The organism is Colwellia sp. BRX9-1 (genome assembly GCF_014077195.1).
GTDB lineage: Bacteria > Pseudomonadota > Gammaproteobacteria > Enterobacterales > Alteromonadaceae > Colwellia_A.
The window spans coordinates 1-57671 of record NZ_JACGVM010000001.1 but is presented as its reverse complement, the minus strand read 5'-3'; the positions used below and the strand labels follow the sequence as shown (position 1 = coordinate 57671).

The window sequence follows — 57671 nt, the reverse complement described above, 5'->3', positions numbered from 1 at the left end:
CATTCCTTGTTATATGTCAATGAATTATGACTTAAATAATGAAAAAGGTATAGCTTTTAGTGAGTTAGTTTATGAATCTTTGATGACAAACGTTACTGACAATACTGCTTAATTAATGATTATTTTCCCAAAGTCTCTTCTCGGGCTTTCCTGAGCAAGTGCAGGTGCCCGACGCACACTCTTTAGTAACATATAAAGATTAACTCTATAGCGCTAAAGCCAACAAATATTTATTGAGGAGAACGTTTAAATAATTTCACTGAAATGACTTGATTTTATATCACTTTTTCAGTTTTCGTTTGAGCTCTTCCATTGTCAACATTGCTTGTGGAGACTGCAGTAATTCTGCGTTTAAGTCGGCAACGGCACTTAAGCCATTAGCCACAATAGTATCGGTATTTACATTTAAACTGCGTTTTGTCGCTTTTACGGCATAATTAGGTAATAAAGCAATGCGGTTGGCTAAACTGAAAGCAGCTTTCATTAAACGCTTACGTGTTAAATAGGTCTCATTAATCATGCCCCATTTTTTTGCCTGACGTCCTGAGAAAATAGCCGAAGTGTATGCTAATTCTCGTAATCGGCCATCGGGTAAATTAAAATGCAAGCGTTGCAATGTTCCCATATCTGCAGGTATACCTAATTGCGTTTCCAAAATGCTAAAGTAAGACCGCATCGACGCTAAACGAATATCGCATGCCGAAATTAAATCAACCGCCCCCCCGATACATACACCATGGACCGCTGCGATTGTTGGAATAGAACAATCAACAATCGCTGAAAATGCTTGTTGCATATTAATGATTTCAGCCCTCAAGTGCGCTGTTTTATCATTTTGGCAATCTTGTGTTGACGCCATAACGTCTAATAAAAAGTTGATATCGGCGCCCGATGAAAATTGTTTCCCCTTGCCACTCAATACCACGACATGAATATCGTTTTGGTTATTTATCCAACGATAAGCGTCACCAATTTCAAACCACATTTTTTTATTCATCGCGTTCGCCTTATTCGGGCGTACAAGTTGTAAATGTAAGACATTATTTTGGAGCGTTAAATCTAAATATTCAAATTCAGGCATGTTCAGTCCATAGTAAAAAATTTATTCTTATTGATTAAAGATGACACGTAGGTATCGAAGAGGGCAAGATAAAATTGCTAAACCAGTAAAGTGAATTTTATCTTGGTACTTAGCTGTTATCCAACTATCAAATATTACATTACATTTTCGTAAACGTTGAGAGTGCCAACAACACGCTTTTAATTTAAAAGGTTAAGTAATTAACCTTTCAAGCATATTACATCATCAAAATCTCTGTGTTAAACTGCTAAAAAGTAACCCAATCATGCAAGTACCTAACTCATAATGAATGCAGAAGAATTATTAATACAAGCAAAAGAGTCTTGCAAGAAGCGTGGTGCACGATTTACTTTGGCTCGCGAACAAGTATTTAAACTATTAACCGGACATAGCGGTGCTATTGGTGCTTATGATTTGCTTGACGAATTAAAGCTAATTGACCCAGCAGCAAAACCAGCAACCATCTATCGTGCTTTAGATTTCCTTGGTAAGCAGGGCTTTGTTCATAAGATTGAGTCTATAAATGCTTTTGTGATGTGCCATCATTTCAGTGAATGTAATCATCCCGTGCAATTACTTATTTGTGACCGTTGCGGACATGTTGAAGAAATTCAATCGTCTAATTTAGACTTAGCTTTACGCTCGATGGCAGATGCAACCGGCTTTACCATTAGCCATCAAATTGTTGAAGCGCATGGTGCTTGTCAAAGTTGCAGTAAATAGCGTTATTATTCAGGAGTAATAATAACTTTAACACCCCCATTAAACTCATATTTAGAGCTATTGGTCGCATAAGAAGTACCCTCCCCCTTAACTCAGTGAACTTATTTATGCTATAAGTACACGGTTAAACATGCCCATATTATAAAATATTCAGGAAGCCTATGAAATATTCAATCAAGTCAGCGTTAATTTGCTTATTTGTTGTTGCCAGTGGTAGCGCAATAGCGAAAAACACCATTAGTAGCGATAAATTTCGTCAATTAGAAGAATCTTTACCAACACCCAACACTTACAGAACTGCATCAGGCGCACCAGGTCACCAGTATTGGCAACAACAAGTTGATTATAAAATTAATATTCAACTTGATGATAAAACGCAAACCTTAACGGGTAGCGAAACAATGAGTTATACCAATAATTCACCTGACACTTTACGCTACTTGTGGATACAGCTAGATCAAAACCGCTTAAAACGTGACTCTGATAATCGCTTAACAGCGACAGCTCCTAGTAAAAAAATAACTTATAGCGGGTTGCGTGGCGCTATCGAGTCAACTGAATTTGATGGTGGTAATACAATTACTGCAGTTACAGCATCAAACGGTAGTGCTCTTGACTATGTAATTAACGGCACAATGATGCGCGTTATCTTACCTAAGGCATTAAAATCCGGCGATGATGTTAAATTAAATATTAAGTGGAACTATAAGCTTCATGAACAAAAAGTGTTAGGTGGCCGTTCGGGTTACGAATACTTTAAAGAAGACGATAACTATTTGTATGAGCTTGCTGGCTGGTTTCCTCGCGCAGCAGCATACTATGACGTTATGGGCTGGCAAAATAAGCAGTTTTTAGGTAACGGCGAATTCACTTTAGAATTTGGTGATTACGACGTTAAGATCACCGTTCCTGCTGACCATATTGTTGCCGCTACCGGTGAGTTACAAAATGAAAGCAAGGTCTTAACAAAAACACAGCGTAAACGCTTAGAACAAGCTAAAAACGCAAAGAAACCTGTGCTTATAGTTACCGTTGATGAAGCACTTGAAAACGAAAAATCTCGCTCAACAAAAACGAAAACCTGGCATTTTAAAGCTAAAAATGTTCGTGATTTTGCTTTCGCATCAAGCCGTAAATTTATTTGGGACGCTCAAGGTTATAAAGAAGGCGGTACCGATACCATGGCGATGTCTTTTTACCCTAATGAAGGTAATCCATTATGGGAAAAGTACTCCACTGAAGCTATTATCCATACCATGCAACAGTATAATAAATACACCTTTGCTTACCCATACCCAGTATCAATTTCAGTCAATGGACCCGTTGGTGGCATGGAATATCCGATGATCACTTTTAATGGTCCTCGCCCAACACTTGACAAAGAAACGGGTGAAAAAACCTATTCTCGTGGTACTAAATACGGCTTAGTTGGAGTAATTATTCACGAAGTGGGTCATAACTACTTTCCAATGATCGTTAACTCTGATGAACGTCAATGGACTTGGATGGATGAAGGTTTAAACACTTTCCTACAGTTTTTAGCACAACAAGCATGGGAAGAAGGTTATCCTTCACGCCGTGGTCATGCTGCTGACATTACTAATTACATGAAAAGTACTAACCAGGTACCTATTATGACCAACTCTGAATCAATTCTTCAGTTTGGTAATAATGCCTATGGTAAGCCAGCAACAGCATTAAATATTTTACGTGAAACCGTTATGGGCCGAGAATTATTTGATTTTGCCTTTAAGGAATATGCACAACGTTGGATGTTTAAACGCCCAACACCTTCAGACTTTTTCCGCACCATGGAAGATGCATCAGCCGTTGATTTAGATTGGTTCTGGCGTGGTTGGTTCTACACAACAGATCATGTTGATATCGCTTTAGGTAATATTCATTTATATCGTCCTGATAGCCAAAACCCTGATACAGAAGCCGCTTGGAATCGTGCCTTAGAGAGTGAAAAGCCAACATTTATTAGTGACCTTCGTGATAAAGGTCAATGGCTTAGAACAACTGACAAGCCTGAATTGTTAGACTTTTACAATGAGCATGATAAATTTACGGCAACCAATAAAGCACGTAATACCTATAACAGCGCAAATAAAAAGTTAGAACAATGGCAAAAAGATCTCCTTGTTGATGAAAGAAATTTCTACATCGTTGATTTTGAAAATAAGGGTGGCTTGGTCATGCCTATTATTGTCCAATTAACTTTTGCAGATAAAACAACAGAACAAGTACATATTCCTGCAGAAATCTGGCGTAAAAACAGTAAAAATGTTTCTAAATTATTTATTACTGACAAAGAGATTACCGCTATCGCTATTGATCCAAACTGGGAAACAGCCGATGTAGATGTTAACAATAACTACTGGCCAGCACGCCCTATTAAATCAAGCTTTGAATTATACAAACGTAAGAAAAAAGACATGATGCGTGACTATAATGTTAAATTAAAGTCAGCTGATGACGAAAAAGAAGACAAGGAAGAAGAAGATAAATAATGTCAAAAACCTCATTATTTAAAAGCTTTGTTTTTTGTTTATTGTGTGGCGTTGCGCTTTCAAGCGCAGCCCACCGATACTTCTTTGGATTAACTGATTTATCAGTTAATCCAAGAACCCATAACATAGAAGTTATTCATCAATTTACGGCTCACGATATTGATAATGCTATTGCTATTGCTGAGCAACAGCAAATACGCTTTTCAGCTGAGCATCCTAAATACGAAAAGTTCATTCAAAACTATGTTGAAGCACATTTCCAACTTATTGATGTTCAAGATAATAAAAAACAGCCAATCAAGCTCAATTGGATAGGTTTAGAAGTCGCTAAAGGTAATGTTTATATTTACCAAGAAGCTAATTTTGAAAACTTTTTATCCGGATTAGTGGTAAAAAATGATTTACTCATCGATACTTACCCTAAGCAAGTAAATACTGTAAATTATAAAGACGAAACAATTATTGGCAGCTTAACTTTTTCGAAATCAGTTAAAATTGCGATAATAAAAAACAATAACTAGTAGGAACGATTTACATTTGCTAAATTAACATGCAAAATAAAATGACTAGTATAACTAAGCCCTTGGGAAACATTCATGAATGTAGAGTTTATTAACCCTTTTTTATCTTCAATGCTCAATGTAATGTCTACTATGGCACAAATGGAATTAGTACCTGAAAAACCTCGTTTGAAAAAAAATGAAGTTGCTATGGGCGATGTTTCTGGTTTAATTGGTATGGTGAGCGCTCAAACAAAAGGCTCACTATCAATTACTTTTGAAGGAAAGTTAGCACTGGCCACCATGAAAAAAATGGTTGGCGAAGGTCCTGACGAAATCAATGAAGAAATTACCGATTTAGTCGGTGAAATTACTAATATGGTCACCGGTGGCGCTAAGCGTATGCTGAGCGAAAAAGGCTTTGAATTTGACATGGCAACGCCTATGGTTGTTTCTGGTCAAAACCATACTATTCACCATAAAGCTGATGGCCCTATCATTATTATTCCGTTAAATTCTGAATTTGGTAAAGCTTTTATTGAGTTCAGTTTCGATAAATAGTGAATTAAGTAATTTGTAGTCATAGACCAAAACCTCGTTTAGCAATAAACGAGGTTTTTTATTTTTTACGCTATATTTAGTTTATTGACTCAATAACAACTGACAATTAATGACATTATAATAAACAGTGGCGGTTAAGTGCGCTGTAAATGAATTTTTGGCGACTTTACCAAGAAGATGAGTAGTTTACTTAGTATTTAAAAAAGACCTTTACTGCGCTGACAAGGTAATTTGTACACGGCGAGTAATATTACATAAGAGCTCATAGGGAATGGTAGTTGCACATAGCGCTATTTCGGCAACAGATAATTGCTCTCCCCACAAAGTCACAACATCGCCAACCTGTTCTTGTGCATTTATCCCTAAATCAACAGTGATCATATCCATTGATACTCTTCCTACCAAAGGAACCCTTCGTCCATTGACCAAAACAGGTGTGCCATTTTTAGCATGCCGAGGGTAACCATCACCGTAACCAATGGCAACAACACCAATAATAGTCTTTTGCTCACTTGTCCAAGCATTACCGTAACCGACTGATTCGCCAGCGGCTAATTCACGTACGGCGATCAAACTTGACTTCAGCGTCATTACTGGCAGAACATCCAAGGTTATATCTTTATTGTGCAAAGCACTCTCTGGCGCACAAGTTGATAAATTTGCTGCGTTACTTTCAAAGGGTAAAGGAGAAATCCCGTATAATAATAAACCGGGGCGAAGCCATTGGTAATGGCTTGCTGGCCATGCACAAATACCGGCAGAGTTTGCCAATGTTCGTTCTTCGTTACAGCCTAACGTTACTTTTTCAAAGAGTGATATTTGTTGGCGAGTCGCCTGATTGCTTTTATCATCAGCACAACCTAAGTGACTCATTAGCACAATATTTTTTTGAACGTTTACTGAGTCCGTTAATTGCTGATAAAAATGGCTAAACTCCTCTGGATTTATACCTAAACGGTGCATACCTGTATCGATTTTTAGCCAAACCTTTAACGGAGAAGGAAGCGTTGCCGATAAAAGAGCATCAAGTTGTTGATGGTTATGAATAACCGTTTGTAAATTATTGACCGCAAGTATCGCTAAGTCTTTTGCATTAAAAAAACCTTCGAGCAAGACAATCGGTTGAGTAATACCTGAAGACCGTAATGCCAGCGCTTCATCAATTCTTGCCACGGCAATAGCATCAGCGGTGATCGATGAATGACCGTGTTCATTTATTTTAGCTTGCTCAGAAAACAATGCGTGCGCAATGCGTTCAAGGCCATGGCCATAGGCATTAGCTTTTAAAACGGCTAGCACCTTTGCTGTCGGTGCAAGTGATTTTATCTGCGCTAAGTTGTGCTTGAGCGCAGATAAATTAATAATTGCCGTTGCAGTCGTTAATGCCATTAATCTTCATCTAATACATGCGGGCCGGCATAATTATCAAAACGAGAAAACTGTCCTTGGAAAGTCAACGGAACACGACCAATAGGGCCGTTACGTTGTTTACCAATAATAATTTCTGCCATACCTTTAAACTCTGAATCATCGTGATAAACCTCATCACGATAGATAAACATGATCAAATCGGCATCTTGCTCAATAGAGCCTGATTCACGAAGATCCGAGTTAATCGGCCGTTTATCTGAACGTTGCTCCAAACTACGATTTAGCTGAGACAGTGCCACAACCGGCACTTGTAATTCTTTAGCTAATGCTTTTAATGACCGTGATATTTCGGCAATCTCTAAGGTGCGGTTATCAGCAAATTGTGGCGCGCGCATCAACTGTAAGTAATCGATCATGATCATACTTATACCACCGTGATCACGGGCAATACGGCGCGCACGAGAGCGAACATCGGTTGGCGTTAAACCAGCGGCATCATCAATAAACATCTTACCTTTATCAATAAGTAACCCCATGGTTGATGATAAACGCGCCCAATCTTCGTCACCTAATTGCCCCGTACGAATTTTGGTTTGGTCAATACGGCCTAATGAGGCTAGCATTCTCATCATCAGTTGTTCTGCAGGCATTTCTAAACTAAAAATCAATGCGGGTTTATCTTCAGTCATCGCCGCGTTTTCTGCGATGTTCATCGCAAAGGTAGTTTTACCCATTGATGGACGTGCAGCAACGATAATAAGATCTGACTTTTGAAAACCAGCGGTCATCTTATCTAAATCAGAAAAGCCACTAGAAACACCGGTAACACCATTATTTGGCGATGAACAAAGTTGTTCAATACGATCGACTGTTTTTTCTAGTACTGAGGTAATGTTTTCTGGCCCTTCGGACTTGTTAGCCCGTTGTTCCGCGATAGCAAATATTTTAGTTTCAGCAAAATCGAGAAGCTCTGCACTAGCACGGCCTTGAGGATCATAACCCGCTTCAGCAATTTCATTTGCCACACTGATCATTTCACGAGTAACTGCACGTTCACGAACGATGTCGGCATAAGCGGTGATATTGGCCGCACTGGGTGTATTCCTCATCATTTCGGCAAGGTAAGCAAAGCCACCAGCATCTTCAAGTCGTTGCTCGTTTTCTAAAGCTTCAGATAAGGTAATTAAATCAACAGGGTTGCCTAGTTCAATTAACGCAGCTATGGTTTCAAAAGTAATACGATGTGAACGACTATAAAAATCCTGAGCGACAACACGTTCGCCAACACGATCCCACGTCTCGTTATCGAGCAATAAACCGCCCAATACAGATTGCTCTGCCTCAAGCGAATGAGGTGGAACTTTTAAAGCATTCATTTGACTATCTTGAGAATACTTTTTATCTTTGAAAAATTTATTTGGCTTGCGCTCTGCCATTTATATACCCTAAAACTCTATCGCAAATGCGAGATTAAAACTTTTGGTAGATTAGCAGAATTTACTTTGAAACAGAATATAAATACGAGCCAGAAAGCGCCCTAACTCGTTCTATTTTCAATGCCAGAGTCATAAAAATTAATTGCTGACGCTAATATTGCCATTTACCGTATTTACACGTACGTTCGCGTTGGCACTACCGGTTTCAAAGTCTAATTTTGAGCTTGGTCCATACTTAGCTTTATTTGATTTTTGCGTGGTAATTTTATTAGTGATCTGACCACCAGCACTGGCTGATAATCTGAAGCTTGCTTGAACATTTTTCTGTAGCTTTAATGCTAAACCGCCACTAACACTAGACATTTTAACGACACCACCATCATTTAACGATAACGTTGCTGAAAGATCGCCACTGACATTTGCAACGGTAAGTTCGTCAATATCATTTAATCCTATGTTAATATCGCCACTGACATTTTCGATCGTCACTTCTTTTGCTGTTGATTGCGCGTCAATTTCACCACTGACCACGCGCAAACTTAAACGTCCACGTGACTGACGATCTTTAATATTACCGCTAACACTCGACAAACTCACTTTCCCTGATAATTTGCTACTGTTAATATCACCACTAACTGAAATTAATTCAATGCGTTCACTCAAATTTACCGCTTTGATGTTACCACTTACTGTTTTTGCTTCGGCGCTGGCATGCAAGTTCTCAAAATTAATATCACTGGCAATCCCCTCAAACCTGACACGAATGTTTTTAGGCATATGAATCGTTAATACTGAGCCTTTAGCATTGTTACCCCAGAAGTTGTTGCTATGATTTTCAAGCTCAACCTTAATTTTTACACGCGATCCTTGTTGCTTAAAGAGTAAACCTTCGGCGTCGTCTTCCAATTCTCCCTTTATCGAAATAGTGTTTTTATCCCAACCAATAACCGTAATATTACCGCGTAAATTTTCAATATTTACACTACTGACATCACTGACCAGTAATGACTTGTCTATCTGCTCACCCGCAAAGCTTGAACAAGCGGCTGAAAATAACATCATCGGAATAACTTTTTGTAAAACTCTCATAACTACCTCTTTATAGTGTTATCTTTAAATACTCTGCCATTTAGGGCTGTATAGTTGGCTTAATAGATCTAATTCTTGTTTTTGGGTCCAACGTAATAAATTAAGTAAATCATTATTACTTGGGTCTTCATTTAGAGCCTTTTCAATCGTAGCTTGGGCTGAACTTAGGTTTATTAACTCTTGTTGAATTTCTTTTGGCAGTGCCGATATTTTAGGCTGGCCAAAGCTAATCAACATCGATTGCTTGGTATGCTTAAAATTTTCTTGCATTGCAGTTACTAAGGTCAGGGGTGAGTTATTTTGTTGCGCTAAATCCAGCGGCTGTTCTGAAAATTGAGGCGAAAAAGAAAACCAAGTAGCCAATACTGCGAGCACTAAAGATGCCGCCCATGCTGTAGGCATAAACACTTTTTTCACCGGTGATACAAAGACGGGTTTGTCTTGTGTTTTAACTTCAATTGCACGTTCAATACCAGCCCATAAATCACGTTGTGGTGTCATTTCATCAGGTAATTTTGCCAGTGCTTTTTGTAAAGCTTGCTCTGATAATAATTTATTCATATCTCGATCCACTCCATTAACAAATTTCTAGCTCTATGGTATTGCGCTTTACTAGTACCTACTGCCATGTCGAGCATATTTGCAATTTCTTCATGGCGGTAACCTTCAACCGCGAACAAGACAAAAACTAAGCGAGCTCTTTCAGGTAAACGAGCTATATGTTTATCTAATTCGGTTAGACCCGCACTATCTGGCATTTCTACGGCAATATCTGCCATGGTTTGATCTTCGATACTAAAGATACGTTGCAACCAGTTTTTATGTTTGCGCAAGTGTCCAAGTACAATATTGTTGGTAACACTGTGTAACCAAGTAGAAAATTTACTTTCACCACGAAAATTAGCTATTTTTTGCCATAGTTGTACAAAAACCTCTTGGCAAACATCCTCGGCACTATCCTTATCTGCAAGCATACGCCAGCAAATAGCATAAACTTTACGATGATACTGCTGATAAAGTTGATAAAAAGCCTGCTGATCACCCTGCTGTGCTCGACTAATAATTGCACGTTCTTTTGCACGGTTTACAGCAATAGTGGTCGGCGGTTCAGCACAGTTTTTAATGTTAATAACTTTCGGATTATCCAAAGGTTAACTCTCAATAATGGTGTCGTTATAAAGTAAGATACAGTATTTATGAAAAGGGTTTAAAGAAAAGCGAAAAATATTATCTTTTTTGAGAACGTAGCAAAGCTGAATGGTATTTCAATGGATTTTTAGGCATAAAAAAAGCGTCTTACGACGCTTTTTTTTACATTTTGATTTTAGCGCAAAATTACTTGCTACTAAGTGCACCAAAACGTTTGTTGAATTTATCAACACGACCACCGGTCTCAGCAGCTTTTTGTTTGCCCGTGTAAAATGGGTGACAAGCTGAACATACGTCTAAGTGAATATCTTTTTTCGCTGTAGAACGAGTTACGATGATGTTACCGCAAGAACAAGTTGCCTTGAACTCAACATAATTAGGATGAATACCGTCTTTCATAGAAACCTCTGTATAAGGCCGTATCGCCACTTAGTCAGTCATTATTGCTGCTAAGCACCATACGAGTTAAAAATAATGGAGGCGAATTTTAAATCATCGACACATGCTTAGCAATAGCCTAATGACACTAATTGCTAAAAAATGAACAATTAATCCGTTAAGGTGATTAAAGTTAAACTTTCTATAAAATCGTACTTGGCATATTAACAACAAGTCGGCAGAATAAGCTTAATTATCGTCAAAAAAGTACTCGTTATGCAGGTTAGTTATATTCAAGTCGCTATTCCTGTACCTATGCGTCAGTTATTTACTTATATCGTGCCAAAAAGCATCAGTAGTGACGAGATTCAAATAGGCGCACGAGTGATCGTACCTTTTAGTCATAGAGAAGTTATTGGTATTATTATAAGTACCAGTGAAGTCTGCGATATTGACGACAAAAAACTTAAGCCGATTATTGGCTTAGTCAATGACAACTTTCGTTTTCCTCCCGCGCTGTTAAAGTTTTTACTGCGCTGTGCTGATTATTATCATCACCCGATTGGAGACGTACTACAACTGGCTCTTCCCGTGTTGCTTCGTCAAATTGAGCAACCTACTATTGATTTAGCGACCACTTGGCATTGTTTCTTGCTTGAGCAAGACAGTGAAGAAAAGCTGGTATTAGAAAAAATAGTTAAGCGAGCCCCAAAACAAGCCGAACTGTATAATGTCATTAAAACCCACCCAGGGCTAACTTGGGCAGAAATTAGAACATTAGGCTATACAAAAGCACAATTAAATACGCTTGAAAAGAAAAAGTTAATTGAAGAAAGGCAACAAAAAGCTGAAACCTTTGTCTATCACCAAGACGCTTTAGCTGAGAGTGAAAAGCTAACCTTAACCGTTGAACAAGCGGTTATTGTCTCAGCGGTGAAAGCGTCCTTTGAGCAGTTTTCTTGTCATTTAGTAGACGGTGTCACCGGTAGTGGTAAAACCGAAGTTTATTTACAAGCGATGGAAAAAACTCTCGCCGCCAATAAACAAGTACTGGTATTAGTGCCTGAAATTGGTCTAACACCACAAATGCTCAGTCGGTTTGAACAACGCTTTAATTTACCTATTTGCTTGCACCACTCAGGATTAAACGACAAAGAACGTTTACAAACTTGGCTGGCTGCACAACGGGGCACCGCCGCAATAATTATTGGCACGCGTTCAGCTGTTTTTGCGCCGCTACATCATTTAGGTTTAATTATTGTTGATGAAGAGCACGATGGCTCTTTTAAACAACAAGACAGTTTTCGTTATCACGCGCGCGACATTGCTATTTTACGCGCGGGTCAGTTAAATATTCCCATTGTACTCGGTAGTGCCACGCCTAGTTTAGAAACGCTACAAAATGCATTGTCGGGTAAATATCAATATCATCAATTAACTAAAAGACCCGGTCAAAGTACTCAAGCCAAAATCAGTCTTATTAATGTTGCCCAACAGCAAATGGAACATGGCTTATCAGGTACGTTAAAAAAGGCGATTGAAACAACACTTAAACGCGGTGAACAAGCCTTAATATTTTTAAATCGCCGTGGTTATGCGCCAGCGATTAATTGTCAAGAGTGTCACTGGGTAGCCGATTGTCAGCGTTGTAATAAACCTTATACTTTGCACCAAGGAAAAAAATTATTAATTTGTCACCACTGTAGTAGTCAAAAGCGTATCCCATACCAGTGTCCTAGTTGCGGAAGTGTTCGTATTAAACCTATGGGGCAAGGTACAGAACAATTAGAAGAGCGCATCGGCGAACTTTTTGCTGACTATAGTACCGTAAGAATAGATCGCGACAGTACTCGTAAAAAAGGCGAATTAGCAAAATTATTACAAGAAGTCAGTGATAAAAAACATCAGTTACTGATTGGTACACAAATGTTGGCGAAGGGGCATCACTTCCCTGATGTAACACTGGTTGCAGTGTTAGACGTTGATGGTGCACTCTTTAGTTTTGACTTTCGTGCTGCCGAGCACATGGCACAATTATTAGTGCAAGTTGCTGGCCGTGCAGGTCGAGAAAGTAAGCCTGGCAAAGTTTTAGTACAAACCAACTTCCCTGAACATCCATTACTGCAAGATTTAGTCAACAACGGTTACCCACACTTTGCTAAATATGCGTTAACTGAGCGCAAACAGGCCTTATTACCACCGTTTAGTTATCAAGCACTTTTTCGGGCAGAAGCTAACTATCCTTCTTATCCTGAAAAATTTCTCAGTGCATTAACCGAATTTACTTTTGATGGCTGCCAATTTGCCGGTCCGGTGCCAGCTGCGATGGAAAAAAAAGCAGGTAAATATCGCTATCATTTAATTGTACAAGCTAAATCACGCAAGCAACTTCATCTTGCTATTTATCAGCTGATTAACGCTATTTCTCAGAATGAATGGCAGAAAAAAGTACGCTGGACAGTAGATGTTGATCCACTTGATTTAAGTTGGTAACTTTAAGTAATAAGCCTTCTGTTACAATTTTCTTTTTAAACTAGTGTCATTTCCTTACCAGTTGGTTAGAATTACCCGACGTTTACCGGTATATTATTATTTCATGGCTCATCAAGATTACGTTTCCCGCGCACAAAACAAAAAGAAAAGTCCCTATAAAGGCAAGGTAGCGCCTAAACCAACCTTCACCTTAAAATTTAAGCTTTTACTCTTTTTAGTCATGTTATTGATCGGTGGTTTTATTTATGGATTATGGTCAATAAAAGACAATAAACCGCAAATCTCTCCCGTGAAAATAGTCAAAGAAGCCCCACAAGCTGTAAAAGAAAAAGCATTACCCGCTCCACCAAAAGAGATATGGGCATATGTTGACAACCTAAAGAGTAAAGAAGTTGAAGTGGGTAAATATGAAGTTAAGGATAAAGGACCGTATAAGATGCAGTGCGCGTCGTTTAGAACGATGAGACAAGCCGAAGTATTAAAAGCCAATATTGCCTTTACTGGCTTAACGGCTCAAATAAGTGAATCTAAAGGTAAAAACGGTATTTATTACAAAGTGTTTTTAGGTCCTTATGAGCGTAAACGTGAAGCAGAAAAAGACAAACATAAGCTAAAAAGTAATAATGTTAATGGCTGCCAAATTTGGCTTTGGAAATAAAATCCAACGGATTAGTGAACAATAAGTTAGTCCAATTGACATAATAGACACATTTATCTAGCTCCCTCCTTGAAAAAGTCATAATTAGCCTTATCTATTCTTCATAGATATAAATAAATATTTGAGGTTAATTGTGACAACTATCGTATCCGTAAGACGTAATGGCAAAGTAGCAATTGGTGGTGATGGCCAAGTATCGCTAGGAAATACCGTAATGAAAGGTAATGCTCGCAAAGTTCGTCGTTTATATAACGGCAAGGTCCTTGCTGGTTTTGCTGGCGGCACTGCTGATGCTTTTACTTTATTTGAGCGCTTTGAAAGTAAACTTGAACAACACCAAGGCCATTTAACTAAAGCCGCTGTTGAGCTTGCTAAAGATTGGCGAAGTGACCGCGCCTTAAGAAAATTAGAGGCTTTACTTGCTGTTGCAGACGAAACAGCTTCATTAATCATCACCGGCAATGGCGATGTTATACAACCAGAGAATGACTTAATTGCTATCGGTAGTGGTGGTAACTTTGCACAGTCGGCAGCAACTGCACTGTTAGAGAATACCGAGCTTTCTGCGATTGAAATTGTTGAAAAGTCGTTAAAAATCGCTGGCGACATTTGTGTATTCACCAATCATCAACATACGATTGACGAGCTATAAAGCTCAACTTTCGTCTCGCTTAGTAAGTGTATCAAATAAGTAAAATGCTTAAGGAATTATCATGTCGAATATGACACCACGTGAAATAGTCAGTGAATTAGACAGCCACATTATTGGTCAAAGTGATGCCAAACGTGCTGTAGCCATCGCCTTAAGAAATCGCTGGCGCAGAATGCAGTTAAACGAAGAGTTACGCACCGAAGTTACCCCTAAAAACATTCTAATGATTGGTCCAACGGGGGTTGGTAAAACAGAAATAGCAAGGCGTCTAGCCAAACTTGCCAACGCTCCTTTTATTAAAGTTGAAGCAACTAAATTTACCGAAGTCGGTTATGTTGGTAAAGAAGTCGAAACGATCATTCGTGACTTGGCTGATATGGCAATAAAAATGACCAAAGAGCAAGAAATGGCTCGGGTAAAACATATCGCCGAAGAAGCCGCTGAAGAACGAATTTTAGATATCTTATTGCCACCACCACGAGACGGTTTTGGCGCTGATGGAGCTACGGATAATAGCAGTACTCGTCAAGCTTTTCGCAAAAAGTTTCGTGAAGGTCAACTTGATGATAAAGAAATAGAATTAGATTTAGCTGCCCCACAAATGGGTGTTGAAATAATGGCTCCTCCTGGTATGGAAGAGATGACTTCGCAGCTGCAAAATATGTTTCAGGGCATGTCTAATGAAAAAACCAGTAAGCGTAAATTAAAAATTAAAGATGCTTTTAAAGCGTTGCAAGAAGAAGAAGCCGCCAAAATTGTTAACAATGACGATATCAAAGAAAAGGCTATTTATGCGGTAGAGCAAAATGGCATCGTTTTTATCGATGAAATTGACAAGATTTGTAAGCGTGGTGATAGCTCAGGTCCTGATGTTTCTCGCGAAGGGGTACAACGAGACTTACTCCCACTGATTGAGGGCTCAACAGTAAGCACTAAGCATGGCATGATTAAAACAGACCATATTTTATTTATTGCTTCAGGCGCATTCCAGATGGCAAAACCATCTGATTTGATCCCTGAATTGCAAGGTCGATTACCAATTCGTGTAGAGTTACAAGCGCTAACTACCCATGATTTTGTTAGAATTTTGACTGAACCAAACGCATCATTAACTGAACAGTATATTGCTTTGTTGGCAACAGAAGGTGTACATGTTTCTTTTAGTGAAGATGGTATTCAAGCAATCGCTAATGCCGCATGGCAAGTTAATGAAAGTACAGAAAACATTGGCGCAAGACGCTTACATACTATGATGGAACGTTTAATCGAAGACCTATCATTTAATGCTGATAAGCGTGCTGGGGAAGTCATTATAATTGATCAAAAATACGTAGATGACACTATTTCTGAATTAGTTAAAAATGAAGATTTAAGCCGTTTTATTCTATAGAAAGAAAAGAGTAGGAAGTTAACTTCCTACTCTTTTAGCCAATATAAGCGCAGGAATTAATGAAAATCATTCAGTTTACGCTTGATCGCAAGCAAAAAAAATTAACCCTTAATTTTGATAGTAACCTTCAACTTAGTTTCTCCTTTGAATACCTAAGAGTATTTTCTCCTGTAGAAACGAAAGCTAAAAATGGCGTTAAAATACCAGAAGTGTTTCATAAAAAAGACGTGCTATTAACTGATATTGAACCGCTAGGTAAGCATGGCCACCGCTTAGTATTTGATGACAAGCACGGCGCTATTTTCACTGACCAAACATTCAAAAATCTCTTTGATAATTACGACATTAATTGGCAAAGCTATTGTTCAAGTTTAACCACAAGCCAAAATAGGGAAGCGTCGATTAGTTTTGTTGAAGTGAAATAAAATAGAATAAGTTAACACGAACATTCAAGATGGTTTTTATTTAGCGAATTTTACCTAGTAATAACTAGACAGAGATAACGTTTTCTCTTGAAAATACCTGTTCGGTATCTTCAAGAGAAAAGTATATTTCTAAACTTTAAACTGACTCACTTCATTATTTAACACTGCCGCTTGCTGAGATAACTCTTCACTCATTTGTGCATTTTGATGAGATATTAGCCCGGCTTGTTCGGCGACGTCTCTTATCTCAACCACATGTTGATTAACTTCAGAAGCGACCGTACTTTGCTCTTGAATGGCTGATGCGATAGCTGTATTCATTTCCATGATGGTTGAAACATCATAGGTTATTTCTTCTAGCATTTTACCCGCTGAGCTTGCTTGGTCAGCGCTGTCTTGGCCTTGTGTTCGACAAATAGCCATATGAGAAACAATTTCTTTGGTTCGTCCTTGCAATGAACTAATAATTGTTTCAATTTCTTGTGTCGAATCTTGAGTCCGACTGGCTAATGTTCTAACTTCATCAGCAACCACAGCAAAGCCACGCCCTTGTTCACCCGCCCTGGCTGCTTCGATAGCCGCATTTAACGCCAGTAAGTTTGTTTGCTCTGCTATGCCTCGAATAACATCTAATACTGAACCAATAGTATCGCTATCTTTAGCAAGTTCGTGCACTATATTTTCTGACTCCCTTAACTTTTCAGAAAGCTCATCAATTTTCGCAATAGTTTGCTCAACCCCTTCTTTACCACTAATCGCATTATTATTGGTTGCTTCAGCTTTACTCGCAGCGGCATTGGTATTATTAGCAATTTCATCAACGGTCGCAACCATTTGAGTCACCGCGGTAGCGACCATATCCGTTTGTTGAATTTGTGAGTCGACTCCGGCATTAGCAAGGTGAATATTTTTTGATAAACTATCTGTTGCTTCGTGCACAGTATCAACAGAAAGGTTAACGGCCGTAATTAAGTTTCTAAACTTACCCAGCATATTATTAAAAATAGTGGCCATTTCGCCGAGTTCGTCATCACTGTGAGTAGATACGGTCAACGATAAATCCTGAGTATCAGCCACTTTTTTCATGGTCTCGTTTAGCTGATTTATGCTTAATAAAATACTTCTACTGACAAAAAAGGCAAAACTGATGGCAATAAGTAATATGATAAAAAAGACACTGTAGGCAACCAAGTCAACAAATTTGGTGTGCTCAACAACCTCATTTTTACTCAGTAAAACAAGTTTATCTAAAATTTCATCCACTTGATGAACAGCGTTGCGCATATCACCTTTTAAACCTTCTTTAGCGGTGAAACCAAGCCGTTTTTGTCCGGCAACAAAGTCTGTAAATGCTTGTTCATAGAGAGAGATATTATCAATGGCTTGTGATTTAGCATCACTGGATAAATCGCTTACGTTTATGTCTTGAACAAAAGAACTGGCATTATTATTCCAACGGTCGACGTATTTCGCATCAAGACGTAACATAAAGTCTTTCTCATTGCGTCTAAGTTGTAGCATATTGCTCAGCAATTTATAGTCACTATTACCAATCGACTCTTCAACTACATGAACAGCAGATCTTAATGAGCCGTATAGACCGTCGGTTGAAGATAAACCAAGATCTTTTTGTGCATCAACTAAGTCTTTAAAGAACTGTTGATAATCATTTAGCACAGCGCGAAGCTTATTTAATTCAGGAAGGTCTTTGCCTATCGTTTCGTAAGCTTGCTCAAGTGAACCAATATTTCTTATAAGCTCAGCATAATTTTCACTAAACGCCTCAAAATACTTGATATCTTTTCTAGCTAAAAAATCCTTTTCATTACGACGCAACTGTAAAATTTCGGTTTCGATATTGCCAATTTCTCGAGCAATTTTTATATCAGTTTCCAAAGACGACATAGTAAAATTAAGTAAGCCCAACATAAAGACCATTGATAAAACCAAAATACCGGTGTTAGCAATAAGCTTGTGCTTGATTAGCATAAAGGAGATCCTAAAAATATTAATAGATTGATATTTTTAGTATAGGTAGAAAATTAAAATTTGAAACAAATTTATATGTTTTTTTATATGAAATAATAAGATGATAATTATCGGGCAAAGTATTTTTTCAATGCTTCTTCGGGTATAGGTTTACTGATGTAATATCCTTGAACAGCATCACAGCCAATGTTGCGTAATACCCTTAGTTGTTCTTCGGTTTCAACTCCCTCGGCTAAAACACGCTTACCTAAACCATGAGAAAGCTCAACCATAGATTTAACAATCGTTAAATCTGAATCATTACTTGCGACTTCTTCAATAAAACTTCGATCAATTTTAATTTTGTCGATCGGCAGTTTACGCAGGTATGCCAATGAGGAATACCCTGTACCAAAATCATCAATTGAAACTTTTATGCCCATATTTTGCAAAATAACAATGGTATTCATTGCTGTTGCGATTTCAGTCATCACAACATTTTCGGTAATTTCTAAATCTAAACATCTTGGTGTAATTTGATATTTAAAAAGTAAGGCTTGGATATTTTCAATCAATTTTGGATCTTGAAATTCAACGGCGGTAATATTAACCGCTATGGTCACTCGTCGATGATATTCTTTTTGCAAACGTGCAATAGTTTGGCATGCTCGTTCAAGCACATAACTGTCTAGCTCACTAAGCAGGTTAAGCGATTCAATATCAGGTAAAAAACTTGCGGGTTGTAATAAACCACGTTCTTGGTGTTGCCAGCGAACAAGCGCTTCGAAGCCTTCTATACGATTATTTAATAAGTTAAGCTGTGGTTGAAAATAGAGTACAAATTCATTGTTTTCAAAACCATCGCGAATTTCTTTTTCCATGGCAAGTAATCTTCGACCATGCGATTGCATTCCCGTTTTATATTTGACCGTCGCCACATTTTGACTTTCAGCTTGCGCTAAGGCTAAATTAGCTTTCTGCAATAAATCTTCAGCTAATAGCCCATCCCCAGGATATAAACAATAACCAACAGAGCATTGTAATAATACTTTATGTTGTTTGATGTGGTACGCCCGACTTATTAAGCCGTGTAAATGTTCTATTGCAGCCGCTTGTTGCTTTTCGTCAACACCATCAATAATAAAAGTAAAAGAATCACCACTTAATCGTCCAACCACCTGGGGTAAAAATATACTTTCATCAAGTCTACGCGCTATTTCACCCAAAATAGCATCCCCAACCTTAAGCCCGTATGTATCATTGACAAATTTAAAGCCTTTAATATCTAGTAAAAAAACCGCTAAATTTTGTTGATTACAGGCGGTTTTTTCGATGATTAAAGGCAGTTTTTCCATGACTTGTTGTCGGCTTAACGCCCCGGTTAATGAATCGTGCTTACCTAAATATTGAGCCTTATTCATCGCAGAGGTCGCAATACTTCGCTCTGCCCCTTGCATCCAAATAAGCATAGTAAATGCTAATAAAGTAAAGGCACCCAAATCAAAATAAATCAGTACTTCTGCTAATGGCCTAAACCAATACTCATTGATAAGTACAATAGAAAGAAAGGAAAATAAAACGTACCTGCCCCCCATAATAAGACTATAAATAATAAGAATATGTGCCGAAAAATATTTTTTTGGCAAGTTATATAGATAAAAAGCCGTTAGCAATAAACTGCAGCCCATCACAAATGCAGGTAAACTCTCTCGCAGGTAAAAGCGGTTATAAACCTCGTTAACCTCAAATCCATAGAGTAACGTTGCCGTTAGTGCGAACAAAGCACTGAGTATAAAGCTGCTATTGGTGATTTTTTTAGAAATACTTTTTTTTGAAACTGCGCTATATATTCCGAGTAAAAGTGCGCAGAGATGAAAATAAAAACTAACTTGAATACCCACTGTAAGAAGAACTTTCTCTAAGGCGATAACACTGAGGTCGGTAAGTTGGGTTTCAATGGCAAGGCAAAGTTGATGGGCACTTAAAGAAAATAGGCTCACCGTCCAGTAGCTAACATACTGCCGACCTATCCCCCGATAATACAGCAAAAAAAATGTAGCAAGTAAGCCAAAAACTACGGCTTCAACAGAAAATAATAGACCGTGATAAAAGTCTTTCTCACCTACCATGTTATATTCTCTATTAAGTTGCGGGCGACCATTAAATATTCTTTTGCTTAGCAATACAAGACAGTCGCTATTATTATTTGCTGATTATACGGTTATTTACCATTGAATATATTTCACACAACGTTTGTACATCGAGCTATACTAACAGCCAATCGATTAAATTTTTTCACACTTTATGTTTACTGTTGCTGTGAGCAAAAATTTAGTAGCATAGGTATAAGCATTCAATCATAGCATTAAGGAAAAATCATGGAATACAACACCTCAGAGCTTTGTAATATTTATGCCGACCTAATTGATGTTGTTGATCCTATCTTTTGTAATTATGGCGGGCGCAGCTCTTTTGGTGGTCAAGTTGTTACCATTAAGTGCTTTGAAAATAATGGTTTAATAGCACAAATTGTAGCGACAGATGGACGAGGAAAAGTACTTGTTATTGATGGTGGTGGCTCAACACGTAGGGCACTGATTGATTTTAACATTGCTGAACAGGCCGCTAACAATGCTTGGGAAGGAATTGTTTGCTATGGAAGTGTCCGCGACGTAGATGCAATAGAAGAACTCGACTTAGGCATTCAAGGCTTAGTCTCTATTCCTGTCGGTGCTAGTGACCAAGATATTGGCGAAAGTGATTTAGCAATAAACTTTGCTGGGGTAACATTTCTCCCTGAAGACCACATTTATGCTGACAATACTGGTATTATTTTGTCACCAGAGCCGTTAGACATTGAATAAATCATCTAGACTTTATATTCAGTAAGTTACGCCCACTGACTTAAATTGGGCTCACTTAGCTGGCTCACTATGTGGATATTGTTCGAGCCAACGTCGCGTCCAAATTTCAATTTCATCAAAAACAACCCCACGACTTAAATATCTACCCTGAGCATATTCACCACCCATTGATATAAATGCTTGTTCAATATTACTGTTATTAATTGAGGTGCCAATAAGGGGGAGTTTCATTGCCCGGGTTAAATTGATTAGCGCATTAATAATGGCCTTATCGGAGCTACCACTCTCAATATTATTATCACTATTACCCAACAAGCCACAATTAATTTTTACTTGATGGATACTCAGCTTTCGTAAGTATCGTAATGATTCATAGCTGCCTGAAAAATCCCCTATCGCGATCTTTATATTTAAAGATTTCAGCTGATCAATGATCGCTTTTGCTCTTTGGCTAGCAGATAAAATTAGCGCTTCTTTAAACTCGATAATTAAAGAATTTGTATTAATACTATATTCTTTAGCTTGCAAAACAATGTAGTCAATTAATGCCGGTTCAAGTAACTCTTTACTAGCAAAGGTAATGGTTACTGGCTTTTCAAAACCTACCTTTTGTAATTGAGCAATGGCCTTACATGCTTCAACAATCATCTGCTTTGTTAATAGATAGATATCGCCACTATGCTCGGCAATATCGACAAATTGGTTGAGTACACGCGGTGCTTTATCATCGCAATACCAATGCACCTCCATGTGAAAGCCTACTACTTTTTTATTTGCTAGACCTATTTGTGGTTGTAAATACCAATGTAATTTTTCATCGGCTATATCTTGTTTTAATTGTTCCATACGCTGTAATTGTTGTTCGGTATAGAGTGCACTATTGTGGTCAAAGTAACTGACAACTTGTTGAGTTTGTTCTGAAACGAGTAAGGCATCTTCAGCAAATGAAATAACCTCACCGACACTATGACTGTATTCACCCATATAAGCAGCACCAAAAGCCAATTCGAAATTGAGAGAAAAACTTTTAAAACTCATTGCACTGGGCACAGCAGCCATAAGCTCACGGCAAAGCTGATCAACTTTAGTATGGTCAGGATAATTGTCAGTACTCAAATCTAGCACGACTAAAAAGTGTAACCCTTGTAGCCGAGCGATTTTTATCGGTGATTGTTCATCTGAAAAGTTAACTAATAAAATATTTTCAGCGACTTTTTTCTGTAAACAATACGCTAATTGTAATAATAAAATATCAGAATTATGGTGACCTAAAACGGTGTTAACCGCTTGAAAGTTTACCGGCTTAAAAACAATACTCACAAAGCGACTTTTAGGCTGCTGCTTTATAACATTGTCTAGTTTTTCCAAGGCTTGCTGATAACAGGGTAAATTTGTTGCAGGGTCTAACAAATATGCTGTTGATATTTTTTGACGAATATCATCGCTATTATTAAGTTCGACGCGAATGGCTTGCACTAAATACCAACAACCATTGACCAAAGCGGCTAGATAAGAAATAACGATTGCCGACACTAACCAAACAACACTGATAAAAGCATTTAACCACGCGAAAAGAATAACCACGAAACAAAGATGTATAAACCACTGTGCCGTTAATCTCACACTACTAGGCTCTTTAATTTTTTTTGATGAAAGCACCGTAACGCCAGCACATGCAAGCACCAGTAAACTTGCCGCCAGCCAGGCTAAATAACCATCAATATCGGGTAAAAACCATAAACTAAAAACAAAAGATACCGCTGTTGCGACAACAATAAAATTGATTAAATAATTTACTTTTTCTGCCGGTTGAGAATAAGTGCTTCGTAGCCAAAAAAATAACACCGAAGAAAAAATCATGGCTGATGAAAGTATCAATTCACTTTGATAGCTTTTTGGATAAGCCAAGGCATAAAGCATCAATAAAACACTCAGAGAAATCAGTAAGGGGTAACGAAGACGAATGTTTTTTAAGGGCTTAACTAAGGCGATAATTAATATAACAGGAAACATTAACCCCAAAACAAAGGCAATATTAAATTCAGTAAAAGAAAAAGAGGCGGCTTGTGCCGTACTCGAAAATAAAAACAAGCTTAACACTACCATCAAAAAACCAGTGAGTGATAAGCGCGTCGAGCGAAAGTGTTTCATATAAAGCCTTTTACCTAATGACAACAAACCTATACGATTGATGAGTTTAACTAGGAAATTAGATCAATTATTGCAATGCCAAACGGGGTTTATAGCTAAACACCATTAGACGAACCTGCGTATTGAAGTAGAACGGATATATATTAAGACTAAGCAATATAGTGAAGTTTGTATAGGGTGTTTTTAACTAGGCTTATCGCAGAAAAAATTATCGCCTGAATATAAGCCCATTTAATGAAATTAAATGGCTTTATTACCCGCTACAAATAATTCACTCAGTGGGTTTACGCCAAATTGATAACAAAGTTCCGCTGGTTGCTCTATATTCCACAAGGCAATATCTGCATCAAAGCCAAGCGCAAGCTGACCTTTATTAGCTAAACCGAGTGCTTTAGCACCATAACAAGTAACACCAGCTAGTGCTTCTGCCGGTGTTAATCGAAAGAATGTGCATGCCATATTAAGCATCAGTTGAATATTATGAATGGGTGAGGAACCGGGGTTTGCATCGGTAGCAATCGCCATTGGCACTTGATACTTGCGTAATAATTCCATTGGCGGTAATTGTGTTTCACGAAGAAAATAAAAGGCTCCGGGTAACAGTACTGCAGTCATGTCTGCATCTTTCATGGCTTTAATACCGGTTTCATCTAAAAATTCGATATGATCAGATGAAAGCGCATTATATTTTGCCGCTAATGCGGTAGCGCCTAAATTTGATAATTGCTCAGCGTGAACTTTTATCGGTAGATGATGCTTTTGAGCCGCAGCAAAGACACGTTCTGTTTGTACTAAACTAAAACCAATACTTTCGCAAAAAACATCAACCGCATCGGCTAGTTTACCTTCGGCAATAATGGGTATCATTTCATCACAGACTAAGTCGACATATTCATCGGGATTATCTTTGTATTCAACAGGTAAAGCATGAGCGCCAAGGAAAGTCCGCTTAATAGTAACCGGCAGTTTTTCAGCTAACTGCCCTGCTACTTTAAGCATTTTAATTTCGTTTTCTGTATCAAGACCATAACCCGATTTAATTTCAATACTGGTCACACCTTGTTGATGTAATGCAGTTAACCTGGGTAAGGCACTGGCTAATAATTCACTTTCACTGGCTTTGCGTGTGGCAGATACTGTTGAGACTATGCCTCCGCCGGCATTAGCAATTTCTTGATAACTTTTCCCGAGTAAGCGCATTTCAAATTCATTGGCTCGGTTACCGCCATAAACGATATGAGTATGACAATCAACGAGTCCGGGCGTTAACCATTTGCCTTTTCCATCAATAACCCGTACTGATTTTTCATCATATGGGGGTAAAGAAGTTTCAGCGCCTAACCAAGCAATTTTACTTCCACTTATTGCTAAAGCACCATTTTCAATCGCACCATAGCTGTTAGCGCCATCAGTCATAGTCGCTAGATTTACATTAATGAAGAGAGTGTGCCAAGCAGAAGAATTAATCGTCATAATAGATCCAAAAGGTGATTTTAACGCTAAACTTTTAACCAGCGTTTATATCAAAAGATGGCGGCATTATAAGCGTAGTGTTTGATTGCTAATAACGCTACTTTACGCGATAGAGAATAGACAAGCAAGCTTGTATATACAACTATTGACATCAGCACTAATAAATGAGATTGTATATACAAGTTATAGCGTTAAGACGACAACAGTCTTATAAACAATAAACCTAGCGAATTAACATGACTAAAGTAAAAACAGCAAAATTTACCGTAATAAAGCAGCATATTTGCCAAAAAATTGAATCTGGCGAATGGCAACAACATGCAAAAGTCCCTTCTGAAAATGAACTCGCGGATCAATTTTCAGTAAGTCGTATGACAGCAAGACGTGCTTTACAAGAACTTACCGAGCAAGGACTATTGATTCGTTCGCAAGGCTCAGGCACTTTTGTTGCAACGTTTAAGTCACAGTCTTCGTTATTAGAAATTCGTAATATCGCTGATGAAATTCAAGAGCGAGGTCATCGACATCACGCTAAACAGCTGACCTTAAAAGCGGTTGCTGTTAACGAAGAAATCGCTATTTTACTTAACTTAAAAACTAATTCAATTAATAGCGTGTCAGTTTTTTATTCTGAAGTACTGCATTTTGAAAATGATCAACCGATTCAACTCGAACAACGTTTTGTTAATAGCGACTTAGTAAAAAATTATTTACAGCAAGACTTCACGCAAATAACGCCTCACGAATATTTATCAAGTGAAGCACCATTAACAGAAGCAACACACGAAATAGAAGCTGTATTAGCAGAAGCCTATATTTGCCAATTACTTCATATAGAAGAATCAATGCCTTGTTTACAAGTGAAACGTCGTACTTGGTCAAGTAAAGGGGTGGTCAGTTTAGCGACCTTAACCTCTCCGGGTAATAAGTATCGTTTAGGCAGTCACTTAAAATTCTAAAGAAATAATCATCCTTTTTACAACCCATAGTTAGGAAAATATCATGACTATCGAAAATACCTCAACAGACCCAAGATTAGATACAAGCCGAGTGATCAGAGCCGATCGTGGTAATAAAATTACCGCAAAAAGTTGGTTAACCGAAGCGGCTAAACGCATGTTAATGAATAACCTTGACCCTGAAGTTGCTGAACACCCGCAATCATTAGTGGTCTACGGTGGGATCGGCCGTGCCGCACGCAACTGGGCTTGCTATGACAAAATTATTGAAGTATTAAATCGTTTAGAAGATGACGAAACCTTAATGGTGCAATCAGGCAAGCCGGTTGGTGTATTTAAAACCCACTCAAATGCGCCACGTGTTTTAATTGCTAACTCAAACCTAGTGCCAAACTGGGGTAATTGGGAACACTTCAACGAGCTCGATAAAAAAGGCTTGATGATGTATGGCCAAATGACTGCGGGCTCGTGGATTTACATTGGTTCACAAGGTATTGTGCAAGGTACTTATGAAACCTTTGTCGCGATGGCTAAGCAACACTTTGGCGGAAGCGCTAAAGGTAAGTGGGTACTTACTGGTGGGTTAGGCGGTATGGGCGGTGCACAACCTCTCGCAGCAACTATGGCTGGTTTCTCAGCATTAGTGGTTGAATGTGATGAAACCCGAATCGACTTTCGTATCAAAACTCGTTATGTAGACAAAAAAGCAAAAACGCTAGATGAAGCTTTAGTCATGATCAACGAAGCATGTGCTAGAGGTGAAGCGATATCTGTTGGTTTATTAGGTAACGCCGCTGACGTTTTTCCTGAATTAGTAAAGCGTGGTATCACACCCGATGTAACCACAGATCAAACATCAGCACATGATCCATTAAATGGCTACCTTCCACAAGGTTGGACCATGGAATACGCAGCCGAGATGCGCTTAAAAGACGAAGCTTTTGTAGTAAAAGCGGCGAAAAAATCAATGGCGATACAAGTACAAGCCATGCTCGACTTACAAGCGGCAGGTTCTGCAACAACAGATTATGGCAACAACATTCGTCAAATGGCTTTAGATGAAGGGGTTACAAATGCTTTTGACTTCCCCGGTTTTGTACCTGCATATGTTCGTCCCTTATTTTGTGAGGGCATAGGTCCTTTCCGCTGGGTAGCATTGTCTGGCGATCCAGAAGATATCTATAAAACCGATGCAAAAGTTAAAGAATTGATCCCCAATAATCCTCATTTACACAATTGGTTGGATATGGCTCGTGAGCGTATCGACTTTCAAGGTCTACCAGCACGTATTTGTTGGGTTGGTTTAAAAGACCGTGCGCGTTTAGCGTTAGCCTTTAACGAAATGGTTAAAACTGGCGAATTATCTGCCCCCGTTGTTATCGGTCGAGATCACTTAGATTCAGGTTCAGTTGCTTCACCAAATCGAGAAACTGAAAGTATGTTAGATGGCTCAGATGCTGTTTCTGATTGGCCATTACTTAATGCCCTACTTTCAACGTCTGGTGGTGCTACTTGGGTAAGCATACATCACGGAGGTGGTGTTGGTATGGGCTTTAGCCAACATTCAGGTGTGGTTATTGTTGCTGACGGAACTGACGAAGCAGCACAGCGTATTGGCCGCGTTTTATGGAACGACCCTGCGACAGGTGTTATGCGTCATGCCGATGCGGGTTACGATATAGCCGTTGATTGTGCAATAGAGCAAGGCCTTGATTTACCTATGATTGAAGGCGCTAACGGTAAGTAACTTTTTCTTCGTGGCTGACGTAATGACTTAATGCAGCCACATTAAAGAAAACTCATTTAACGAATTAATTAGAATTAACGAGAAATACATGTCAGATATAAGCACATTAAACATTATTCCAGGGCAATTAACCCTAGCGCAATTACGCAACGTCGTTAAATACGAAGGTATTCAATACAGCCTTGACGAGAGTGCCTTTGATGCGATTCATCAAAGTGCTGAAGCGGTACAACAAGTTATCCGTGAAAACCGTGTCGTTTATGGTATTAATACCGGCTTTGGCTTATTAGCCAGCACACGCATAAAGACAGAAGAGCTAGAATTATTACAACGCTCTATCGTACTTTCTCACTCAGCGGGTTTTGGCGAATATATGGAAGATGCCACTGTACGCTTAATGATGGTGTTAAAAATCAATTCATTGTCTCGTGGCTTTTCAGGTATACGTTTAAAAGTCATCCAAGCCTTAATCACTCTGCTTAATGCTGAAGTCTATCCTTGTGTACCCAAAAAAGGTTCAGTTGGCGCATCTGGCGATTTAGCGCCACTTTCACATATGGTTTTACCTTTACTAGGTGAAGGTGAAATGTCGCATGACGGTGAAGTCATTACCGCCCTTGAAGGTTTAAAAATTGCAGGTCTTGAACCGGTAACACTTGCCGCGAAAGAAGGTTTAGCGCTACTTAACGGTACACAAGCATCTACGGCTTTTTCTTTGGAAGGTTTATTTCACGCTGAAGATTTATTTGCTGCTGCTGTGGTTATTGGCTCAATGTCTGTTGAAGCCGCATTAGGTTCACGTGCCCCTTTTGACGATCGCGTTCACCAAGTACGTGGGCAAATAGGCCAAATAGATGCAGCAACCGCTTACCGTTATGTTTTAGATACAAACTCTGAAATTGGTGGCTCTCATGTTGATTGTGAAAAAGTACAAGACCCTTATTCATTACGTTGTCAGCCACAAGTGATGGGTGCATGTTTAACACAAATTCGTCAGGCTGCTGAAGTGCTTCATATCGAAGCCAATGGAGTAACGGATAATCCACTGGTTTTTGCAAATGAAGGTGATTTTATCTCGGCAGGTAATTTCCACGCTGAACCTGTCGCTATGGCTGCTGATAATTTAGCCCTCGCCATTGCCGAAATAGGTTCGTTGTCTGAACGTAGAATGGCACTATTGATTGATGCAAACTTAAGTAAACTCCCTCCATTTCTTGTAGATAACGGCGGTGTTAACTCAGGTTTTATGATAGCTCAGGTGACCTCAGCAGCTTTAGCATCAGAAAATAAATCGTTAGCTCACCCTGCTTCGGTTGACAGTTTACCAACATCGGCTAACCAAGAAGATCATGTATCGATGGCTTGCTTTGCTGGTCGTCGTTTAGCTGATATGGCAGAAAATACCAATGGTGTCTTGGCCGTAGAGTATTTAGCCGCCGCGCAAGGTTTAGACTTTAGAGCTCCTCTTAAAGGTGCTGAAAAAGTTGAATTAGCCAAAGCTATTTTACGTCAAGAAGTAAGCTTTTATGATAAAGATAGATACTTTGCACCCGATATTGCAGAAGCCTCAGATATTATTACTGATGGTGAATTAAATCAATTAATACCCGCTGGTATACTACCAAGCTTCTAGTATTTAATAACAATATAAAAAATAAAGCCCGTTAATGAAAGTTAACGGGCTTTATATGTTCAGGATGAACGGTATGCTGTGATCACATGGATGTAAAAAGTAAAGCAACGTATATTTCTGCTAGGTACGCGCATTCACCTTATTAATACTTTCCTGTATATCAATCTTTGAGACAAGGATATCAGAGCCAGACTAACGTAAGGAAGTTACCTGATAACCTAGACTTAACTAGGAAATATAATTCAACAACAAACTTGACATAATATGTCATACTTGCTAACTTTATTTTTACAGAAGTGATCATAAATTTTACCTCTTCATAATAATATAACAACAGTATCTATATTTTTTTAACCTGTTAATCTATTAAAGCATTAATGACAAGGAGTTAGCGGTGGAGTACATACTTTTATTTGAAACGTGGATTGTTCTAGCCATATTATTTGCTTGCGCAGAAATTTTTGTTCCCGGTGGTATCCTCTTAAATTTAGGTATTGCCTCATTATTAGTCGCTATTGGTGTACAACAACAATTACTCGATACTTGGACTCTGACTTTAACGACTTGGTTTATTCTTGCTTCATTTCTACTATTTGTACTTTATTTTGTCACTGAACGGTTTTTCAGTGGTGAATATACCGTTGAAAATATTTATGAAGAACTAGACATTTATGGCAAAGAAGTAACGGTTATAGAAAAAATTGGACCAGGGACTCATGCTGGTCGCGTAGAATTTCAAGGCACTACTTGGACCGCGCTGAGCGACGGTTCAGAGTTACCCAAAGGTAGTCACGCCACTATTGTTTGTAAAGAAAATATCTCTCTGGTTGTTGAACCGATAAAGTAACAACAACAAAACTATCATTCTAACTAAAAATATGGGAGCAACCTATGCTAGCCACACTCACCTTTGTCTTTCTTGGATTACTGTTTATTGTTGTCAAACTGGTCCTTATTGTGCCAATGAAAGAAGTTTGTATTATCGAACGTTTAGGTAAATTTCGCGCAATAATGCAACCTGGATTACATTTTCTTATTCCTTTTATTGACCGCGTCGCTTACCGTCATGAAACAAGAGAACAAGTCTTAGACATCCCTTCTCAAAGCTGTATATCTCGCGATAATATTCAAATTGAAGTCGACGGCTTAGTTTATATTCAAGTTATGGACGGTGCCAAAGCCAGCTATGGTATAGAAGATTACCGCCGGGCTTGTGTGAATTTAGCGCAAACCACTATGCGTAGTGAAATTGGCAAGTTAAAACTCGGACAAACGTTTTCAGAACGAGACACCCTTAACGAAACGATTGTCCGTGAAATAGACAAAGCATCAGATCCTTGGGGCATCAAAATGTTGCGTTACGAAGTTAGGAATATCACCCCTTCTGCTAATGTCATTCATACCCTTGAAAAACAGATGGAAGCCGAACGAAAAAAACGTGCTGAAATTACTTTAGCTGAAGCTGACAAAGAATCGACAATAAATTTATCAGAAGGTGAGCGCCAAGAAGCCATTAATATTTCAGAGGGTGATAAACAACGACAAATTAATGAAGCACATGGTTTTGCAAAAGAAATTGAAATACTAACGCAAGCCACCGCAGAGGGCATGAACATGATTGCCAAAGCGTCAATGACTCCGGGTGGCGACAAAGCGATAAAAATGCGTTTACTAGAGCAATTCATTAAACAAACTGGGTCTATTTTAAAAACTGCAGATGTCTCAATTATGCCCGCTGAAATGGCGAAATTAGAAGGCTTTTTCGAAGGCATGGACAAAGTAACGCAAACCGTTCAAGGAGCAAAATAATGATCCAGCAAACTATAAGTAATATGGGTGGCAGTAACCTTGATATCGTGGTGCTGGCTATTTGGGGCGCTATATTTCTCTTTCTAGCCTACAAATTCGTACAAGCTATTTGCTTAGTACCAACAAAGTCTGCCTATGTCGTTGAACGTTTAGGCAAGTACCGCTGTACCTTAGAAGCAGGCTTTCATCTTTTATTGCCATTTATTGACCGTGTGGCTTTTATTCAAGATTTAAAAGAAGAAACAATCGACGTACCACCACAAGAATGTTTTTCAAAAGACGAAGTAAATGTTGAAGTTGACGGCGTTATTTACATCGAAGTCATTGATTCATTAAAAGCAAGCTACGGTATCACTGACTATCGTTTTGCCGCGATGCAATTAGCACAAACCACCACGCGTTCTGTTATTGGTACCTTAGACTTGGACAGAACTTTTGAAGAGCGTGATGTTATCAGTGCTAAAGTGGTAGAAGTATTAGATAAAGCAGGCGAAAGTTGGGGAATACGTGTTCATCGCTATGAGATAAAAAATATAACGCCACCTGATACCGTTAAAAATGCCATGGAGTTAGAAGTTAATGCGGAACGTGAACGCCGGGCAATTCTAGCAAAAAGTTTAGGAGATAAGGCGAGTCGAATTAATCGTTCAGAAGGCTTAATGACTGAAATGATCAATATTTCAGAAGGTGAAAAACAACGTCGTATAAATTCTGCAGAAGGTAAAGCGGCACAAATAACTGCTATTGCGCAAGCAACGGGGGATTCAATCACTAAAATAGCGATTGCCATTGAGCAACCGGGTGGGCAACAAGCACTTGATTTACAATTAACCGAGCAGTACCTTCAGCAAATGCAAGGCTTAAGCCAGGCAAACAGAAAAGTTATTTTACCGGCAAACTTGCTTGATTTTAACCAGTGGTTAGCCGTATCAGGTATTAAATAACAGCTAAGCTTAAAAATAGTAGAATAAATAAAGCACGTAGTTGACTCGCTTTTTAACTACGTGCTTTGATAGATAAATGGCATTATGTTACTCACTTGAAAATAAAAAAAAGCCAATGAGTAACACCATAACCACTGAGCCCACCACAAAAACATTATTACCCATCGTGAGTTTTTTTTCCGCTAAACCTATTCGTATCTTAGTGATGGCAATATAAATAATGGCCGCAATTAAAGCAGTAATAAAATGAGTCAGTAAGGTGTTCAGTTCGCTATTTTGTTGCCACAAAAACACAACGCCTCGTTTGTTAACAAAAAATAAGTTTAATAACGAAATATGCAACCATAAAACAAAAAACAACTGAGTGGCTTTGTTGGTTAACCAAGCTTTAAGCATCTTATAACCCTGCAACCGATTTATATAACCAAACAATTAAATCATCATGAGTAAATTGATAAGTAAAACTATTACGCAGTTTTTCATCATTAATACGTTTACCAAAACGCATTGATGTTTCAAACGAGAACTCTGGCAGCGGCAAATTTAAAGCTTTAGCAGCCGCATGGTAATAATGTTGTTTAGACGTTTCCGTAGCGCTGACCGCGTTATAAATACCCCTAATGTTTTCATCTTTAATGATCTCCATTAAAACACCAACCGCATCGTCCTGATGGATTAGATTGATAAAGGCTTGTGGGTCAGAAAGTAATTTTCTTCCTTGTAAAAACCTACCGGGGTGGCGCTCAGGCCCAACTAATCCGGCCAAGCGCAATATAACTGTTTCACCTGAAAAGGCCTCTGCTGCTTTTTCGGCGCGAATAAGAGTAGCCACTTTATCAGCGTTCATATCTAGCACTGATTGTTCATCAACTAAACCTGACAAACCATTATAGACAGCAGTACTACTTAACAAGACAATTTTTTTTACACGCCCTAGTTCAGCCATTTCAATTAACTGGGCAACTTTTTCAGGGTAATCGCTTCGCCCTTGACGGATCTGTGGTGTTATAGAAATAATAAGCGTATCGTGACCAAAAACACTTAACACTGTTGATTTAGGATCTTCAACAGGTAAAGTCAAAAGCTCTGTATCTATTTGCTCTTTAGCTAGTCTTTGCTTTTTCTCTTCACTTTGTACCGTTACAGTGACGCGATATTCTTCTCTCAACAATTGCTTTGCTAAAGCGTGGCCAAGCCAACCACAACCTATAATCGCAACATTTTTTACCATCGTATTCCCTTAATTTATTAACGATTCTTTTGATGATATTCTTTAATTTTACTGACAACGTCTGTTGAAATAGTATTAGGAACTGGTATAGAAAGATTATACTGTAATATTTTCCAACCATCAGACGTCAACTTAAGCACACCAGATCCCCGACATTCGCCATAGTGACTATTGTCGAGTAACTCGTCAAAAAACGCCAATTGTTCGCTATTATTTACTGATGCAATAAGCGTAATATTTCTTTGACGAGATTTATAGCGCCAACCTTGTCCTTGACTGAAATAAGGAGTAACAAACTCAGTAAATTGTTTTTTTGTCCAGCGCTCTTGACCATCAGTGCCTAAAAATACGGCTTGTTCATCAAGTAAATCAAGATAAATTTTTTGGTCAGCATCGCCAGCAGCTTGATGAAAAGTATCTAGCACTTTATCTATGTCGCTGTTTGCAAATACACTGGCGTTAAAAAGACAGAGGCCTATAAGACAAACTATAATTTTTATCATGGTATCAAATCCTAAATTTGGCTCATTTTGGTAGAACAAAATATAAGCCATTAAAAGTTGCGGCTACCTTTTCTCCACTCATTACCTGAACTTCAACGCAGAGTTTTATTTTCTGCTTGGTCACTAAGTTATCAATACTGCCAGAGCTTAACGAGCGTCCTGTTTTTGCAAAAGCTATTCCTGCTATTGGGCTATGATATCTAATCTTGGCATCAGCTAACACTATATTACCCATAAGATTTTTCTGTTCCATTAACAAATAAACCCAGCCCCATCCCGTTAATGTTGCTAATGTGTAGATACTGCCCGCAAACATAGTATTGTGTAAATTTTTATTAAAAAGCTCATCACAAGTCGTGACTAAGTTTTGTTGATCGTAATAACCAACCGTCACTTTCATCGCTTTGCTCATTGGTATAGTGCTATGCCAAGTATTTTGCAGTGCTGTTGATAGTTCATCACAATGAAAATCATCGCTTACCAGCGTTTTTTCCATATTGAAATGCTTAATTTTATTGAATAATAAGTGCGAAAAGCCAATGTTTTTATAAGATTGTTTTTCATAGAAGCTGATCGCTTGTTCTCGCGCTTTCAAAGAGAGCTTAGTGACACCTAAACGGCTCGCAAACTGTTCAAGAGCGAGTATTAACTGCTGCCCTAACCCTTTGCCCTGAAAATCATCAGCAACCGCCATATAACGGATTTGCCCTGCTAACAAGCTACAAAAGTGAAGACGGGCAACAGCGATAATATTACCTTTATCATCAAAAATCGCTCGATGAATCGCTTGTTTTTCCAAGTCATCTTTTTCACTTCCTTGTTTTTGTTGTGATGGTTTACGTAATATTGTCCAGCGTAAGTGGTAGTATTGGTCAAATTCTTGCTGGCTTATGGGTGCTCGACACTCAAACATTGGTTATGCTTTCCTATAACAATTAAAAAGATTCGTTCGTATACGCTATTATGAAATTAGTTAAAAATATCCAACAGGGTCAATTAAGTTACTACACGCAAAATGATGACTCCATTTCGGTGAGTGAAAACCAACACTATCGTTGGTTAGCTTTTGATAATGTCGTACAAAGCATGATGCTAAAGCGCAAGCCCTCACAACTTACATTCCCTCATCAAATCAGCTTATTATCACCTTTACTTTTTTTTCGCCCTAAAAAAGTTGTTGAATTTGGCTTAGGTGGTGGTAATTTAGCACGATTTTTATTGCATTATTTACCTGATTTAACCTTACACACCATTGAATATTCACAAGAAGTTATTGAATGTTTCGAACGTTTTTTTAATCCACAAGCTACCAAGGTTAATTTGCATCATTGCTCGGCACTAGATTGGCTTCATCACCATAAAAAAATGAAACCTGATTGGTTTATTTGTGACATTTACCATAAAAATCAGTCTATTAACGACTCATTGATTTTAACCAAAAATATCTTAAAAAAAGTGGACGAGCGAGCTGTTTTATCACTTAACTTGCCAAGCCCATCAAACGAAGAAATTAATTATTTTCTCGCCGAGTTAAAAGTACTCGCTCCAACTAAACAGCTAGTGTACTTTCATATTCCTCATTACTTAAATGTTATTATTCATTTACTGCCCTACGATATGTTAAGTCAAGCTGAAGAGAGCTTACTTGCTGACACCGTGCTACCCGCGAGAACATTTAAACGCTGGCGTAAATATTGGCGACATGGCATGCAATAGTTCATTGCGCTTAGCAAGTGAGTGTAAAGGTAACGGGACCATCATTCACTAGTGCTACTTTCATATCAGCACCAAACTCGCCCGTAGGCACGGCAAAACCATGACCACGCAATTGTAAACAGAAATAATTATATAGTGGGATGCTGACTTCTGGTTTAGCTGCAGAAGTAAAGCTTGGACGCATACCTGAACGCGTATCGGCGGCTAGTGTAAATTGTGAAACAACTAAAATTTCTCCGTCAATATCGCTAACATTTAGGTTCATTTTTCCTGCTTCGTCTTCAAAGATACGATAACCTGCAATCCGTTGCGCTAATCGTTTCGCTTTAGTTTCGTTGTCGTCAGGCTCAATGGCAAGTAACACTAAAATCCCTCGATCAATTTTCCCTATTACTTGTTGATTAACCGTAACGCTTGCTTGTGAAACTCTTTGAATAACTGCGATCATTTTATTGCTCGGCTAGAAAATTTGCCATAGTATCGCTCGCTCGACAAAATGCATCAATAGTTTGTCGCTCAAAACCACTATGTCCTGCACAAGGCAAAATTTGTAATTGCGCGTTATCCCAAAATTTAGTCAGTGAAAAAGCATTATCAAGCTGACAAACCATGTCGTAACGGCCATGAAGAATAATCGCAGGGATCGCGGTTAGTTTATCAATATTTTCTAAAATGTAATTCTCATTGATAAAACAATCTTGAGTAAAGTAATGACTTGATACCTTTGCCATGCATAGAGCTTGATGGGCGTCATCAACATGCGCTAGACCTATATGGTGATGCTCAAGGGTTGATAACCTTAATTCCCATAATGTCCAAGCTTTACTGGCCGAGATCACCGCGACCTCATTACTTGAATTGAGTACTTGGTGGTAACCTGACAGTGGAGAATGTTGTAGCTCGGCTGGTAAGTGTTCAACAAATTCTTGATAGTACTCTGGGAAAAAGTTTTTTGCCCCCTTCTGACTGTAAAGCCATTGATATTCAGATCGAGTCCCGAGGAATACACCACGTAAGATAAAAGCTAAGATTTTATCTGAATGAGCGATACCATAGGTTAGTGCTAAAGTTGTTCCCCATGAGCCACCACAAATTAACCACTGTTCAATATTTAGGTGTTGACGAATAACTTCGATATCGTCAATTAAATGAACGGTGGTATTATCTAGTACGGACGGAGAGGGCTTTGAGCGCCCACAACCTCGCTGATCAAATAAAATAATACGATACAGTTCAGGATCAAAATAACGCCGATGGTTCTCACTTGAACCACTACCAGGACCACCATGAAGGTATAACACAGGTATTCCTGTTGGGTTACCCGACTGCTCAAGATATATTTGATGCTGCCCCCCAACAGGTAACAACTCTTCAGAATATGTTGCTATTTTAGGATATAAAGACCGTGACATGTATTTACTCTGTTTATTGAGACCATAAATAATATTATGGCGCAAAATATTAAAAACTGTCAGTTTCAAACAAGCCTTTATAAATTAACTTATCTGATGCTTATCTAAGTGTTCTCTTTGGTGATCTTCTGGTTTAAAATTTTCTAAGCTGACCGTAAACAATGCACCGAAAAGCACGACTAGCCAAGATAAATACACCCATAAAAAAAGAATCGGAATACCCGCTAGAGCACCGTAAATAGCTTCATAAGAAGGGAGTTGCGTGATATAAAAAGCAAAGCCTTTTTTTGCGACTTCAAATAAAAGTGCCGCTAATGTTGCACCAAACAAGGCATGTTTAAGCGGTACCACTTTATTAGGCACCACCATATATAAAATAAGGAATGCGCCAATCGAAGCAAAAATAGGCAAAGCTCTTAACGCTATATTGGTAAGGCCGAAAACGTCATAATTCCCTATCGATATCAAAGAAACAATATATGAAGTTGCCGCTATACTACTGCCCATTAAGACAGGTCCAAGAGTCAGTACCATCCAGTACATAGAAAAAGCGGTAACAATGCGTCTTTTGGTTGTGACCCGCCAAATTTTATTTAAGCTGGTGTCAATGGCAGAAATTAGCAATAGGGCAAATAAGAATAAAAAACTAATGGCGATAGCTGACATCTCTGAAGCATTCGTGACAAAACCGGTAATATGTTCTTTAACCACATCACCCGCAGCAGGCATAAAATTTTGATAAACAAAATTTTCAATAATTTCTTTAATATCAGTAAAGATAGGAAAAGCGGTCATAACTGACAACATGACTACAATCAAAGGCACCAGCGACATCAAGGTTACATAAGATAAGTAACCGGCAGTAATGTGTATTTGCTCTTTTAATATTCTATTTATAAAAAACAAACAAAAGTGCCAAATAGTCTGACTTTGCTGGTTGTTTTTAATGCTTTTAATCCAGTTCATTACAAATTAGTTATTATCTTATGGTGTACAATATATTATGATAATTGCTAAGCAAGTGATAGTGATAATAATCGTAATAAAATTTAACGTAGGAGTAATGATGTCTAATCAAGGTTCAGGTGGTAATGTTTTAGCGGCAATATGTAGTTTTTTTATTGCAGGTTTAGGTCAATTAGTTCAAGGGAGGATCCTCGCAGCAATCCTGTTTTTCCTGTTAACCTGGGTTAACTACACATTAGCAGCGACAGGAATCTTATTCTTTATGGCGGTTCCTGGTCTTATTTTTCATCTGTGGGCAGTCATCGATGCTGCTCGCTATAAAGGTAGGAACTAATGCATAAGATTACAATTAAGGTCTCGTTATTTTTTCTTTTACTGTCAATAGTCGGCTGTCAATCTGCTTACTATTCGGCCATGGAAAAAGTAGGTAAACATAAACGTGATATATTAATCGATCGTGTTGAAACTGCCACTGAGTCACAAGAGGAAGCAAAAGAAGAATTTAAAAATGCCTTAGAACAGTTCTCTGCATTAGTAAATTTTGATGGTGGTGAACTGCAACAACAATATGAAATAAGTAATGATCACTATCATACAAGTAAAGTTGCTGCTGAGGATGTAACTGCTCGTATTAATTCAATTGAAGCTGTCGCTGAAGCTTTGTTTAATGAATGGAATAGTGAATTAGAACAATTTACTAATCAATCATTAAAACGCCAAAGTCAATCGCGTTATAACGAAACCCAAAATCGTTATACTTCAGTGATTGAATCAATGCGTAATGCGGAGAAGAGAATGCAACCTATTCTTGATGCGCTTAAAGATAATATGCTTTATTTAAAACATAATCTTAATGCGCGAGCTATCGGTGAGCTTAAAACAGAATATAAATTAATTGAACAAGATGTTGAACGCTTAATTAACGAAATGAACAATTCAATTAACAAATCACAAACATTCATAAAATCACTTAAGAACCCTTAGTACAAAAGGAGCACTTTTATGAGTGTCTGCTTAGTACCATAAAGTTAATGGTAAGTGATAATAGATGGTAGCTTGTTTATGTTAAATGAGCCGCCATCAACTTAATGACAGAGACTTACTCTTTATTGGTAGGATTTTATGTTGCTGAGATTATAAGTTATAACGTGTCATTACTTGATCTAGCGTGTGAAAAGGGGGGATTAGCAAAAACATCACTTCGATCTTGGTTTTGGTTAATAGCAGTAAGTAAGCTTGACAGCTCTCTTATTTGACTCGGACCCGCTCGGCCCTCTTCAAAAAGTTGACTTAATCGTTGTAACACTTTGAGTTGCTCTGGAGACATTTCGAAATTCCCTTTCTTAATAATATTCTTTAAAGATACCGCTTGGTCGTTATGAAGCCGTGGCATGTTGGTGGTAAATAGCGACTTGTACCGGTAAAACTATTTCCCTGCCATCATCGATGTACTCTTGATAAAGGACTTTTAACTCTCTGCGTTCGATAACGTTAGCTTTATCAGCAACAGCTTTTTCGAATAGATCATTTAAACGAGTTAATTTTCTCTGCTCCATAATAAGTTTGCTCCCTGCACCGTTACTTTCAAAGTTCACATGCAACTAATCGTATCAGTAAAACTAATATTCACAAGTGAGGTGTAATGATTAGCGTCAACTCAACATTTAGACATAACTGACTCACTTAATTAATTTTCATTAAAAAACAATAGATTAAAACACAGTCATCCACTTTATTAACCGTGTGTTGTGTTACTTCCTATATATTTTTAAGACATGTCTTACGCAATATTACGTTTAGGCTTACTCAAATTTACTGACAAAAAAACCAGCCGAAGCTGGTTTTTATCAATCGTCTAAATAAGAGGCTTATTTAGGACGAGTATCACGCTTACGTTCATTTTCTTTTAAAAGCTTTTTACGAATACGAATGCTCAGTGGTGTAACTTCAACTAGCTCATCGTTATCAATAAACTCAAGCGCTTGTTCAAGCGACATAACGATAGGCGGTGTTAACGTTTGTGCTTCATCAGTACCTGATGAACGAACGTTAGTTAACTGCTTACCTTTAAGAGCGTTTACTGTTAAATCGTTGTCGCGGCTATGAATACCAATAACTTGACCTTCATAAATATCAACACCGTGTCCGATCAACATACGACCACGTGATTGTAAGTTGAATATTGCATTCGTTAATGCTTTACCTGTTGCATTACCGATCATTACACCATTTTTACGCTGGCCAATATCGCCACCTTTATGAGGTCCGTATTCAAAAAATGTATGATAAATTAAGCCAGAACCTGACGTTAATGTCATGAATTCAGTTTGGAAACCGATCAAACCACGACTTGGCATGATGAAGTCCATACGAATACGGCCCGTTCCATCAGGTGCCATATCTGTTAATTCAGCTTTACGAACACCCATTCTTTCCATGATAGGTCCTTGATGCTGCTCTTCAACATCAATGGTCACGTTTTCATAAGGTTCTTGTATTTGACCATCAATTTCACGAATAATAACTTCAGGACGTGATACCGCTAACTCAAAACCTTCGCGACGCATGTTTTCGATTAAAATGCCTAAGTGAAGCTCACCACGACCTGATACTTTAAATTTATCAGCATCAGGAAGTTGTTCAACACGTAAAGCAACGTTGTGAATTAATTCTTTGTCTAAACGGTCTTTGATGTTACGTGAAGTAACATACTTACCTTCTTTACCACAAAATGGTGAAGTGTTTACTTGGAAAGTCATATTGATAGTAGGTTCATCAACAGATAATGCTGGTAAGCCTTCAACTTCTGTAGGACAACAAACCGTATCTGATATTTTTAACTCGCCTAAACCAGTAATAGCAATAATATCGCCAGCAAAACCTTCTTCGATATCAAGTCTTTCTAGACCTAAGTAACCAAATACTTTACCAACTTTAGCGTTATGGATCTTGCCAGTTGCTAATTTAATCGTTACTTGTTGGTTTGGTTTAACAGAACCACGAGTAATACGGCCAACGCCAATTACACCTAAGTAAGAGCTGTAATCAAGTTGAGATATTTGCATTTGGAATGGACCATCTGGATCCGCTGTTGGTGCAGGCACTTCTTTAAGAATAGTATCAAATAAAGGAGTCATGTCTGTGCCGGTTACGCCTTCTTCAAGCGAAGCCCAACCATTGATTGCTGAAGCGTAAACAACTTTAAAGTCAAGCTGTTCATCTGTAGCGCCAAGGTTGTCAAACAATTCAAAAACTTGGTCCATAACCCAATCAGGGCGAGAACCAGGCTTATCAACTTTATTAATAACAAGGATTGGCTTTAAACCTTGAGCAAACGCTTTTTTCGTTACGAAACGCGTTTGTGGCATAGGGCCTTCTTGTGCATCAACAATAAGTAAAACCGAATCTACCATTGACATAACACGCTCAACTTCACCACCGAAATCAGCATGGCCAGGAGTATCTACGATGTTTACACGGTAACCGTTCCAGTTAATAGCCGTATTTTTAGCTAAGATTGTGATACCACGTTCTTTTTCGATATCATTCGAATCCATCGTACGCTCTTCAAGACCGCCGCGGGCATCAAGGGTACCTGATTGTTCTAATAATTTATCAACCAAAGTTGTTTTACCATGATCAACGTGGGCTATGATGGCAACATTACGTAATTTATCTAACACGGGTTTTACTCACTTCTTGCAAGACTTTTTCATCAAAAGAATATAGGGCTATAATTGGGCGCGAATTATACAGCAACGAAGTCAACAAAGACAGCAACAAATATTTCAGCTCCTATTAAATTCTCCATACACGAATCGTAATGCCCTGTTATACTCTTAAGCACCAACAACCAGCAGGCGCACCAATTTAGCGCAGCTCACGCACAGTAGTGGTGCAAGTAGGCTTTAGTAAATAAGTTAACACCTTATATATAAAGGCTTTATCTATTGGCATGAATTTCGCTTTATGCCCATCATGCGAAATGCAAACGTATTTTATTTTAATGACACTGGAGACTTTACATGTCACAAGCCGTATTAGATTTAATCAAAGACAACGATGTTAAATTTGTAGACCTACGTTTTACTGATTCAAAAGGTAAAGAGCAACACGTTTCAATTCCTTATCACCAAGTAAATGAAGACTTTTTTGAAGACGGTAAAATGTTCGATGGTTCTTCTATTGAAGGTTGGAAAGGTATTAATGAATCTGACATGGTAATGATGCCTGATGCTGATTCAGCGGTATTAGATCCTTTTACAGATGCAGTAACATTAAATATTCGTTGTGATATTTTAGAACCAAGTACAATGCAAGGTTACAGCCGTGATCCTCGTTCAGTTGCTAAACGCGCTGAAGAGTACTTACGTAGCACAGGTATCGCTGATACTGTATTAATTGGTCCTGAGCCAGAATTCTTCTTATTTGATGATGTACGCTTTAGTACTGATATGAGTGGTTCTTTCTATAAAATTGATGATAAAGAAGCCGCTTGGAATTCAGGTACTGAATACGAAGAAGGCAATATGGGTCACCGTCCAGGCGTTAAAGGCGGTTACTTCCCAACATCTCCTGTAGATTCATCACAAGATATTCGCTCAGCCATGTGTTTAGTTATGGAAGAAATGGGCTTAGTTGTTGAAGCGCATCACCATGAAGTAGCAACGGCTGGTCAAAACGAAATTGCATGTCGCTTCAATACCTTAGTTAAAAAAGCTGATGAAGTTCAAATATACAAGTATGTTGTTCATAACGTTGCTCACGCTTACGGTAAAACAGCGACTTTTATGCCTAAGCCATTAGTTGGCGACAACGGCTCTGGTATGCATGTTCATCAATCACTTGCTAAAGACGGTGTTAACTTATTCGCTGGTGATAAATACGGCGGCTTATCTGAAATGGCGCTTTATTATATTGGCGGTATTATTAAGCATGCTAAAGCATTGAATGCTTTTACTAACCCAGCTACTAACTCTTACAAACGTTTAGTTCCACATTTTGAAGCGCCGGTAATGCTTGCATATTCTGCACGTAACCGCTCTGCATCAATTCGTATACCGATTGTTCCATCACCAAAAGCAATGCGTATTGAAGCTCGCTTCCCTGATCCAGCAGCAAACCCATATTTAGCTTTTACTGCTTTATTAATGGCTGGTCTTGATGGTATTAAAAACAAAATTCATCCTGGTGATGCGATGGATAAAGATTTATACGATTTACCAGCAGAAGAAGCTGCAGCTATTCCACAAGTAGCAACATCACTTGAAGATGCTTTACAAAGCTTAGAAGCTGATTATGAGTTCTTAATCGCTGGTGGTGTTATGGATAAAGATATGATTGATGCATACATTGCTATTAAACGTGCTGAATCACAACGCGTAAACATGACAACTCATCCATTAGAGTTTGAATTATATTACAGCGTATAATCTCGACTATATGATTAAATGAAAAAAAAGCTCACTTCGGTGAGCTTTTTTGTGGCAAATAGACGATTAATTATATAAGTTTAAGGTAAGTATCTTAAGTTGAGCTAAATTTTTGCGTTATTCTTTATTGTTATTAACTTTAATTATCACATTACTTAGTTGTAATACCTTTGCGACGGCAACCAAAATTTATGTTTGGAGAAGTGATGATGGTATCTTAGTTTTTTCTGACAGCCCTCAAACTGGTGCGGAAGAAGTTGAAATAAGAGAACCCAATACTGCCTCTTCTGTTGATACCTCAATGCTAGATTTAACACCAAAAATTATCAAAGATGATTACCAAGTTGAAATCAACCAACCTAAACAAAATGCCACGGTTAGAGACAACACTGGCTCTGTTTACATAGCAGGTAGTATCAAACCTATCTTTAAACAAGGCTTAGCTATTCAACTTTTTTTAGATGGTAAACCCCATCAACCTCCGCAATCTCACTCGATGTTTGTGCTACGAAATATAGATCGCGGCGAACATATCATAAAAATGCAATTACTTAATGAAAAAGGCAAGATAATTGCATCGTCAAAACCTATAACCTTTTATATGCATAGAGCATCGGTTAATAACGCAAATTAAGTAGCATTTGCTGCAACTTGCACCAAATGTAACTACATTACTATTTTGTCGCACTACATCAGTGCAAAAGGTTTTTATGTCTAGCAACAGCAGTAGAGATCAACAATTAAAATTTAGCTACCAACAAAAGCTGCCAAATCAGATGGTTACAGCACTTGTAGTGCTAGATAATAAATTAACGATTAAATATGTTAACCCTGCAGCAGAAGCGCTATTAGTTAAGAGTTTTAACAAGCTGTGCAACTTACCAATAACAACAGTCTTCTACAATTCTCCGATTAAAAAGGAACGTTTAGAGCAGCTGCTGACTTCAGGCCAAGAATTTAGTGACAGTGATGTCACCATTGAATTTTTTGATCACAGCCGTATTACCGTGGAAATAACAGCCTCGTCTGTTGAATTCAGCAAACAGCCACATATTATCTTAGAATTCAAACAGATTGATCAGCAAAAACAAATGAGTATCGAAGCATTTCAACACCAGCAATGGGAGTCGTCTCGAGATTTGATACGCGGGCTTGCTCATGAAATTAAGAATCCATTGGGCGGTCTTCGTGGCGCTGCACAATTATTAAGTAAAGAATTGACGCAAGAGCAACAAGAATATACTGAAATGATTATTGAACAAGCCGACCGTTTAACTAATTTGGTTGATAAGCTTTTAGGCCCTAATCAATTACCTCAGATGGCAGAACAAAATATTCATATTGTCTTAGAAAAAGTTTTTAAGCTGATTAATTTTAACAACCCTAAAAATATTAAATTTATTAGAGACTATGACCCCTCTATTCCTGAAATAAGTTTTGATCAAGATAAGCTTCAACAAGCTGTTTTGAACATTGTTAACAACGCCGTTCAAATTATTGATGAGGGTTGTAACATAACCCTAAAAACAAGAGCCGCTAGTAATAAAACCATTAATGGAAGACGGGTAAAGCTCTGTGTTCAAATCAGTGTTATTGATAATGGCCCTGGTATTCCAAAAAAGATTCAAGACACTCTATTTTACCCTATGGTATCTGCACGCGATAACGGTACAGGTTTAGGCTTGTCTATTTCACAAACCTTAGTGCAACAGCACAAGGGTAAATTATCTTGCTATAGCCGACCGGGTCATACTGAGTTTTTAATTTTACTGCCTTTACAAGAAGAGAATAATAATGAATGTTGAGCAAGTTTGGATTGTAGATGATGACAGTTCTATTCGCTGGGTGTTAGAAAAAGCCTTATCAGGAGCAAATATATCTGTAGCCTCTTTTGAGAAACCTGAAGACTTACTCATCGCCCTAGAGCATCAACAACCAGAAATAATAATTTCTGATATAAAGATGCCAAATATTGATGGTATGACTTTACTTAGCCGTGTTAGTGAGAATTTCCCTAACCTACCGGTGATCATAATGACTGCACATTCTGATCTCGATAGTGCTGTAAATGCCTATCAAGGTGGGGCATTTGAATACTTACCTAAACCTTTTGATACTGACGAAGCTATCTCTCTAACAAAACGGGCGCTAACACATGCTCGAGAACAAAGTGCTAAACGTAAGCATTCTATAGTAGCACCTGATCCTGTTGGGATAATTGGTGCGGCTCCAGCTATGCAAGAAGTTTTCAGGGCAATTGGACGACTATCACGTTCGAGTATCAGTGTACTCATTAATGGCGAGTCTGGTACAGGTAAAGAGCTTGTTGCACATGCGCTTCACACGCATAGTCCACGATCGAATGCTCCCTTTATTCCCTTAAATATGGCTGCAATACCAAAAGATTTAATTGAATCAGAGTTATTTGGCCATGAGAAAGGTGCGTTTACTGGCGCGAATGCCGTAAGACAGGGTCGCTTTGAACAAGCGCATAAAGGAACCTTGTTTCTTGATGAAATTGGCGATATGCCTTTAGATATTCAAACACGTTTGTTACGTGTGCTCGCCGATGGACAATTTTATCGCGTTGGTGGTCATTCACCGATTAAAGTTGACGTAAGGATCATTGCGGCTACACATCAGAACCTAGAAGTTCAAGTCAGTAATGGTGATTTTCGTGAAGATCTATTTCACCGTTTAAATGTCATTAGAATACAGTTACCCAGTTTACGTGAACGCAAGGAAGATATTGAACAGCTTATTAATCATTTTTTACATTTAGCAGCAAAAGAATTAGAGGTTGAACAAAAAACCCTGCATAAAGCCACTCTTAGTTATTTACAGCAATGTGCGTGGCCAGGAAATGTTCGTCAGCTTGAAAATATTTGTCGTTACTTAACGGTAATGGCAAGTGGTAAAGAAATTATATTAGATGATTTACCGAGCGAACTTGCTGAGAACACATCATTAACAAACCCTACTGCAAAAGCTTCATCATGGCCAGTTGCGTTGCAAGAGTGGGTTGATGAGCAATTAGCCAAAGGGAATAACAATATTATTGATACCGCTTTGCCTGAATTTGAGAAAATACTATTAGAACGTGCGCTTCATTATACACAAGGCAGAAAGCAAGAGGCTGCTAAAAAATTAGGTTGGGGAAGAAATACCCTAACAAGAAAGTTAAAAGAGCTTAATATGTAAAGACATATGTGAAGGTAGCTGTTTAGCTACTTTCACATGTATCACTGATACACTGTTTACAACTGTTACATAATTTCAAGTTAATGATGTGGGCAGCTACAATCAAACTTGCGCCAATCACAATAAAGAATGGCTGAATATCTTCTGAAAAATCATGCTTTATCCAGTAAATACCAACGCCTAAAAAAAGTAAGTAGAAAGGGTAATATTTTCTATGGTATTTTTTAAAACCGGAAAACAAGGCTAAAGTACCTAGTGCAGCAGTCATTAATAAGAATACATGTTCCCATGCATGGTCAGCTAAAAAGCTTAATCCTAGTAAAGGCAGTGCCGGTAACAATACCGGTAATAAGATACAATGAAGCGCACAAAGTGATGTTGCGGTTATTCCAATACGATCAAGCACTTTATACTCCCCTTACAATTAGATAATAATTACTGTTAAAAGTGGATAATATCACAATTGATATAGTATCACAAAACTTTTAAGCGCGTTCTATCGGAAAAGAAATTACATCCTCAATAGCACTTTTTTCTAGCGCGATCATCATTAAGCGGTCGATACCTAAAGCTACTCCTGCACATTGTGGTAGCCCTGATTGTAGAGCTTTAATAAAGTTCTCATCTATATTTTTAGTAACAAGTCCTAGTTGTTGACGTTTACTGTTATCTTGTTCAAATCTTGTTATTTGAATATCAGCATCTGTTAATTCATTAAAGCCATTTGCTAACTCAACGCCCTTAAAATAGCATTCAAATCTTTGGGCGACACGGTTATCTTCAACACACTCTTTAGCTAAAGAAGCTTGCGCAATTGGAAAATTATAGACAAAGCATGGTCGAGATAAGCCAATATTCTTTTCTATAATTTCTGAAAAGATAAACTGTAGTAATAAGTCACAATCATCTGATTCATACAACCAATCTGCGGCTTTACCCTGTAACTCGATAACCTCATATAATTGATTAAAAGTTGCTGTTAAGGGATCTATACTGACGAATTTAATGAATAAATTTTGATAGGATATTTTTTCAGATTTTGGCGTTTTTACGACTGTAGATAATAGTTCATCAACTTCAGCCATTAAATCGTGTTGATCAAAACCTATACGGTACCATTCTAATAGGGTGAACTCAGGGTTGTGATAACGGCCTGAATCTTCATGACGAAATGCTTTACAGATTTGGAAAATACAGCCATAACCTGAAGCAAGTAGTCGTTTCATATGAAACTCAGGTGAAGTTTGTAAATATAGTTGTTGAGATTGATTTATATCGCTGTTATCTAAATAGTTGTATTGGGTGCTAAAGGCATCAAGGTAAGGGTCTGTTACTGTTCCCATAGAGAGTGATGGTGTTTCAACTTCGATAACATTTTTATTTTTAAAAAAATCTCTGATCTCATTAATAACATTTCCTCTAGACTTAGCTACTTCCCACTTCATTTACGTACACTACTTAGAATAAAAAATTATAATTCTATAGAGTATATACGAAAAGCTAATCATCTGAGAAGTAGGCAGATAACTATAAGAAATATCTAAAGCGCTATATTGAAAAAGAGGGGAATAACTTTTCAACGCTATCGTATAATTGTTAGCGATGTACGTTCAATGAGTAAGTTACTTGGTGAGTCTCAATACTTAAAAAACTCACAAATAGCCTATAAAATGGTCGTATATTCTGATTGTACTTAAAATATTCACTGGTGGTTTAAGCGAGTTTGGCCTAATACCTGACCGTCAAGCAGATAGATCTTACGTTTTGCCATTTCAGCATAATCTATGTCATGAGTAACAACACAAAGTGTAGTCCCTTGATTATTTAAAGCCTCTAGTATTGCCATAACGTGGTCACTACTTTTAGAATCCAGATTCCCCGTCGGCTCGTCCACTAATAAAATAGCAGGGTCAGCGACTAGGGCGCGAGCAATAGTAACACACTGCTGTTGGCCGCCAGAAAGTTGGGTGGGCCTACGCCTGGCCAGTGGGGCTATACCAACTACATCCAAGCAGTAATCAACTTTTTTATTTATATCTTCTTCACTAATAGGTTGCTTTGCATAACGTAATGGCAGGGCTATATTGTCGTATACGCTTAATTCATCTATCAGGTTAAATTGCTGGAAGATAAAGCCAATTTTCTTATTCCTGATTGCAGCAGTTTGTTCTAAAGTGAGGTTGCTGACATCAACACCTTCGAAAAAAAGCTTACCTGTAGTAGCAAAATCTAGCAGCCCCATAATAGATAGTAAAGTCGATTTCCCACAACCTGAAGGGCCAGAAATTGAAATATACTCACCTTGTTGGATTTCAAGGTCTATGCCTTGCAATGCATGGGTTAGCATGTCATCGTTGCTAAACACCTTGTCTAATTTTTGCACTTTAATTATGGGTATTGTCATTGAAACGCTTAGTCTCCCTGTAATTTCGAAATAAAGAGATAATCATAGGTGTCTATAAATCATAGTTTAAGCTAAAAATGTGCTTTTGTATTTACCAGCTTACTCTATAATTTAAGGCAAACGAATTAAGTTTAGCTAAATGACTAACAATAAAAAAGGTGGGCCATGCCCACCTTTATTTTATAAAATCGCGTCACGTCCACGTGTATTATTAATTCATAGAGTTACGCTAAAATTTTAATTTTAAACATGACATTATTCAAAGTCATGAACTTAATCACTACCACGCAAACTAAATATCGCTGGCTTGTTAATGTATTGCCTTAAAGGCCAGTAACAGGCGAATAAAGTAACCATTATAATCAAGACTAAACTAGCCACTACCATAGGTAATGCTTGCCAAGTAATAAATGGTTGAATGTATTCACTCATTCCAATGTAAGCGATAGCAAACAATACGACACTACCGACAAAACCAATCAATACAGCTTTCGTATTATCGTTAATTATCATTGAAAGCAAGTGTTTACGTGTTGCACCTATGGCCATGCGGGCGCCAAGTTCAAAGCGTCTAAGTTGAGTGCCATAGCTCAAAATTCCATATAAACCTATGCCTGCCAGTAAGAATACCAAACTCGCTAAAACTGCAGTAGTAACGGCTGTAGTAATTTCAGCAAACAATCTTTGAGTTAGAATGTCATCAGCAGATTTATAACTAAAAACAGAATATCTAGAATCAACCGAGGACAATAATTTACCGAGTTGTTCACGACTAACAGTCTGACCAGGTTTAACCTTAAGCATAAAGCTTTGGTTGCCTAGGTTATTGGGTATATAAGCTCTTGGAACTCCTATATCAGCATTGTCGCTTCCTATAGGTGTATCGTTAGGAATAGAAATGTCTTTTACAATACCCACGATTTTAAATGGCTCAGGGCGACCTGTCGATATTTGCAAACCAATGACATCACTATCAGCTTTCAACTGCCTAGCAAAGGCTTGGTTAACAATCATAATATTATTGCCATCTTTACGGTCTATTTCAGTAAAGTTGTCACCCTGTAATATCTGCTGCTCAATCATATTAAAATAAGTATGATCAATCCCATTGAAATAAGGAGTATACCTTTCATTATTACTAACATTGGTTAGTGCTCTAACATTAAAGCCATCAAGTGGTGATCGTGTCTGACTAATCGATTCTACTTGAGGAAGTGCTTCAAGTTTATCCATTATTTCAGCCATGATTGGAATCGCTTCTTCCTCAGTTGGAAATTCTGTCGATGAAAAGTTTAAAATTAAAGTAGAAATGTTATTTGTTGTAAAACCAATGGGTGCATTAATGGTTTTAACCGCATCTTTAAGTAAGCTAATATTAGCAAATACTAACACTGTTGCTAATGCTACCTGACTGGCAATTAACACCTGACGAATTTTTTTAGATACCTGTAAGCCACTGCCCTTACCACTGCTTTGCAACGTGGTATTTAGTGCGCGGTAATTGATCATACTGGTACTTAATTTTGCGAAAAACAATGCAAATACAACGGTAATTAACACTGCACTACCAAAGGTTACCGGGTTAATCGATAACTCGCTAACCCTAGGTAATATAGAACCCAAATATTGTTGCATTACACTAAATCCGACTTTAGCAAGCACCAAGGCAATGATTATAGACATAAACATCAACAAACTTGTTTCAGCAAGCATGCCTTTAAATAAATGTTTTTTAGTCGCCCCAATCGCCGCTTGAATAGCCATTTGTCGTTGCTTTTCGGCCGTACGTGCCATAAACAGATTTGTAATGTTAAGACAAGCGATCAAAACTAAACCAATCACACCCGCTAACAGCTTTATCGCAATAGATTCACTGTCACCGAGAATAATTTCTTTAACTGGGGTTACAATCATAACAATTGACCAACCCTTGAAAAAACCTATCTCAGCAACACCTTCTTGCCAACGATCACTTACTAAGGGAGTTAACAGTTGTTCTGCTTGGCTTTTACTCACATCATTTTTTAATTGACCAATAAACTTAAGACCACCGTTTATATTGCCAAAGCTTTGTCTCTGACCATTACCTGTCTGATTATAGTCCCATGGCATCCAAACTTGTGTTTCTCGTCCAATTCCGTTCAGTTCAGGTTCAACAAAATTTTCAGATAAAACGCCAACAATTCGGTAACTGATACCACTAAGGTTAATTTTTTGATTAAGAATATCAGCACTACTTTTATACTCTTTCTTCCAAGTATTATAGCTAAGCATTGCAACAGGATTATTAGTATCCATTGCTTCACTTGCTTCAAACATTCGACCCATTGCCATTGGAGATGCTAAGATCTGGTGCAATTCAGGTGTTACATATGCTGTATTAACAAGCGGTTGACTGCTGTGAGAAATAATCACATCTTGCCCATAAATCATGATGGCAGCTTGTTCAAATGCTTCTTTACTCTTGTATAAGTGCACTAATCCAGGATAGGTATAAGCAACACCTTTGGTTTCTTTTTCAGCGCCAATAAGTTTATGTTGAGCGACAAAAAGTCTGTCTTGCTCTGGGTAAGGTAATGGCTCAACTAATAACAAATAGTTTAATGTTACAGCACATAGCAAAGCGCCTAAAGTAATACCCATGGTCATTAATACGGTTAATACAAAGCCAGGTTTCTTTTTCAGACTGGCCCAAGCTTGTTTATGTCGAAGAATTAATTTCCTCATACTGCCACCTTTAATGCTTCATCTTTGACAATTTGCCCATCAAGCAATCTAAGTTGAATATTAGCCATGTCAGCGTAACGCGCATCATGTGTAACCATACAAATAGTCGTGCCGTTTTTATTGAGTTCAGCTAATACTGCCATTACAGTGTCACCACTTTGTGAATCAAGGTTACCGGTTGGCTCATCAACGAGTAATATTGCAGGATCGGCAACCAATGCACGAGCAATAGCAATACGCTGTTGCTGTCCACCCGACAACTGGTTAGGTTTATGGTCAGCTCTATGGCTCATTTCTACCATTTTTAAACAGGCTTCAACTCTTGCTTTAATAAATTCGTCTGTTGGAAGTTCTTTTTTATATTGTAAGGGTAACGCCACGTTATCAAACACAGAGAGTTCATCAATGAGATTAAATGATTGAAAAACAAAACCTATTTTTTCATTACGAATAGCAGCAGCTTCATCAAGAGTGAGTGAGCTGACGTCGAGCCCTTCTATTGTATAAGAACCTGAACTAGACATATCTAATAAACCCAATAGAGAAAGTAGCGTAGACTTACCACACCCTGACGGGCCTGCAATAGAAACATATTCTCCTGCACGAATAACAATATCAACGTCTTTTAATGCATGGGTTTCAACATCATCAGTTTCAAATACTTTACTAATACTCTTCATTTCAATTTTTATTTCAGACATATTCATTTTCCTTAAATGTGTGGGAATTTTTTAAATTATTTGTAATTAACGTTATTGACTAAATAGCATTTAAAAGCTGTCTATAGTCAGCTCTGAATTTTTCACAAGCGACAAATCAGACACAATAAAAATGTCATTAACTTTGCCTCCTTTAATTATTTGGATGTAACGACCGGCTTCTTTACCGAATTCTACTTTGGTTCTTATTGCTGCGTTATTTGAATCATCAAGTAGGAATAAACTTGAATTTGAATTAGCTAGACCGTTGACCGGTCGTTCCATATAGGTGATGTTAGCTAAGGTCTCTGTAATGATAACGGCATCAACACTTAGTTGCGGGCGAGCACTCGCTGGCAGTTGATCAGGTAACGCTATTTCAACTTCAACGGTATTGTCTACTACGACGGGATCAATGCGTGAAACGGTGCCTACAATTTTGTCTCGACGTGTATCAACAATAGCCTTTTGACCAATAAATATTTGTTGCGCTTTACTTTGAGGCACTCTAACTAAAGCAATAAGATTTTCGACGCTTCCTATAAGAGCAATTTCTTGTCCCGCTGCGAGGCTTTGACCCAACTCAACTGATAGGCGTTGTAATACACCATCAAAACCCGCTTTAACGGTAAGGCGTTCGAGTCGGTTTTGCGCGATATCTAACTGCCCTTGTTGTTGCATTATTTGTTCGTTCTGTATATTTATAGCTTCTTGATTAACTAACTTTAGAGCCGTAGTACGTTGTTTATGGATTTTGATACGCTTATTAAGCTGCGCTTCTTGAACAAAGCTTTCTTTATAATCAAGTACTGAAACTATGCCCGATTTAACCAAACCAGACTGTGCTTCTAGTTTAACTTTCGCTGTTTCGTAACGCGCCTCCAATTCTGCAAAATTGCCACTTTCGTTAAGAATCTCACGTTTTTGATTTAACTTTAGTTGTCGTAAGTTTGCTTTTTGTTGAGATAGCTCTCTAACTGCACTATCTACCTGTTGTTGTAATTCAGGATTAGCCAGTTGAATAATAATACTATCCGCTGTTACTAGAGCGCCAGGTTTAAGAACAATTTCCTGAACTGTGGCACTTGTTAGTGAAGTAATGAGTACCTGTTTATCACTGCGTAGTGCACCATATCCTTCGATTTCCACCTGTAAATCACCATGTTTTACTGTGCCAAAAAGCATGTCGTCACGCTTAACCGAAGTACCACCAGTTTGAGTACTCACATACCAAGTCAGGGCAGCGAGCAAAAAAATCGCAACAGCACTGTACACTGGCATTGATTTGAGTTTGCTTTGCTTGGTTTTTACTTTTTTCACATCCATTTAGGAGACACCTTGAATAAATATTTTCTAATAATTAATACTTATAGCGAAATTTGTGCCAACAAACATTAAGCAACAATATCAATGAGATATATTTGTTTTTACATTATTTTATTATAAAGTAGACCGCTATCGAACTAAACGAACCGAATATGAACCAGTTATAGTGAAAGGTAAAAAAATTACTCTATCAGTAAAATATAAAACAATTGAAAAATTAATAAGAAGTGACGTAAAGATTCAGTGATTAAAATAACTGATAAATATTTGTAGTAGAGTTAGTAGATGTAATTAAATTTTAAGATGTAATTGAAGGCAATGGGAGGGATATTGAAACCGTAACACCGGACGCATTAGTGTTGTTTATAAGTTCAATGGTGCCCTTGTGATGTTCTATAATATTTCGGCAAAAACTCAATCCTATACCCTGACCATTTTGCTTAGTTGAATACAATGGAACAAAAAGGTTATCTAAATTAGCAAATCCGTGACCGTTATCAACGACTTCAATTAATGATGTGTTTCCTTTTTCCCTAAAGACCAGTTTTATTTTCTCTCCAGGTTCAGAAGCCTCGTCGGCATTTTTAATCACATTTAACAAAACCTGTTCAATAAAAGCAGGATCAGCCCAAAAATTTTCTGTTTTTATTTCAATTTCAAAATCAATATCTTTAAGTAGTCTCTGAATACGTTGAGCGATATTAGTGACCGAAATCATTTGGCAATTTAAATGAAATGGTTTGGTGATAGAAGCATATCTACTGACAAATTCTTCCAAGTGCTGGCATCGTTCGGTGATAACATCTAGGGCTTTTTTTTCTCTTTCACCCTCTGCTTTTAAACTTAATCCTTGTGCTAATGCAGATACTGGCGTTAATGAATTACGAATTTCATGTCCGAGTACTCGAATAAGCTGTTGCCAAGCACTAAGCTGGCTTTGCCTCAATGCGGATTCAATATTAACAAAAACCATTAAATGATGAGTTTTACCTTGATCAATAAACTCGCTGTGGCGTATTTGCCATTTATTGTCACATGGTTTTTCTTTGAAACGCCAATTATTATCTACATATTCAAGACCTAATAACCCTGGAGAGGAATTTCTAAAAATCTGCCACGGTTGGGGGAATAATTCATTAAAGGCTGTATTGGCATAAGTAAGTTGAGGTCGTTCATCAAAGACCATAATAGGGCTGTCAAGTTGTTCGATAAGTCGATAAACAAGGAAAATATGTTGATCGTAGCGTGACTTGAGTAATTGTAAATGAGAACTCAAATTTTTGAGATCTTGATGAAACTCTATGACCTTACCTTTAGTGAAAGCAGGTTTCGAATACTGACAATAATCATTATTACGAACAGCGTCAAGATGCATACTTGCACGTTTAAAAGCAATAATGGTTCTACTATATATATAAGAGAATAATAAGAAAAAAACTGCAGCAACTCCAGTACTGGTTAAAACAATATTTAACGCTGTCCAATCCTGAATTATTCCAATAACCATCCACAAGCTTACTATAATAAAACTCGTGGTAATAAAACAAACTTGTAAAAGCTGCTCTAAGGATTTAAAGATAAATAATTTCATAAGATCGGACTCGTATTTTAAGACGGTATAACATTTCGATTTTAACTTTAATGCTACTACTGAATGTTTATACCGTGTTTTTCTAGTCGGCGGTACATAGATGATTTAGTTAACCCAAGCATTATCGATGCTTTAGGCACATTATTATGATTTTGCTCGAGTGCTTGTTCGATTAGAGTTTTTTCAGCCTGCTCTAGTGTCATCATAGGCAACCTGTTGTTCTGTTTAATCATAGAAAGATGTAGATCTTCTGGTTCCAAGTTATCCCCCTGAGCTAACAAAACCGCACGCTCCATTAAATGACTCATTTCTCGGACATTACCAGGCCAATGATATGCTTCCAACGCTTTTATTGCTGCAAGTGAAAGGTTTAATTCTTCACGTTTATACTTTTTACCATGTTGAGTCATAAAGTGCTTTGCAAGAGGAGCTATATCTTGAAACCTTTCTTGCAACGACGGCACTCTCAACTCTATAGTATTAAGACGAAAATAGAGATCTTCACGAAAATCTCCATCTCTTATTAATTTGGAGATATCACCATTTGTAGCGCAAATAACTCTACTATCAGCAATCTGTGTTTGGCTAGAACCTAATACTTCATATTCCCCAGATTCCAATACTCTAAGTAATTTAGCTTGTTGCGAGTGGGGAATATTAGCAATCTCATCTAAAAAAAGAGTACCGTGTTTGGCAAGTTCAAAACGACCAATACGATTTTCTTTAGCATCTGTAAATGCGCCTTTTTTGTGTCCGAAAATTTCGCTTTCAAATAAAGATTCTGAAATAGCGCCCATATTTACCGAAATAAATGCATCTAAAGCACGATTAGATTGTTCATGAATACGTTTAGCTAAATGACTTTTACCGGTACCGTTGTCACCCGTTAGTAAAATACTGGCATCAGTTGCAGCAACAGAATCTATTTGGTGTAACAATTTCTCCATTGATTCAGACCGCCACGTAAAATCTTGTTCCGTAACAGACTCTAACTGCTGTTTAAGCTTTTGATTCTGAACTTGCAGACCAGACATTTTTAGCTGTTGGCGAATAATTTGGATTAATCGTTGATTATTCCATGGCTTTTCAACAAAGTCACAAGCTCCAAGTCTCATAGCACTTACAGCAAGGTCAACATTAGACCAACCAGTCATGGCTATTACAGGGATAACAAAATCTGATTTACTTAACCAAGTTAAGAAACGTAAACCTTCCTCGCCAGAGGTAGTATCAAGTGAAAAATTCATGTCCAGTAAAATTAGATCGACACTGTTGTCAGCTAATATTGCTTGGGCATAGTGGTGATTTTCTGCTTCAAGTATCGAAAAACCTTGGTCTTCTAGAATAAAGGCTGCACTTAAACGGATTTCAGGGCTGTCATCGACAACCAGTATTTGAGGCTTAGACATCACTATTTATAATAACTCACTGACAATATGAATTAATATAATAAGTTGCCAATCATTATTGAACAAGACAAATATTGTTACTTTAAGTTAATCATATTTTACTTGGCTTATAAGAGAAAAATTTATACTTAGCAAATAATACAACTTAAATAAATTAGTCGAAGTCACCTACTAATAAAATTTATAAAGTGCTAATAGTTATGGTTATCCCCCCAAATTGAGCAGCGAAATTGATGTATAAATATAATACTTATGTCCGCTTCCTCTAGAAATCGTGAGCATAATATTGGTAATAATTGATATGAAAAGTAGGACCGTTCTATAGCAGAAGTCTGTATTAGCAGAGTTTAATTTATCAAAAGGTAACAGGTTTAATAGTGCCAAGATATTGTGGCGTAGTTAAATGTAATTGGTTGGCTTAGGTAAATGCAATTAGGCGGCAAGAATGCTAAAGATTGCCCCTTCTAATGAGAAGTGGTGAATGTCAGACTCTGACATGGGCCTGTCGAACATGAGTCACACTACCGTTGACGCTACTGCTCTACGGTATAAATGCTGTCTTTTTTAAACGTCAGAAAGCAAAAAACCCGTTACGTTAGTAACGGGTTTTTCCTAATTAGAAGCCAAGCAATGTCCTTCTCTCATATGGGCCTGTCGAACATGAGTCACACTACCGTTGACGCTACTGCTCTACAGTTATAAATACTGTATTTTTAAACGCCAGAAAGCAAAAAACCCGTTACGTTAGTAACGGGTTTCTGACGTGTAGGGATATACTAATGTCGCGTTGCCAAGGATGGCAAAGAGCGACCTAAATAGAAGCGGAGAATGTCCTACTCTCATATGGGCATGTCGAACATGAGTCACACTACCGTTGACGCTACTGCTCTACGGTATAAATGCTGTATTTTTAAACGTCAGAAAGCAAAAAACCCGTTACGTTAGTAACGGGTTTTTCTTAATTAGAAGCCTAGCAATGTCCTACTCTCACATGGGAACTCCCACACTACCATCGGCGCTACTGCGTTTCACTTCTGAGTTCGGAATGGGATCAGGTGGTGCCACAGTGCTATTGTCGCTAGACAAAA

52 protein-coding genes and 1 rRNA gene are annotated in these 57671 nt (G+C 38.0%); 23 read left to right on the top strand and 30 right to left on the bottom strand.

The window, feature by feature from the left end:
• Nucleotides 1-280: 280 nt before the first annotated feature.
• Nucleotides 281-1081, bottom strand: coding sequence for an enoyl-CoA hydratase-related protein (locus H4J76_RS00265; protein ID WP_182229899.1), 801 nt, complete (start codon nt 1079-1081; stop codon nt 281-283).
• 285 nt (nt 1082-1366) lie between these two features.
• Here H4J76_RS00265 and zur point away from each other — a divergent pair, with 285 nt between their 5' ends.
• From zur to H4J76_RS00245, 4 genes are all read left to right on the top strand, one after another.
• Nucleotides 1367-1804: a zinc uptake transcriptional repressor Zur gene (zur, locus tag H4J76_RS00260; RefSeq protein ID WP_070374992.1), complete on the top strand. Its 438-nt coding sequence runs from the start codon at nt 1367-1369 to the stop codon at nt 1802-1804.
• A 161-nt stretch (nt 1805-1965) separates the two neighbouring features.
• Complete coding sequence (locus H4J76_RS00255; RefSeq protein ID WP_182229898.1) at nt 1966-4317, top strand: M1 family metallopeptidase; 2352 nt, start codon at nt 1966-1968, stop codon at nt 4315-4317.
• Nucleotides 4317-4838 carry a DUF6702 family protein gene (locus H4J76_RS00250; protein WP_182229897.1) on the top strand — a complete coding sequence of 174 codons (522 nt, stop codon included), beginning with the start codon at nt 4317-4319 and terminating at the stop codon, nt 4836-4838. The genes H4J76_RS00255 and H4J76_RS00250 overlap by 1 nt, the downstream gene beginning before the upstream one ends.
• 75 nt (nt 4839-4913) lie before the next feature.
• A complete protein-coding gene (locus H4J76_RS00245; RefSeq protein WP_070374995.1) occupies nt 4914-5378 on the top strand; it encodes a chemotaxis protein CheX in 465 nt (154 codons plus the stop codon).
• A 210-nt stretch (nt 5379-5588) separates the two neighbouring features.
• Here the strand turns inward: H4J76_RS00245 and alr are convergent, their stop codons facing one another.
• The 6 genes from alr to rpmE all read right to left on the bottom strand — a co-directional run bounded on the left by alr (nt 5589) and on the right by rpmE (nt 10822).
• On the bottom strand, nt 5589-6767 hold the full coding sequence (gene alr, locus H4J76_RS00240; protein ID WP_182214753.1) for an alanine racemase: 1179 nt from the start codon (nt 6765-6767) through the stop codon (nt 5589-5591).
• Nucleotides 6767-8185, bottom strand: coding sequence for a replicative DNA helicase (gene dnaB / locus H4J76_RS00235; RefSeq protein ID WP_070374997.1), 1419 nt, complete (start codon nt 8183-8185; stop codon nt 6767-6769). Before dnaB ends, alr begins: the two co-directional genes overlap by 1 nt.
• 138 nt (nt 8186-8323) lie before the next feature.
• Nucleotides 8324-9274 carry a DUF4097 family beta strand repeat-containing protein gene (locus tag H4J76_RS00230; protein ID WP_182229896.1) on the bottom strand — a complete coding sequence of 317 codons (951 nt, stop codon included), beginning with the start codon at nt 9272-9274 and terminating at the stop codon, nt 8324-8326.
• A 24-nt stretch (nt 9275-9298) separates the two neighbouring features.
• Complete coding sequence (locus tag H4J76_RS00225) at nt 9299-9835, bottom strand: hypothetical protein (protein ID WP_182203265.1); 537 nt, start codon at nt 9833-9835, stop codon at nt 9299-9301.
• Nucleotides 9832-10368, bottom strand: coding sequence for an RNA polymerase sigma factor (locus H4J76_RS00220; protein ID WP_182230057.1), 537 nt, complete (start codon nt 10366-10368; stop codon nt 9832-9834). The genes H4J76_RS00225 and H4J76_RS00220 overlap by 4 nt, the downstream gene beginning before the upstream one ends.
• 241 nt (nt 10369-10609) lie before the next feature.
• Nucleotides 10610-10822 (bottom strand): 50S ribosomal protein L31, encoded by a 213-nt coding sequence (rpmE, locus tag H4J76_RS00215; protein ID WP_070374999.1) that lies wholly within the window; start codon nt 10820-10822, stop codon nt 10610-10612.
• Between the two features lie 255 nt (nt 10823-11077).
• Here rpmE and priA point away from each other — a divergent pair, with 255 nt between their 5' ends.
• From priA to H4J76_RS00190, 5 genes are all read left to right on the top strand, one after another.
• On the top strand, nt 11078-13294 hold the full coding sequence (gene priA, locus H4J76_RS00210; protein ID WP_182229895.1) for a primosomal protein N': 2217 nt from the start codon (nt 11078-11080) through the stop codon (nt 13292-13294).
• Nucleotides 13295-13397: 103 nt separating this feature from the next.
• The gene (locus tag H4J76_RS00205; RefSeq protein ID WP_182229894.1) at nt 13398-13952 is read left to right on the top strand and encodes an SPOR domain-containing protein; all 555 of its coding nucleotides are present in this window, start codon (nt 13398-13400) and stop codon (nt 13950-13952) included.
• Between the two features lie 133 nt (nt 13953-14085).
• A complete protein-coding gene (gene hslV, locus H4J76_RS00200) occupies nt 14086-14604 on the top strand; it encodes an ATP-dependent protease subunit HslV (protein ID WP_070375002.1) in 519 nt (172 codons plus the stop codon).
• Between the two features lie 61 nt (nt 14605-14665).
• Nucleotides 14666-15994 (top strand): HslU--HslV peptidase ATPase subunit, encoded by a 1329-nt coding sequence (gene hslU, locus H4J76_RS00195; protein ID WP_070375003.1) that lies wholly within the window; start codon nt 14666-14668, stop codon nt 15992-15994.
• Between the two features lie 59 nt (nt 15995-16053).
• Nucleotides 16054-16419, top strand: coding sequence for a gamma-butyrobetaine hydroxylase-like domain-containing protein (locus H4J76_RS00190; RefSeq protein ID WP_182176480.1), 366 nt, complete (start codon nt 16054-16056; stop codon nt 16417-16419).
• A 129-nt stretch (nt 16420-16548) separates the two neighbouring features.
• Here the strand turns inward: H4J76_RS00190 and H4J76_RS00185 are convergent, their stop codons facing one another.
• Together H4J76_RS00185 and H4J76_RS00180 are read right to left on the bottom strand one after the other, a co-directional pair.
• A complete protein-coding gene (locus tag H4J76_RS00185; protein WP_182229893.1) occupies nt 16549-18408 on the bottom strand; it encodes a methyl-accepting chemotaxis protein in 1860 nt (619 codons plus the stop codon).
• Between the two features lie 107 nt (nt 18409-18515).
• The gene (locus tag H4J76_RS00180; RefSeq protein ID WP_182229892.1) at nt 18516-20516 is read right to left on the bottom strand and encodes a bifunctional diguanylate cyclase/phosphodiesterase; all 2001 of its coding nucleotides are present in this window, start codon (nt 20514-20516) and stop codon (nt 18516-18518) included.
• A 249-nt stretch (nt 20517-20765) separates the two neighbouring features.
• Here H4J76_RS00180 and rraA point away from each other — a divergent pair, with 249 nt between their 5' ends.
• Nucleotides 20766-21251 carry a ribonuclease E activity regulator RraA gene (rraA, locus tag H4J76_RS00175; RefSeq protein ID WP_070375007.1) on the top strand — a complete coding sequence of 162 codons (486 nt, stop codon included), beginning with the start codon at nt 20766-20768 and terminating at the stop codon, nt 21249-21251.
• A 51-nt stretch (nt 21252-21302) separates the two neighbouring features.
• On the opposite strand, the gene H4J76_RS00170 is transcribed toward rraA, so the two are convergent.
• Both H4J76_RS00170 and hutI read right to left on the bottom strand, forming a co-directional pair.
• Entirely contained in the window at nt 21303-23402 is a 2100-nt protein-coding gene (locus H4J76_RS00170) for an EAL domain-containing protein (protein ID WP_182229891.1), read from the bottom strand.
• Nucleotides 23403-23642: 240 nt separating this feature from the next.
• Entirely contained in the window at nt 23643-24875 is a 1233-nt protein-coding gene (hutI, locus tag H4J76_RS00165) for an imidazolonepropionase (RefSeq protein WP_182214764.1), read from the bottom strand.
• A 236-nt stretch (nt 24876-25111) separates the two neighbouring features.
• Between hutI and hutC the strand changes: the two genes are divergently transcribed.
• The 6 genes from hutC (at nt 25112) to H4J76_RS00135 (ending at nt 31967) form a co-directional block, all read left to right on the top strand.
• Nucleotides 25112-25834 carry a histidine utilization repressor gene (gene hutC / locus H4J76_RS00160; protein ID WP_182214766.1) on the top strand — a complete coding sequence of 241 codons (723 nt, stop codon included), beginning with the start codon at nt 25112-25114 and terminating at the stop codon, nt 25832-25834.
• Between the two features lie 43 nt (nt 25835-25877).
• Nucleotides 25878-27581 carry a urocanate hydratase gene (gene hutU, locus H4J76_RS00155; protein ID WP_182222519.1) on the top strand — a complete coding sequence of 568 codons (1704 nt, stop codon included), beginning with the start codon at nt 25878-25880 and terminating at the stop codon, nt 27579-27581.
• Nucleotides 27582-27669: 88 nt separating this feature from the next.
• On the top strand, nt 27670-29214 hold the full coding sequence (gene hutH, locus H4J76_RS00150; RefSeq protein WP_182229890.1) for a histidine ammonia-lyase: 1545 nt from the start codon (nt 27670-27672) through the stop codon (nt 29212-29214).
• 394 nt (nt 29215-29608) lie between these two features.
• The gene (locus H4J76_RS00145; protein ID WP_182214770.1) at nt 29609-30061 is read left to right on the top strand and encodes an NfeD family protein; all 453 of its coding nucleotides are present in this window, start codon (nt 29609-29611) and stop codon (nt 30059-30061) included.
• A 44-nt stretch (nt 30062-30105) separates the two neighbouring features.
• Nucleotides 30106-31023 (top strand): slipin family protein, encoded by a 918-nt coding sequence (locus H4J76_RS00140; RefSeq protein WP_070375014.1) that lies wholly within the window; start codon nt 30106-30108, stop codon nt 31021-31023.
• Nucleotides 31023-31967: an SPFH domain-containing protein gene (locus tag H4J76_RS00135; protein WP_259377098.1), complete on the top strand. Its 945-nt coding sequence runs from the start codon at nt 31023-31025 to the stop codon at nt 31965-31967. Before H4J76_RS00140 ends, H4J76_RS00135 begins: the two co-directional genes overlap by 1 nt.
• 87 nt (nt 31968-32054) lie before the next feature.
• Here H4J76_RS00135 and H4J76_RS00130 read toward each other — a convergent pair whose 3' ends face one another.
• From H4J76_RS00130 to H4J76_RS00115, 4 genes are read right to left on the bottom strand one after another with little or no spacing between them, the layout of a single operon-like run.
• A complete protein-coding gene (locus tag H4J76_RS00130) occupies nt 32055-32363 on the bottom strand; it encodes a hypothetical protein (RefSeq protein ID WP_182214772.1) in 309 nt (102 codons plus the stop codon).
• A gap of 1 nt (nt 32364) precedes the next feature.
• Nucleotides 32365-33198 (bottom strand): SDR family oxidoreductase, encoded by an 834-nt coding sequence (locus H4J76_RS00125; RefSeq protein ID WP_182229889.1) that lies wholly within the window; start codon nt 33196-33198, stop codon nt 32365-32367.
• A 17-nt stretch (nt 33199-33215) separates the two neighbouring features.
• The gene (locus H4J76_RS00120) at nt 33216-33701 is read right to left on the bottom strand and encodes a nuclear transport factor 2 family protein (RefSeq protein ID WP_182222516.1); all 486 of its coding nucleotides are present in this window, start codon (nt 33699-33701) and stop codon (nt 33216-33218) included.
• A 22-nt stretch (nt 33702-33723) separates the two neighbouring features.
• A complete protein-coding gene (locus H4J76_RS00115) occupies nt 33724-34614 on the bottom strand; it encodes a bifunctional GNAT family N-acetyltransferase/hotdog fold thioesterase (RefSeq protein WP_182229888.1) in 891 nt (296 codons plus the stop codon).
• A 50-nt stretch (nt 34615-34664) separates the two neighbouring features.
• Here H4J76_RS00115 and H4J76_RS00110 point away from each other — a divergent pair, with 50 nt between their 5' ends.
• Nucleotides 34665-35417 (top strand): spermidine synthase, encoded by a 753-nt coding sequence (locus H4J76_RS00110; RefSeq protein WP_182229887.1) that lies wholly within the window; start codon nt 34665-34667, stop codon nt 35415-35417.
• 10 nt (nt 35418-35427) lie between these two features.
• Here the strand turns inward: H4J76_RS00110 and dtd are convergent, their stop codons facing one another.
• From dtd to H4J76_RS00095, 3 genes are all read right to left on the bottom strand, one after another.
• Entirely contained in the window at nt 35428-35865 is a 438-nt protein-coding gene (dtd, locus tag H4J76_RS00105) for a D-aminoacyl-tRNA deacylase (RefSeq protein ID WP_182229886.1), read from the bottom strand.
• 1 nt (nt 35866) lies between these two features.
• Nucleotides 35867-36829 (bottom strand): prolyl aminopeptidase, encoded by a 963-nt coding sequence (gene pip, locus H4J76_RS00100; RefSeq protein WP_182222512.1) that lies wholly within the window; start codon nt 36827-36829, stop codon nt 35867-35869.
• A gap of 84 nt (nt 36830-36913) precedes the next feature.
• Complete coding sequence (locus H4J76_RS00095) at nt 36914-37795, bottom strand: virulence factor BrkB family protein (RefSeq protein ID WP_182214782.1); 882 nt, start codon at nt 37793-37795, stop codon at nt 36914-36916.
• A 100-nt stretch (nt 37796-37895) separates the two neighbouring features.
• Here H4J76_RS00095 and H4J76_RS00090 point away from each other — a divergent pair, with 100 nt between their 5' ends.
• Nucleotides 37896-38129: a hypothetical protein gene (locus tag H4J76_RS00090; protein ID WP_070377078.1), complete on the top strand. Its 234-nt coding sequence runs from the start codon at nt 37896-37898 to the stop codon at nt 38127-38129.
• Entirely contained in the window at nt 38129-38779 is a 651-nt protein-coding gene (locus tag H4J76_RS00085) for a DUF2959 domain-containing protein (protein ID WP_182229885.1), read from the top strand. Before H4J76_RS00090 ends, H4J76_RS00085 begins: the two co-directional genes overlap by 1 nt.
• 157 nt (nt 38780-38936) lie before the next feature.
• Here H4J76_RS00085 and H4J76_RS00080 read toward each other — a convergent pair whose 3' ends face one another.
• From H4J76_RS00080 to typA, 3 genes are all read right to left on the bottom strand, one after another.
• On the bottom strand, nt 38937-39122 hold the full coding sequence (locus H4J76_RS00080) for a hypothetical protein (protein WP_070375024.1): 186 nt from the start codon (nt 39120-39122) through the stop codon (nt 38937-38939).
• Nucleotides 39123-39171: 49 nt separating this feature from the next.
• Nucleotides 39172-39351, bottom strand: a complete 180-nt coding sequence (locus H4J76_RS00075) for a hypothetical protein (RefSeq protein ID WP_182214783.1) — start codon at nt 39349-39351, stop codon at nt 39172-39174.
• A 312-nt stretch (nt 39352-39663) separates the two neighbouring features.
• Complete coding sequence (gene typA / locus H4J76_RS00070; RefSeq protein WP_070375026.1) at nt 39664-41478, bottom strand: translational GTPase TypA; 1815 nt, start codon at nt 41476-41478, stop codon at nt 39664-39666.
• A gap of 342 nt (nt 41479-41820) precedes the next feature.
• Between typA and glnA the strand changes: the two genes are divergently transcribed.
• The 4 genes from glnA to glnG all read left to right on the top strand — a co-directional run bounded on the left by glnA (nt 41821) and on the right by glnG (nt 46428).
• On the top strand, nt 41821-43227 hold the full coding sequence (gene glnA / locus H4J76_RS00065; RefSeq protein WP_070375027.1) for a glutamate--ammonia ligase: 1407 nt from the start codon (nt 41821-41823) through the stop codon (nt 43225-43227).
• Nucleotides 43228-43339: 112 nt separating this feature from the next.
• On the top strand, nt 43340-43861 hold the full coding sequence (locus H4J76_RS00060) for a DUF4124 domain-containing protein (RefSeq protein ID WP_182214785.1): 522 nt from the start codon (nt 43340-43342) through the stop codon (nt 43859-43861).
• A gap of 76 nt (nt 43862-43937) precedes the next feature.
• Nucleotides 43938-45032 (top strand): nitrogen regulation protein NR(II), encoded by a 1095-nt coding sequence (glnL, locus tag H4J76_RS00055; protein WP_182214787.1) that lies wholly within the window; start codon nt 43938-43940, stop codon nt 45030-45032.
• On the top strand, nt 45022-46428 hold the full coding sequence (glnG, locus tag H4J76_RS00050) for a nitrogen regulation protein NR(I) (protein ID WP_182229884.1): 1407 nt from the start codon (nt 45022-45024) through the stop codon (nt 46426-46428). Before glnL ends, glnG begins: the two co-directional genes overlap by 11 nt.
• A 22-nt stretch (nt 46429-46450) precedes the next feature.
• Here the strand turns inward: glnG and H4J76_RS00045 are convergent, their stop codons facing one another.
• The 9 genes from H4J76_RS00045 to rrf all read right to left on the bottom strand — a co-directional run bounded on the left by H4J76_RS00045 (nt 46451) and on the right by rrf (nt 57666).
• Complete coding sequence (locus H4J76_RS00045) at nt 46451-46834, bottom strand: MerC domain-containing protein (protein WP_182214790.1); 384 nt, start codon at nt 46832-46834, stop codon at nt 46451-46453.
• 79 nt (nt 46835-46913) lie between these two features.
• Complete coding sequence (epmA, locus tag H4J76_RS00040) at nt 46914-47873, bottom strand: elongation factor P--(R)-beta-lysine ligase (RefSeq protein WP_182229883.1); 960 nt, start codon at nt 47871-47873, stop codon at nt 46914-46916.
• A gap of 257 nt (nt 47874-48130) precedes the next feature.
• The gene (locus tag H4J76_RS00035; RefSeq protein ID WP_182229882.1) at nt 48131-48832 is read right to left on the bottom strand and encodes an ABC transporter ATP-binding protein; all 702 of its coding nucleotides are present in this window, start codon (nt 48830-48832) and stop codon (nt 48131-48133) included.
• Between the two features lie 273 nt (nt 48833-49105).
• Nucleotides 49106-51559 (bottom strand): ABC transporter permease, encoded by a 2454-nt coding sequence (locus H4J76_RS00030; protein ID WP_182229881.1) that lies wholly within the window; start codon nt 51557-51559, stop codon nt 49106-49108.
• Nucleotides 51556-52260, bottom strand: a complete 705-nt coding sequence (locus H4J76_RS00025; protein WP_182214797.1) for an ABC transporter ATP-binding protein — start codon at nt 52258-52260, stop codon at nt 51556-51558. Before H4J76_RS00025 ends, H4J76_RS00030 begins: the two co-directional genes overlap by 4 nt.
• Before the next feature lie 69 nt (nt 52261-52329).
• Nucleotides 52330-53583, bottom strand: coding sequence for an HlyD family secretion protein (locus H4J76_RS00020; protein ID WP_182214799.1), 1254 nt, complete (start codon nt 53581-53583; stop codon nt 52330-52332).
• Between the two features lie 298 nt (nt 53584-53881).
• Nucleotides 53882-55174, bottom strand: coding sequence for a PAS domain-containing sensor histidine kinase (locus H4J76_RS00015; RefSeq protein WP_182214801.1), 1293 nt, complete (start codon nt 55172-55174; stop codon nt 53882-53884).
• Between the two features lie 56 nt (nt 55175-55230).
• Entirely contained in the window at nt 55231-56583 is a 1353-nt protein-coding gene (locus H4J76_RS00010; RefSeq protein ID WP_182214803.1) for a sigma-54 dependent transcriptional regulator, read from the bottom strand.
• 968 nt (nt 56584-57551) lie between these two features.
• Nucleotides 57552-57666 (bottom strand): 5S ribosomal RNA (rrf, locus tag H4J76_RS00005).
• Nucleotides 57667-57671: the final 5 nt, after the last annotated feature.

Excerpts from the sequence above, each read along its gene's own strand:
- H4J76_RS00185 (WP_182229893.1), bottom strand. The coding sequence starts at position 18,408 with ATGCTAATCAAGCACAAGCTTATTGCTAACACCGGTATTTTGGTTTTA.
- H4J76_RS00080 (WP_070375024.1), bottom strand. The coding sequence starts at position 39,122 with ATGTCTCCAGAGCAACTCAAAGTGTTACAACGATTAAGTCAACTTTTT.
- H4J76_RS00250 (WP_182229897.1), top strand. The coding sequence starts at position 4,317 with ATGTCAAAAACCTCATTATTTAAAAGCTTTGTTTTTTGTTTATTGTGT.
- hutU (WP_182222519.1), top strand. The coding sequence starts at position 25,878 with ATGACTATCGAAAATACCTCAACAGACCCAAGATTAGATACAAGCCGA.
- H4J76_RS00190 (WP_182176480.1), top strand. The coding sequence starts at position 16,054 with ATGAAAATCATTCAGTTTACGCTTGATCGCAAGCAAAAAAAATTAACC.
- H4J76_RS00230 (WP_182229896.1), bottom strand. The coding sequence starts at position 9,274 with ATGAGAGTTTTACAAAAAGTTATTCCGATGATGTTATTTTCAGCCGCT.
- H4J76_RS00170 (WP_182229891.1), bottom strand. The coding sequence starts at position 23,402 with ATGAAACACTTTCGCTCGACGCGCTTATCACTCACTGGTTTTTTGATG.
- H4J76_RS00095 (WP_182214782.1), bottom strand. The coding sequence starts at position 37,795 with ATGAACTGGATTAAAAGCATTAAAAACAACCAGCAAAGTCAGACTATT.
- alr (WP_182214753.1), bottom strand. The coding sequence starts at position 6,767 with ATGGCATTAACGACTGCAACGGCAATTATTAATTTATCTGCGCTCAAG.
- H4J76_RS00020 (WP_182214799.1), bottom strand. The coding sequence starts at position 53,583 with ATGGATGTGAAAAAAGTAAAAACCAAGCAAAGCAAACTCAAATCAATG.
- H4J76_RS00115 (WP_182229888.1), bottom strand. The coding sequence starts at position 34,614 with ATGTTTGAGTGTCGAGCACCCATAAGCCAGCAAGAATTTGACCAATAC.
- H4J76_RS00130 (WP_182214772.1), bottom strand. The coding sequence starts at position 32,363 with ATGCTTAAAGCTTGGTTAACCAACAAAGCCACTCAGTTGTTTTTTGTT.
- dnaB (WP_070374997.1), bottom strand. The coding sequence starts at position 8,185 with ATGGCAGAGCGCAAGCCAAATAAATTTTTCAAAGATAAAAAGTATTCT.
- H4J76_RS00135 (WP_259377098.1), top strand. The coding sequence starts at position 31,023 with ATGATCCAGCAAACTATAAGTAATATGGGTGGCAGTAACCTTGATATC.
- H4J76_RS00030 (WP_182229881.1), bottom strand. The coding sequence starts at position 51,559 with ATGAGGAAATTAATTCTTCGACATAAACAAGCTTGGGCCAGTCTGAAA.
- H4J76_RS00085 (WP_182229885.1), top strand. The coding sequence starts at position 38,129 with ATGCATAAGATTACAATTAAGGTCTCGTTATTTTTTCTTTTACTGTCA.
- H4J76_RS00090 (WP_070377078.1), top strand. The coding sequence starts at position 37,896 with ATGTCTAATCAAGGTTCAGGTGGTAATGTTTTAGCGGCAATATGTAGT.
- rraA (WP_070375007.1), top strand. The coding sequence starts at position 20,766 with ATGGAATACAACACCTCAGAGCTTTGTAATATTTATGCCGACCTAATT.
- pip (WP_182222512.1), bottom strand. The coding sequence starts at position 36,829 with ATGTCACGGTCTTTATATCCTAAAATAGCAACATATTCTGAAGAGTTG.
- priA (WP_182229895.1), top strand. The coding sequence starts at position 11,078 with ATGCAGGTTAGTTATATTCAAGTCGCTATTCCTGTACCTATGCGTCAG.
- H4J76_RS00205 (WP_182229894.1), top strand. The coding sequence starts at position 13,398 with ATGGCTCATCAAGATTACGTTTCCCGCGCACAAAACAAAAAGAAAAGT.
- hutC (WP_182214766.1), top strand. The coding sequence starts at position 25,112 with ATGACTAAAGTAAAAACAGCAAAATTTACCGTAATAAAGCAGCATATT.
- H4J76_RS00010 (WP_182214803.1), bottom strand. The coding sequence starts at position 56,583 with ATGTCTAAGCCTCAAATACTGGTTGTCGATGACAGCCCTGAAATCCGT.
- H4J76_RS00125 (WP_182229889.1), bottom strand. The coding sequence starts at position 33,198 with ATGGTAAAAAATGTTGCGATTATAGGTTGTGGTTGGCTTGGCCACGCT.
- dtd (WP_182229886.1), bottom strand. The coding sequence starts at position 35,865 with ATGATCGCAGTTATTCAAAGAGTTTCACAAGCAAGCGTTACGGTTAAT.
- H4J76_RS00075 (WP_182214783.1), bottom strand. The coding sequence starts at position 39,351 with ATGGAGCAGAGAAAATTAACTCGTTTAAATGATCTATTCGAAAAAGCT.
- glnG (WP_182229884.1), top strand. The coding sequence starts at position 45,022 with ATGAATGTTGAGCAAGTTTGGATTGTAGATGATGACAGTTCTATTCGC.
- H4J76_RS00140 (WP_070375014.1), top strand. The coding sequence starts at position 30,106 with ATGCTAGCCACACTCACCTTTGTCTTTCTTGGATTACTGTTTATTGTT.
- H4J76_RS00015 (WP_182214801.1), bottom strand. The coding sequence starts at position 55,174 with ATGAAATTATTTATCTTTAAATCCTTAGAGCAGCTTTTACAAGTTTGT.
- H4J76_RS00120 (WP_182222516.1), bottom strand. The coding sequence starts at position 33,701 with ATGATAAAAATTATAGTTTGTCTTATAGGCCTCTGTCTTTTTAACGCC.
- hutH (WP_182229890.1), top strand. The coding sequence starts at position 27,670 with ATGTCAGATATAAGCACATTAAACATTATTCCAGGGCAATTAACCCTA.
- hslU (WP_070375003.1), top strand. The coding sequence starts at position 14,666 with ATGTCGAATATGACACCACGTGAAATAGTCAGTGAATTAGACAGCCAC.
- H4J76_RS00025 (WP_182214797.1), bottom strand. The coding sequence starts at position 52,260 with ATGTCTGAAATAAAAATTGAAATGAAGAGTATTAGTAAAGTATTTGAA.
- rpmE (WP_070374999.1), bottom strand. The coding sequence starts at position 10,822 with ATGAAAGACGGTATTCATCCTAATTATGTTGAGTTCAAGGCAACTTGT.
- glnL (WP_182214787.1), top strand. The coding sequence starts at position 43,938 with ATGTCTAGCAACAGCAGTAGAGATCAACAATTAAAATTTAGCTACCAA.
- H4J76_RS00180 (WP_182229892.1), bottom strand. The coding sequence starts at position 20,516 with ATGGTAGGTGAGAAAGACTTTTATCACGGTCTATTATTTTCTGTTGAA.
- zur (WP_070374992.1), top strand. The coding sequence starts at position 1,367 with ATGAATGCAGAAGAATTATTAATACAAGCAAAAGAGTCTTGCAAGAAG.
- H4J76_RS00110 (WP_182229887.1), top strand. The coding sequence starts at position 34,665 with ATGAAATTAGTTAAAAATATCCAACAGGGTCAATTAAGTTACTACACG.
- H4J76_RS00245 (WP_070374995.1), top strand. The coding sequence starts at position 4,914 with ATGAATGTAGAGTTTATTAACCCTTTTTTATCTTCAATGCTCAATGTA.
- hutI (WP_182214764.1), bottom strand. The coding sequence starts at position 24,875 with ATGACGATTAATTCTTCTGCTTGGCACACTCTCTTCATTAATGTAAAT.
- H4J76_RS00265 (WP_182229899.1), bottom strand. The coding sequence starts at position 1,081 with ATGCCTGAATTTGAATATTTAGATTTAACGCTCCAAAATAATGTCTTA.
- H4J76_RS00255 (WP_182229898.1), top strand. The coding sequence starts at position 1,966 with ATGAAATATTCAATCAAGTCAGCGTTAATTTGCTTATTTGTTGTTGCC.
- H4J76_RS00035 (WP_182229882.1), bottom strand. The coding sequence starts at position 48,832 with ATGACAATACCCATAATTAAAGTGCAAAAATTAGACAAGGTGTTTAGC.
- epmA (WP_182229883.1), bottom strand. The coding sequence starts at position 47,873 with ATGAAGTGGGAAGTAGCTAAGTCTAGAGGAAATGTTATTAATGAGATC.
- glnA (WP_070375027.1), top strand. The coding sequence starts at position 41,821 with ATGTCACAAGCCGTATTAGATTTAATCAAAGACAACGATGTTAAATTT.
- H4J76_RS00225 (WP_182203265.1), bottom strand. The coding sequence starts at position 9,835 with ATGAATAAATTATTATCAGAGCAAGCTTTACAAAAAGCACTGGCAAAA.